The 55,695-nt window shown below is 56.4% G+C and carries 62 protein-coding genes and 1 pseudogene (2 of these 63 cut by a window edge); 22 read left to right on the plus strand and 41 right to left on the minus strand.

The annotated features are described in order from the left end of the window. A protein-coding gene (locus tag OU789_RS07915) for a M48 family metalloprotease (RefSeq protein WP_274654847.1) crosses the window boundary here: on the plus strand, positions 1-1,358 show its 3' portion. 1 nt of this gene lie to the left of the window's left edge; 1,358 of the gene's 1,359 nt are visible here — the last part of the coding sequence; only part of the start codon is in view: it crosses the left edge, with 2 bases visible at positions 1-2; its stop codon occupies positions 1,356-1,358. 6 nt (positions 1,359-1,364) lie between these two features. Here OU789_RS07915 and ispG read toward each other — a convergent pair whose 3' ends face one another. The 4 genes from ispG to hemA form a co-directional block, all read right to left on the minus strand. Then, positions 1,365-2,495, minus strand: coding sequence for a flavodoxin-dependent (E)-4-hydroxy-3-methylbut-2-enyl-diphosphate synthase (gene ispG, locus OU789_RS07920; RefSeq protein WP_263952944.1), 1,131 nt, complete (start codon positions 2,493-2,495; stop codon positions 1,365-1,367). 135 nt (positions 2,496-2,630) lie between these two features. Then, positions 2,631-3,026 (minus strand): RidA family protein, encoded by a 396-nt coding sequence (locus OU789_RS07925; RefSeq protein ID WP_274654849.1) that lies wholly within the window; start codon positions 3,024-3,026, stop codon positions 2,631-2,633. A 126-nt stretch (positions 3,027-3,152) separates the two neighbouring features. Then, complete coding sequence (locus tag OU789_RS07930; protein WP_446719169.1) at positions 3,153-4,319, minus strand: helix-turn-helix domain-containing protein; 1,167 nt, start codon at positions 4,317-4,319, stop codon at positions 3,153-3,155. Positions 4,320-4,452: 133 nt separating this feature from the next. Next, positions 4,453-5,676 (minus strand): 5-aminolevulinate synthase, encoded by a 1,224-nt coding sequence (gene hemA / locus OU789_RS07935; RefSeq protein ID WP_263952941.1) that lies wholly within the window; start codon positions 5,674-5,676, stop codon positions 4,453-4,455. 379 nt (positions 5,677-6,055) lie between these two features. Between hemA and OU789_RS07940 the strand changes: the two genes are divergently transcribed. Beyond that, positions 6,056-7,432, plus strand: a complete 1,377-nt coding sequence (locus OU789_RS07940; RefSeq protein ID WP_274654854.1) for a M20/M25/M40 family metallo-hydrolase — start codon at positions 6,056-6,058, stop codon at positions 7,430-7,432. Between the two features lie 144 nt (positions 7,433-7,576). Next, entirely contained in the window at positions 7,577-8,278 is a 702-nt protein-coding gene (locus OU789_RS07945) for an SDR family oxidoreductase (protein WP_274654856.1), read from the plus strand. Between the two features lie 30 nt (positions 8,279-8,308). Here the strand turns inward: OU789_RS07945 and OU789_RS07950 are convergent, their stop codons facing one another. Together OU789_RS07950 and OU789_RS07955 are read right to left on the minus strand one after the other, a co-directional pair. Further along, complete coding sequence (locus OU789_RS07950) at positions 8,309-9,007, minus strand: L,D-transpeptidase (RefSeq protein WP_274654858.1); 699 nt, start codon at positions 9,005-9,007, stop codon at positions 8,309-8,311. A gap of 51 nt (positions 9,008-9,058) precedes the next feature. After that, the gene (locus OU789_RS07955; protein WP_274654860.1) at positions 9,059-9,385 is read right to left on the minus strand and encodes a hypothetical protein; all 327 of its coding nucleotides are present in this window, start codon (positions 9,383-9,385) and stop codon (positions 9,059-9,061) included. Positions 9,386-9,671: 286 nt separating this feature from the next. On the opposite strand from OU789_RS07955, the gene OU789_RS07960 reads away from it, so the two are divergent. The 3 genes from OU789_RS07960 (at position 9,672) to eno (ending at position 12,119) form a co-directional block, all read left to right on the plus strand. Continuing rightward, a complete protein-coding gene (locus tag OU789_RS07960) occupies positions 9,672-10,211 on the plus strand; it encodes a DUF1697 domain-containing protein (RefSeq protein WP_274654862.1) in 540 nt (179 codons plus the stop codon). Between the two features lie 79 nt (positions 10,212-10,290). Further along, positions 10,291-10,704, plus strand: coding sequence for a Fur family transcriptional regulator (locus tag OU789_RS07965; RefSeq protein WP_263952935.1), 414 nt, complete (start codon positions 10,291-10,293; stop codon positions 10,702-10,704). A 137-nt stretch (positions 10,705-10,841) separates the two neighbouring features. Then, a complete protein-coding gene (eno, locus tag OU789_RS07970) occupies positions 10,842-12,119 on the plus strand; it encodes a phosphopyruvate hydratase (RefSeq protein ID WP_263952934.1) in 1,278 nt (425 codons plus the stop codon). 92 nt (positions 12,120-12,211) lie between these two features. On the opposite strand, the gene OU789_RS07975 is transcribed toward eno, so the two are convergent. Both OU789_RS07975 and OU789_RS07980 read right to left on the minus strand, forming a co-directional pair. Further along, positions 12,212-12,928, minus strand: a complete 717-nt coding sequence (locus OU789_RS07975; RefSeq protein WP_274654864.1) for a hypothetical protein — start codon at positions 12,926-12,928, stop codon at positions 12,212-12,214. A 56-nt stretch (positions 12,929-12,984) separates the two neighbouring features. Next, positions 12,985-14,109 (minus strand): anhydro-N-acetylmuramic acid kinase, encoded by a 1,125-nt coding sequence (locus OU789_RS07980; RefSeq protein ID WP_274654866.1) that lies wholly within the window; start codon positions 14,107-14,109, stop codon positions 12,985-12,987. Positions 14,110-14,177: 68 nt separating this feature from the next. Here OU789_RS07980 and tyrS point away from each other — a divergent pair, with 68 nt between their 5' ends. Next, on the plus strand, positions 14,178-15,431 hold the full coding sequence (gene tyrS, locus OU789_RS07985; RefSeq protein ID WP_274654868.1) for a tyrosine--tRNA ligase: 1,254 nt from the start codon (positions 14,178-14,180) through the stop codon (positions 15,429-15,431). A gap of 84 nt (positions 15,432-15,515) precedes the next feature. Here tyrS and OU789_RS07990 read toward each other — a convergent pair whose 3' ends face one another. The 3 genes from OU789_RS07990 to OU789_RS08000 all read right to left on the minus strand — a co-directional run bounded on the left by OU789_RS07990 (position 15,516) and on the right by OU789_RS08000 (position 17,816). Beyond that, positions 15,516-16,499, minus strand: coding sequence for a DUF3179 domain-containing protein (locus OU789_RS07990; RefSeq protein ID WP_274654870.1), 984 nt, complete (start codon positions 16,497-16,499; stop codon positions 15,516-15,518). Positions 16,500-16,702: 203 nt separating this feature from the next. After that, positions 16,703-17,317 (minus strand): peptidylprolyl isomerase, encoded by a 615-nt coding sequence (locus OU789_RS07995; protein ID WP_274654872.1) that lies wholly within the window; start codon positions 17,315-17,317, stop codon positions 16,703-16,705. Next, positions 17,310-17,816, minus strand: coding sequence for a peptidylprolyl isomerase (locus tag OU789_RS08000; protein ID WP_263952929.1), 507 nt, complete (start codon positions 17,814-17,816; stop codon positions 17,310-17,312). The genes OU789_RS07995 and OU789_RS08000 overlap by 8 nt, the downstream gene beginning before the upstream one ends. Before the next feature lie 129 nt (positions 17,817-17,945). Between OU789_RS08000 and OU789_RS08005 the strand changes: the two genes are divergently transcribed. The 8 genes from OU789_RS08005 to OU789_RS08040 all read left to right on the plus strand — a co-directional run bounded on the left by OU789_RS08005 (position 17,946) and on the right by OU789_RS08040 (position 25,843). Further along, positions 17,946-19,124: a phosphoglycerate kinase gene (locus OU789_RS08005; RefSeq protein WP_274654874.1), complete on the plus strand. Its 1,179-nt coding sequence runs from the start codon at positions 17,946-17,948 to the stop codon at positions 19,122-19,124. Positions 19,125-19,365: 241 nt separating this feature from the next. Beyond that, entirely contained in the window at positions 19,366-20,295 is a 930-nt protein-coding gene (locus OU789_RS08010) for a class I fructose-bisphosphate aldolase (RefSeq protein ID WP_263952927.1), read from the plus strand. A gap of 177 nt (positions 20,296-20,472) precedes the next feature. Beyond that, positions 20,473-20,775 (plus strand): FtsB family cell division protein, encoded by a 303-nt coding sequence (locus tag OU789_RS08015; RefSeq protein WP_274654876.1) that lies wholly within the window; start codon positions 20,473-20,475, stop codon positions 20,773-20,775. Between the two features lie 161 nt (positions 20,776-20,936). After that, positions 20,937-21,932, plus strand: coding sequence for a pyruvate dehydrogenase (acetyl-transferring) E1 component subunit alpha (pdhA, locus tag OU789_RS08020; RefSeq protein WP_274654878.1), 996 nt, complete (start codon positions 20,937-20,939; stop codon positions 21,930-21,932). 3 nt (positions 21,933-21,935) lie between these two features. Then, positions 21,936-22,325, plus strand: a complete 390-nt coding sequence (locus tag OU789_RS08025; RefSeq protein ID WP_274654880.1) for a VOC family protein — start codon at positions 21,936-21,938, stop codon at positions 22,323-22,325. Between the two features lies 1 nt (position 22,326). Beyond that, complete coding sequence (locus tag OU789_RS08030; RefSeq protein WP_274654882.1) at positions 22,327-23,697, plus strand: pyruvate dehydrogenase complex E1 component subunit beta; 1,371 nt, start codon at positions 22,327-22,329, stop codon at positions 23,695-23,697. 13 nt (positions 23,698-23,710) lie between these two features. Beyond that, complete coding sequence (locus tag OU789_RS08035) at positions 23,711-25,009, plus strand: pyruvate dehydrogenase complex dihydrolipoamide acetyltransferase (protein ID WP_274654884.1); 1,299 nt, start codon at positions 23,711-23,713, stop codon at positions 25,007-25,009. A gap of 159 nt (positions 25,010-25,168) precedes the next feature. After that, positions 25,169-25,843 (plus strand): hypothetical protein, encoded by a 675-nt coding sequence (locus OU789_RS08040; protein WP_274654886.1) that lies wholly within the window; start codon positions 25,169-25,171, stop codon positions 25,841-25,843. Here the strand turns inward: OU789_RS08040 and cysE are convergent. The 23 genes from cysE to OU789_RS08155 all read right to left on the minus strand — a co-directional run bounded on the left by cysE (position 25,830) and on the right by OU789_RS08155 (position 45,049). Next, a complete protein-coding gene (cysE, locus tag OU789_RS08045; RefSeq protein WP_263952920.1) occupies positions 25,830-26,633 on the minus strand; it encodes a serine O-acetyltransferase in 804 nt (267 codons plus the stop codon). The two genes, OU789_RS08040 and cysE, sit on opposite strands and share 14 nt — an antisense overlap. Positions 26,634-26,723: 90 nt before the next feature. After that, positions 26,724-27,050, minus strand: a complete 327-nt coding sequence (locus OU789_RS08050; protein ID WP_274654889.1) for a DUF7742 family protein — start codon at positions 27,048-27,050, stop codon at positions 26,724-26,726. Between the two features lie 3 nt (positions 27,051-27,053). Continuing rightward, positions 27,054-27,764 carry a DUF2793 domain-containing protein gene (locus OU789_RS08055; RefSeq protein WP_274654891.1) on the minus strand — a complete coding sequence of 237 codons (711 nt, stop codon included), beginning with the start codon at positions 27,762-27,764 and terminating at the stop codon, positions 27,054-27,056. After that, positions 27,757-31,683, minus strand: coding sequence for a baseplate multidomain protein megatron (locus OU789_RS08060; protein ID WP_274654893.1), 3,927 nt, complete (start codon positions 31,681-31,683; stop codon positions 27,757-27,759). Before OU789_RS08060 ends, OU789_RS08055 begins: the two co-directional genes overlap by 8 nt. Then, the gene (locus tag OU789_RS08065; RefSeq protein WP_274654895.1) at positions 31,683-32,120 is read right to left on the minus strand and encodes an NlpC/P60 family protein; all 438 of its coding nucleotides are present in this window, start codon (positions 32,118-32,120) and stop codon (positions 31,683-31,685) included. The genes OU789_RS08060 and OU789_RS08065 overlap by 1 nt, the downstream gene beginning before the upstream one ends. Then, positions 32,117-33,025 carry a DUF2163 domain-containing protein gene (locus OU789_RS08070; protein WP_274654897.1) on the minus strand — a complete coding sequence of 303 codons (909 nt, stop codon included), beginning with the start codon at positions 33,023-33,025 and terminating at the stop codon, positions 32,117-32,119. The genes OU789_RS08065 and OU789_RS08070 overlap by 4 nt, the downstream gene beginning before the upstream one ends. After that, positions 33,025-33,657 (minus strand): DUF2460 domain-containing protein, encoded by a 633-nt coding sequence (locus OU789_RS08075; protein WP_274654899.1) that lies wholly within the window; start codon positions 33,655-33,657, stop codon positions 33,025-33,027. Before OU789_RS08075 ends, OU789_RS08070 begins: the two co-directional genes overlap by 1 nt. Before the next feature lie 12 nt (positions 33,658-33,669). Next, positions 33,670-34,335 carry a phage tail tape measure protein gene (locus tag OU789_RS08080; protein ID WP_263952913.1) on the minus strand — a complete coding sequence of 222 codons (666 nt, stop codon included), beginning with the start codon at positions 34,333-34,335 and terminating at the stop codon, positions 33,670-33,672. A gap of 32 nt (positions 34,336-34,367) precedes the next feature. Next, positions 34,368-34,547, minus strand: coding sequence for a rcc01693 family protein (locus OU789_RS08085; protein ID WP_274654903.1), 180 nt, complete (start codon positions 34,545-34,547; stop codon positions 34,368-34,370). Positions 34,548-34,573: 26 nt separating this feature from the next. After that, entirely contained in the window at positions 34,574-34,891 is a 318-nt protein-coding gene (locus OU789_RS08090) for a gene transfer agent family protein (RefSeq protein ID WP_274654904.1), read from the minus strand. An 11-nt stretch (positions 34,892-34,902) separates the two neighbouring features. Further along, positions 34,903-35,316: a phage major tail protein, TP901-1 family gene (locus OU789_RS08095; protein WP_263952911.1), complete on the minus strand. Its 414-nt coding sequence runs from the start codon at positions 35,314-35,316 to the stop codon at positions 34,903-34,905. A 22-nt stretch (positions 35,317-35,338) separates the two neighbouring features. Beyond that, the gene (locus tag OU789_RS08100) at positions 35,339-35,749 is read right to left on the minus strand and encodes a DUF3168 domain-containing protein (protein WP_274654907.1); all 411 of its coding nucleotides are present in this window, start codon (positions 35,747-35,749) and stop codon (positions 35,339-35,341) included. Then, complete coding sequence (locus tag OU789_RS08105) at positions 35,746-36,084, minus strand: head-tail adaptor protein (RefSeq protein ID WP_274654909.1); 339 nt, start codon at positions 36,082-36,084, stop codon at positions 35,746-35,748. The genes OU789_RS08100 and OU789_RS08105 overlap by 4 nt, the downstream gene beginning before the upstream one ends. Continuing rightward, positions 36,084-36,680, minus strand: a complete 597-nt coding sequence (locus OU789_RS08110) for a head-tail connector protein (RefSeq protein ID WP_274654911.1) — start codon at positions 36,678-36,680, stop codon at positions 36,084-36,086. Before OU789_RS08110 ends, OU789_RS08105 begins: the two co-directional genes overlap by 1 nt. A gap of 184 nt (positions 36,681-36,864) precedes the next feature. Then, a complete protein-coding gene (locus OU789_RS08115; RefSeq protein WP_274654913.1) occupies positions 36,865-38,067 on the minus strand; it encodes a phage major capsid protein in 1,203 nt (400 codons plus the stop codon). A gap of 36 nt (positions 38,068-38,103) precedes the next feature. Continuing rightward, a complete protein-coding gene (locus OU789_RS08120) occupies positions 38,104-38,664 on the minus strand; it encodes an HK97 family phage prohead protease (protein WP_274656021.1) in 561 nt (186 codons plus the stop codon). 20 nt (positions 38,665-38,684) lie between these two features. Then, a complete protein-coding gene (locus OU789_RS08125; RefSeq protein ID WP_263952905.1) occupies positions 38,685-38,933 on the minus strand; it encodes a GTA head formation protein, RCAP_rcc01685 family in 249 nt (82 codons plus the stop codon). Then, positions 38,930-40,108, minus strand: a complete 1,179-nt coding sequence (locus tag OU789_RS08130; protein ID WP_274654916.1) for a phage portal protein — start codon at positions 40,106-40,108, stop codon at positions 38,930-38,932. Before OU789_RS08130 ends, OU789_RS08125 begins: the two co-directional genes overlap by 4 nt. Positions 40,109-40,254: 146 nt before the next feature. After that, complete coding sequence (locus OU789_RS08135) at positions 40,255-41,601, minus strand: DNA-packaging protein (protein ID WP_274656022.1); 1,347 nt, start codon at positions 41,599-41,601, stop codon at positions 40,255-40,257. Next, the gene (locus tag OU789_RS08140) at positions 41,537-41,890 is read right to left on the minus strand and encodes a hypothetical protein (protein ID WP_263952903.1); all 354 of its coding nucleotides are present in this window, start codon (positions 41,888-41,890) and stop codon (positions 41,537-41,539) included. Before OU789_RS08140 ends, OU789_RS08135 begins: the two co-directional genes overlap by 65 nt. A 293-nt stretch (positions 41,891-42,183) precedes the next feature. Continuing rightward, on the minus strand, positions 42,184-43,341 hold the full coding sequence (gene mltG / locus OU789_RS08145) for an endolytic transglycosylase MltG (RefSeq protein ID WP_274654918.1): 1,158 nt from the start codon (positions 43,339-43,341) through the stop codon (positions 42,184-42,186). Beyond that, positions 43,341-44,603 carry a beta-ketoacyl-ACP synthase II gene (gene fabF / locus OU789_RS08150; protein ID WP_263952901.1) on the minus strand — a complete coding sequence of 421 codons (1,263 nt, stop codon included), beginning with the start codon at positions 44,601-44,603 and terminating at the stop codon, positions 43,341-43,343. Before fabF ends, mltG begins: the two co-directional genes overlap by 1 nt. Positions 44,604-44,815: 212 nt before the next feature. Further along, the gene (locus OU789_RS08155) at positions 44,816-45,049 is read right to left on the minus strand and encodes an acyl carrier protein (RefSeq protein WP_263952900.1); all 234 of its coding nucleotides are present in this window, start codon (positions 45,047-45,049) and stop codon (positions 44,816-44,818) included. A 660-nt stretch (positions 45,050-45,709) separates the two neighbouring features. Between OU789_RS08155 and OU789_RS08160 the strand changes: the two genes are divergently transcribed. After that, positions 45,710-46,711: a DUF1214 domain-containing protein gene (locus OU789_RS08160; RefSeq protein WP_274654921.1), complete on the plus strand. Its 1,002-nt coding sequence runs from the start codon at positions 45,710-45,712 to the stop codon at positions 46,709-46,711. A 344-nt stretch (positions 46,712-47,055) separates the two neighbouring features. Here the strand turns inward: OU789_RS08160 and OU789_RS08165 are convergent, their stop codons facing one another. The 3 genes and pseudogenes from OU789_RS08165 to OU789_RS08175 all read right to left on the minus strand — a co-directional run bounded on the left by OU789_RS08165 (position 47,056) and on the right by OU789_RS08175 (position 49,584). Further along, the gene (locus OU789_RS08165; RefSeq protein WP_274654923.1) at positions 47,056-47,808 is read right to left on the minus strand and encodes a hypothetical protein; all 753 of its coding nucleotides are present in this window, start codon (positions 47,806-47,808) and stop codon (positions 47,056-47,058) included. 207 nt (positions 47,809-48,015) lie between these two features. Continuing rightward, positions 48,016-48,438 (minus strand): annotated as a pseudogene (locus OU789_RS08170) (SDR family oxidoreductase); the annotation flags it as partial. 138 nt (positions 48,439-48,576) lie between these two features. Further along, entirely contained in the window at positions 48,577-49,584 is a 1,008-nt protein-coding gene (locus OU789_RS08175; protein WP_274654927.1) for an AraC family transcriptional regulator, read from the minus strand. 46 nt (positions 49,585-49,630) lie between these two features. On the opposite strand from OU789_RS08175, the gene OU789_RS08180 reads away from it, so the two are divergent. Continuing rightward, positions 49,631-49,999, plus strand: a complete 369-nt coding sequence (locus OU789_RS08180; RefSeq protein WP_274654929.1) for a DsrE family protein — start codon at positions 49,631-49,633, stop codon at positions 49,997-49,999. 166 nt (positions 50,000-50,165) lie between these two features. Here OU789_RS08180 and fabG read toward each other — a convergent pair whose 3' ends face one another. From fabG to OU789_RS08195, 3 genes are all read right to left on the minus strand, one after another. Further along, positions 50,166-50,903: a 3-oxoacyl-[acyl-carrier-protein] reductase gene (gene fabG, locus OU789_RS08185; RefSeq protein ID WP_274654931.1), complete on the minus strand. Its 738-nt coding sequence runs from the start codon at positions 50,901-50,903 to the stop codon at positions 50,166-50,168. 8 nt (positions 50,904-50,911) lie between these two features. Then, entirely contained in the window at positions 50,912-51,853 is a 942-nt protein-coding gene (gene fabD, locus OU789_RS08190; RefSeq protein WP_274654932.1) for an ACP S-malonyltransferase, read from the minus strand. A gap of 190 nt (positions 51,854-52,043) precedes the next feature. Continuing rightward, on the minus strand, positions 52,044-52,727 hold the full coding sequence (locus OU789_RS08195) for a hypothetical protein (protein WP_274654934.1): 684 nt from the start codon (positions 52,725-52,727) through the stop codon (positions 52,044-52,046). Positions 52,728-53,082: 355 nt separating this feature from the next. On the opposite strand from OU789_RS08195, the gene rpsF reads away from it, so the two are divergent. The 3 genes from rpsF to rplI are packed head-to-tail and all read left to right on the plus strand — an operon-like array spanning position 53,083 to position 54,325. Continuing rightward, positions 53,083-53,439, plus strand: coding sequence for a 30S ribosomal protein S6 (gene rpsF / locus OU789_RS08200; RefSeq protein ID WP_263952894.1), 357 nt, complete (start codon positions 53,083-53,085; stop codon positions 53,437-53,439). Between the two features lie 14 nt (positions 53,440-53,453). Then, the gene (gene rpsR / locus OU789_RS08205) at positions 53,454-53,681 is read left to right on the plus strand and encodes a 30S ribosomal protein S18 (RefSeq protein ID WP_025061827.1); all 228 of its coding nucleotides are present in this window, start codon (positions 53,454-53,456) and stop codon (positions 53,679-53,681) included. 11 nt (positions 53,682-53,692) lie between these two features. Continuing rightward, the gene (gene rplI, locus OU789_RS08210) at positions 53,693-54,325 is read left to right on the plus strand and encodes a 50S ribosomal protein L9 (RefSeq protein WP_263952893.1); all 633 of its coding nucleotides are present in this window, start codon (positions 53,693-53,695) and stop codon (positions 54,323-54,325) included. 121 nt (positions 54,326-54,446) lie between these two features. Here the strand turns inward: rplI and OU789_RS08215 are convergent, their stop codons facing one another. Continuing rightward, entirely contained in the window at positions 54,447-55,076 is a 630-nt protein-coding gene (locus OU789_RS08215; protein WP_274656023.1) for a MarC family protein, read from the minus strand. Between the two features lie 279 nt (positions 55,077-55,355). On the opposite strand from OU789_RS08215, the gene OU789_RS08220 reads away from it, so the two are divergent. Both OU789_RS08220 and OU789_RS08225 read left to right on the plus strand, forming a co-directional pair. Beyond that, positions 55,356-55,667: an ArsR/SmtB family transcription factor gene (locus OU789_RS08220; RefSeq protein ID WP_263952892.1), complete on the plus strand. Its 312-nt coding sequence runs from the start codon at positions 55,356-55,358 to the stop codon at positions 55,665-55,667. Beyond that, positions 55,660-55,695 carry the beginning of an SRPBCC family protein gene (locus OU789_RS08225; RefSeq protein WP_274654944.1) on the plus strand. 402 nt of this gene lie beyond the right edge of the window, so the window shows 36 of its 438 coding nt (coding positions 1-36); its start codon is at positions 55,660-55,662; the stop codon falls past the right edge of the window. Before OU789_RS08220 ends, OU789_RS08225 begins: the two co-directional genes overlap by 8 nt.

A 55,695-nucleotide genomic window follows, 5' to 3' on the forward strand; every position in this document is an offset into this window, starting at 1 on the left:
TGCAGACACGCAGGCAATCCCCGTTTCGACGCGCAATTCTCGTGCTGTGCTGGCTATTGCTGGTGCCTCAAACCCTGTTTGCACAGGGGATTATCCGCGATCCCGATATCGAACACGCCCTTGGCAAACTTGCCGAACCGGTACTCAGCGCGGCAGGGCTCAATCCAGGGCGCGTCAAGATCATCATGATCAATGATTCCTCGATGAACGCCTTTGTGATTGATCGGCGCCACATTTTTATTCACACGGGCATGATCCTCAAAATGAAACGCGCCGCCGAACTTCAAGGCGTGATTGCCCACGAAGCCGCCCATATTGCCAACGGCCATATCACCCGCCGCGCCGTGAACGCTGGCGGCGCAAGTAGCCTTGCAAAGCTTGGCCTGCTGCTCGGTGCTGCTGCGGCGGCGGCTTCTGGTCGTGGGGATGTTGGGCTTGCGGTTGCGGCGGGAACGGCGGGCTCTGCGCGGCGGGGTCTGCTTGGGCATACCCGCGCCGAAGAAGCCAGCGCCGACCAAGCCAGCTTCCGCTATATGGCGCGCGCGGGCATTGACCCGAACGGCATTATTGATGTGTTAGATATTTTCGCAGGGCAAGAGAGCCTCGCGCTCAACCGTCAAGATGCCTATGCCCGCAGCCACCCGCTCAGCCGTGACCGCTTGCGCGCGGCCAAAGGGTTTGCCGCCGCCTATGAAGGCAAGACCAAACCACAGGCAGAAGCGGACTATTGGTTCACCCGCGCGAAAATCAAACTTGAAGCCTTTGTGCGCAATCCGAAATCCGTTCTGCGCAAGGCCAAAAACGGCGACACTTCGGAACTGGCACAATTGCGCCGCGCCATCGGATATCATCGCCTTGCCCAAGGAGACAAAGCAGCAGCGGCGATCAACGAGGTTGTCGCCATGCGCCCGAATGACCCCTATTATCAGGAACTGCGCGCCCAAATTCTCTATGAATCCCGCCAATACAGCGCCGCAACCAATGCCTATGCCAAGGCCGTATCTCTCGCGCCGCGCAATGCGCTGATCCTCGCTGGATATGGCCGCTCGCTCTTGGCGCTCGACACGCGCGAAAGCAACAAAAAGGCGCTGGACGTGCTTGTCAAAGCTGCAGGACGCGATGCCAATGACCCGCGCATGCTCCGTGATCTGGCCGTGGCCTACGCCAAAAACGGCAACAACGGCATGGCTTCTTTGGTAACAGCAGAACGCTATGCCCTGCTCGGGCGGTTTGACGACGCAGCCCTCCATGCGAACCGCGCGCTTGGCCAGCTACCTGGCGGTTCCGCTGGATCGCGCAAGGCGCAAGACATCGTCTTTATTGCGAAAAACGCCCCGAGAAAGGGCCGCAAACGTTAGGACAAGCTATTCCGCGGCTTCGCTCGCGGCCTTCTCGGCCTCGATTGCGGCAGCTTTGGCTTCGACCTGCTCGACGATGTGGTCAATCATCTGGTCGTTGCTCATCTTGTGGCTCTGTTTGCCCGCAAGATAGACCATTCCGCTTCCGGCTCCACCGCCGGTAAAGCCCACATCCGTCATCAGCGCTTCGCCCGGCCCGTTGACCACACACCCGATAATCGACAGGCTCAAGCTGGTGGAAATATGCGCCAGACGGTCCTCGAGCTTTTCAACGGTTTTGATCACGTCAAACCCCTGCCGCGCGCAGGATGGGCAGGAAATGATCGTTACGCCACGATGGCGCAGCCCGAGTGATTTCAGGATTTCATATCCCACCTTAACCTCTTCGACGGGATCCGCCGAAAGGCTCACGCGCATTGTGTCACCAATCCCCATCCAAAGGAGATTGCCAAGGCCGATGGACGATTTGATCGTCCCCGCCATAAGCCCGCCCGCCTCGGTAATTCCAAGGTGGATCGGCGCGTCTGTTTCCTCTGCCAGCGCTTGATAGGCCGCCGCAGACAGGAACACATCGCTGGCTTTGACCGAGATTTTGAACTCGTGAAAATCGTTGTCCTGTAGCAGTTTGATATGATCAAGACCGCTTTCCACCATCGCCTCTGGGCATGGTTCGGCGTATTTATCAAGCAGGTGCTTCTCAAGGCTACCCGCATTCACGCCGATACGGATCGAGCAACCGTGGTCCTTTGCGGCCTGCACCACTTCGCGCACGCGCTTTGCGTCCCCGATGTTACCCGGATTGATCCGCAAGCAAGCCGCACCGGCTTCGGCAGCCTCAATCGCGCGTTTGTAGTGAAAATGAATGTCGGCCACGATCGGCACGGGGCTTTCCGCCACGATTTCCTTGAGCGCGCGCGTACTTTCCGCATCTGGTGTCGAAACCCGAACAATATCCGCACCCGCATCCGCACAGGCCAGAACCTGTTTGATCGTGGCGCTGGCGTCTGTCGTCAGCGTGTTGGTCATGGTCTGGACCGAAATCGGTGCATCGCCTCCAACGGCGACATTCCCCACCATAATCTGGCGCGACTTGCGCCGGTGAATATTACGCCAAGGTCTGATGTGATTGAGCGACATCCGGTCTCTCCGAAGTAAGGTCCGTTGAGGGATAGATAGGGTTTCATGCGCGCGGGGGCAACATGGATTTCAAGAGAGGCTGACTTCGGCTAACGTCTCTTCCTTCACCTGATCAAAGCCTCTCGCCGCCTACCCCTAGCTTTGAACATAGGCATCGACTTCGATCTCAACCAACCATTCGGGATTAACGAACCTGTTGATGGCCATGATGGTATCAACGGGTCGCGCGTCGAGACAATATTCCTTCCGCGCTTCAATCGCATTTTTCCAATTGTCGATGTCGGTCAAAATAACGCGTGTGCGCACGATGTCATGCAATCCAGATCCCGCGTCTTCGAGCGCGGCTTTGATGATTTCAAAGCATTGCTTGGTCTGGGCGCGCACATCCCCGACGCCAACAGTTTTGCCATCGCTGTCAACTGGGGCCGTGCCACCCACCGCAATAAAAGGGCCAACCCGAACCGCGCGGCTAAACCCGACGATCTTTTCCATGGGGTTGCCATTCGAAATCAATTTGCGTTCAGCTGGCATTCGGCCATCCTCTCATTGCTTTGAAAGAAAACAGCCTAGCACACCTCTCACTCACAACCGCTTGCTAAATGCAAAAAAAGGCGCCGTGAAAAACAGCGCCTTGCATGAGATAGCCAGCTTTGCTTTCTATTCTTCGGGCAAATCCGCCTGCGCGACGACCGCCATATGAGCGGCAAGGTCGGTGTCTTTGGTGAGATCGGCGACTGTGTAGCTCTCGCTCAGGGCCGCATCAGACAGCGCCACCTCGGACACAACCTGTCCTGGGTCACCCGCTGGGCCATAGGTTTCACCGTTTACGCCAAAATAGACAGCGCCCGAATTACCGGCCCGCAAAGTTGGAGCTTCTTCGGTCTGTGGCACGACGAACTCTTCGCCGGCATCAAGAATTTTCTCGAAAATGACGGTGCCGTCGGCAGCGCTGATCCGGACCCACGCAGGGCGCACAGCAAAGACTTTCAGCTCTGGTGCGGCACTGGCCACAACCTGCACATCAGACATTGGCTCTTCGAGGGATGTGGCACCGGCTTCTGCAACTTGCGTAGACGGGCGTTCGTATCCGGCGAAAGGGTCAATCGTTGCAATCGGTCCATCGCGTGCCACGAGAACGGGAACTTCAAGAGCTTCGGGGCGATAGAGACGATCGAGCGCCTCGGCCGAAATGCCCCCCTTTTCTTGTGGAAGGACATCAGCCGCAAATTCTGTGCTTGTTGCGAGGTCATCAAATCCGCTCGCGTCGGCCACAGGGGCAAATTGCACGCGCTGGATTTGTTGCAAAACAGTGTAGCCGCCGTAGCCGACACCCGAGATCAGAGCGAGCAGAACGGCAACAGAGCCAATCGCGCTTGGCTGTACCTTCGACAACAGCGCCTCACCGCGCGGCACGAAACTTACATTCGGCTCGATAAACGGATCACGCTTGTCTGACGTTGTTTTTCGGCTGCGCTCTGGTTTGGCAGTGGCTTTGCTGCCAGCGGCCATGCCATGCACATTCTCGAAGTTGGATTCGGCGCAAAACTGGCGATACGTCTCATCTGGGTCCATGCCCAGATAGCGCGCATAAGAGCGAACGTAACCAGCGATAAAACCGGCAGTTTCAAAGGCGTGAGGATCGGCGTTTTCGATGGCGGCAATATAGGTGGCCTTGACTTTAAGCTCGCGCTGAACATCCAATAGGCTTTTGCCCATGGTCGCCCGCTCACCCCGCATGATATCGCCCAAGCGAATTTCATAGGAGTCAAAACCTTGCGGCCTTTCCTCCTCGACTGGTTGCGGAGATATAATGCGCCTAATCATAGCACTGCCCCGAGTTTCACTATTGCCCCCAATAGCTGGTTCAAAATCGGGTCGATTCGCCTGTGACCCTGACTTAGCCAGCTTCTTAGGACAACTCTAACATAGTGCAAACGATTCTGCACCAAAGATGATGTTAACCAGCGAGTTCGGCACGATTAAGCGCACAATGTGACCAAAGATCGTCCAAACCATGCACAAGTGCATCCATTTCACGCGGTCCGTGAACGGGCGACGGCGTAAAGCGGAGCCGCTCTGTGCCGCGCGGAACGGTTGGGAAATTAATTGGTTGCACATAGATCCCGTGATCTTCCAGCAGACGATCCGAGATCATCTTGCATTTCACAGGGTTGCCCACGTGCACAGGAACAATGTGGCTTCCGTGATCGATAATCGGCAGGCCAAGCCCCTTGAGGCGGGTCTTGAGGATGCGCGCCTGTGTCTGGTGCGCCTCGCGCAGGGCCTGATCGGTTTTCAGATGCCGAACCGAGGCCGCCGCCCCTGCCGCAATCGTCGGTGCGAGCGACGTGGTAAAGATGAAACCGGGTGCATAGGAGCGGATTGCGTCACAGAGCTTGGCGTCCGCAGCAATATACCCGCCCATTACGCCATAGGCTTTGGCAAGCGTGCCGTTGATGATGTCGATACGGCCCATCAACCCGTCGCGCTCGGCAACACCGGCGCCGCGTGGACCATACATACCCACGGCATGCACTTCGTCGATATAGGTAAGCGCATTGAATTCATCGGCAAGATCAAGGATTTGCTCAATCGGGCCAAAGTCACCGTCCATCGAATAAACCGATTCAAACGCGATGAGTTTCGGCGCATCAGACGGATCCGCTTCAAGCAACTCACGCAGATGTTCAACGTCATTGTGACGGAAAATCCGCTTCGCGCCACCGTTGCGGCGCACGCCCTCGATCATCGACGCATGGTTGAGCGCATCGGAATAGATAATCAGACCAGGGAAGAGCTTTGGCAGCGTCGAAAGCGTCGCGTCATTGGCGATATAGGCGCTGGTGAACAGGAGCGCGCCCTCTTTCTGGTGAAGATCGGCAAGCTCGGCCTCAAGGCGTTTGTGATACACCGTTGTGCCAGAGATGTTGCGTGTGCCGCCAGAGCCCGCGCCGGTTGCATCAATCGCTTCATGCATCGCCTCAAGAACAACCGGATGCTGCCCCATGCCAAGGTAATCATTGCCGCACCACACGGTAATATTCTGCTCCTGCCCATCCGGACGAGTCCAGACAGCGTGCGGAAACGCGCCGTTCTTGCGTTCAATGTCGATGAATGTGCGGTAGCGCCCTTCTTCGTGCAGATTGTTCAACGCGAGGTCGATCTTTGCTTTATAGTCCAAGGCGCTCTCCAAACTGCCTAGTGAACACACGCGCGTGTGCATTCTTCGGTTTCTGCTCTTCCTACGAAAGAACCTGTTCACAAGCTACGTTACAAAATGACGCGACCTGTATCAATTGCTTGAGGCGATATTTATGGAATCATTCTAGCTATGACTTTGAGGTAAATCAAAGCGCGTGATTTCCGCTGCCGCGGAGCTATATATCGATTTTTTCGCGAGCGGGAACCGGCCTTTTGCGCAACGTTACGGCAAGTCGGCTTGCGCCTGCCTATGGCAATGATACGGTACAACAACCGTAGACCATACACCGCAGTCCATCCAACGCTCGAAAACGCGGGTGGATTTCAGCGGTAAACCATCAAAAACACACGGATATTATATGACACTCGCGCCCGTCCTAGACCAGATTGACCAAGACCTCGACACAGCCACCGAACGGCTGTTCGACCTGCTGCGCATCCCCTCGATCTCCACCGATCCGGCCTATAAAGAAGACTGCGATAAGGCCGCGGATTGGCTGGTCAATGAGCTATCAGACCTCGGATTTGAGGCCAGCAAGCGCCCAACCCCCGGCCATCCGATGGTGGTTGCCCATGGCGAAGGCCCAGATGACGCGCCACATGTGCTGTTTTACGGTCACTACGACGTGCAACCGGTTGATCCGCTCGAGCTTTGGGACAACCCGCCGTTTGAACCCGCGCTTGAGGACACGCCAAAAGGCAAAGTCCTACGCGGACGCGGCACATCCGATGACAAGGGCCAGTTGATGACCTTCGTCGAAGCCTGCCGCGCGTGGCTCAAGGTTCACGGAAAACTGCCGGTCAAGGTCTCTTTCTTTTTTGAAGGCGAAGAAGAAAGCGGCTCCCCTTCTCTTGTGCCCTTCATGCAAGAGAACGCTGCCGAGTTGAAAACCGATATCGCGCTCATCTGTGACACTGGATTGTTTGGCGAAGAAACCCCGGCGATTGTCACCCGTCTGCGCGGCCTTCTGGGCGAGGAAATCACCATCCACGGCCCAAGCAAAGACCTGCATTCCGGCATGTATGGGGGTATTTCAATCAACCCGACGCGCGTTTTGGCCAAAATCATTGCCGATCTGCACGATGAAACAGGTCGCATTCAGGTGCCGCATTTCTATGACGATGTGGCCGAGCTTCCGGATGACATCAAAGCGCAATGGGACGCGCTCGGCTTTGATGCCTCGCAATTCCTTGGCGAAGTTGGCCTTTCGGTTCCTGCAGGGGAACAAGACCGCACACCGCTTGAAATGATCTGGTCGCGTCCGACTTGCGAAGTGAACGGCATTGAGGCGGGCTATACGGGCGACGGGTTCAAAACCGTGCTCCCCGCACAAGCCACCGCCAAGATCAGCTTCCGCCTTGTCAGCGGCCAAGACCCGTTCGCCATCCGCGAAAACTTCCGCGCTTTCGTGGAAAGCCGCCTGCCCGAAGATTGCACGGTGACGTACAAACCACACGGCGCCTCTCCTGCAGGTGAAATGGTAACATCAAATCCGGCATTCAAAGCGGCGCAAAAAGCGCTATCTGATGAGTGGCCCCGCCCTGCGGCATTCGTTGGCTGCGGTGGCTCAATCCCGATTGCTGGGCATTTCAAAACCATCCTCGACATGGACGCAATGCTTATCGGTTTCGGCAAAGACGATGACCAGCTTCACTCCCCGAACGAGAAATACGATCTGGAATGCTTCCACAAAGGCATCCGGAGCTGGGCACGCGTTTTGGCCGAACTGGCCTAATGCGCCATCGCTAAAACCTACCATCAAGGGCGTCACTACGGCGCCCTTTTTTGATGAGATTGCTCCGCACCGTGTTTGCAGACCTCCATCGTCGAAAAGTATCGCAATTTATGCTATTCTCTTAGCTTGGAAGTGGGAGGGTACATGATGACTAAAACAGCATTAATAACTGGCGCTTCAAGTGGAATTGGCCGCGGAACCGCGATTAAACTTGCCTCGGAAGGCTGGAACATACTCGCACACGGACGACGGGAAGACGCCCTAAAAGAAACGCTCGATCTGGTTAAAGACGCGGGGGGCAGCGGCAGCTATTTCACCGCAGAGATGGGCGATATGAATGATGTTGCCGCGCTTGCAGAATGGGCAACTCAAAGCGGAAAGCTGGATGCACTGGTTCATTGCGCCGCAAAATTCACCTATGGATTGGTTTCGACGGATCGCTTTGAAGATTGGGACAACTCTATTGATCAAGTGCTGCGTGCAACAATCCGGATAACGGCGCATGTCCTACCCGTGATCAAAGCCACAGAGGGCGCGATTGTTTATATATGCGGCCCGACGTCATGGCTTGGGTGGAAAAACCACTCGATCCACTGTTCTCTGCGCCATGCGCAGGTCGGATTTGCCAAAGCCCTGTTTGAAGAGGTCCGCGAGGACGGGGTGCGTGTAACGCTGGTTCACCCTGGATTTGTCAATACGCCAGCCGTGAACGACAAGGGCAAAGACCGCTCCAAGATGATTCAGCTTGAGGACATATCACACATGATCTCGACGGCGATCGCGCTCCCCAACACGACCTGTGTCACGGAATTCACACTCCGCCCACAACGGACGCCCTACGTCTAGCCAGCACGCTTACTTTACTCTTCTCCGAGATCAGTAAATCTCCGTCAAACCCGATGGCTTCATTGAGGGTAATACAATCACGTCCGCCCCATGAACAGCGCGATCCTGAAGATCGATAACGTCCTGATTTAGCATACGAATACAGCCCGAAGACACGGCCTTTCCCAACTCCCACGGGTCCGCGTCGCCGTGTATGCGATAGAGCGTATCCACCCCATTTTGAAACAGATACAAAGCCCGCGCACCGAGCGGATTTCCGGGCCCCGGGTCCATACCGCCATTTGCAACCGAGTAAGGTTCGTATTCCGGCTGTCGCTCAATCATCGCTTCGGGCACATTCCACCGCGGCCATTCGCGCCAGAACTGCAGCCTCGCCTTCCCCTGCCAATCAAATCCCGCCGCCCCGACACTCACGCCATAGCGAATGGCGCGGTCATCGGATTCGATGAAATAAAGCTGTGCTGCATCCGGATCGATAATAATGGTTCCGCGCGGATGCTTGCCCCACGGGTTATCGACTTCCTGACGCCAATACTCCGGCGCCAATGATCCTTCTTCAACCGCCGGTATCGGAAACGGCTCATCCGTTATGGCCCCATAAAACTCGGGAAGTGGAGGATACACGGGCGCGACAGGTTCGACCGGCGTGGTGATGGCTGCCTCTGGCTGGGTACAAGCAGCAAGGCCTGACACCGCGCCAAGGGCGATGAATTTTCGACGTGATAGCACTGGGTATGTCCATGTTTTCGTTACAGAAGTGACGCTGCTGCGTTGTACGGGTTACGAAAACCGTGGAGGGTCTCGCGGCGGTGCATGCGCGAGGCTCGCTCCACGCCAAACATCCCTAAAATGCGCGCCATATACTGGCTCTGGCGTCGAGAACGTCACCGAAATTTCTCGCACCATGATGTCCGGGCCACACGGCGAGCCAGGTAGGGTCGCGATGCGGCATTGCTTCTTGGCGGAAACGAAGGCGGTTGGCTGAATTGCATCCGCATACTCAGATACCGCAGCGTGCTGCGCCGACGAATACGTCGCACCATATGCCCCCCAAGGAAGGAGAAGCACAGCAAGGATCGTAAACAGGCAACTTCGAAGAACGCTCATACCATGCGTTTACGCGCGCCCCAACGGAATGACAATTGCACGCGCCTCGTGACGGTGCGGCGCAAGCGGAGTCTCACAGGCTTGTGAAGGATTTGCCGCTTTCTAAGCCGTTTGACTGTTTTTGAAGCAGCCCCCGAAGCAATGTTTATGACTTCGCTCACGCGTTTCTCGCGCCACGATTTGCCTCCACCGCACACAGCTCACAGAATTTCACGCGAAAGCGTGCGGCCTATGCTAAGCAAGACAAACTCCTATTCGACAGAGGCTTATTTAAAGCAGGCATAGCATGAGCATTAACAAGTGGATCGTTCTCTTACGCGGCATCAATGTTGGCGGGCACAACAAACTGCCGATGAAACCGCTCTGCGCCGCAATGGCCAAAAGCGGGTTTCACGACCCGAAAAGCTATATCCAAAGCGGCAACCTCACCTTCTCCACGCATGAAGAAAGCGCGGCATATGTAACATCGCGACTTGCCACGCTGATCGAAACGGAATTCGAACTCACGCCCGAGATCCTGATCCTCACTGTGGCAGAGCTTCAATCCACCCGCGCCGCCTGCCCCTTCTCAACGGATGTGGACCCGAAGACCCTGCATTTCCTCTTCCTCGCTGCTGAGCCCCCTGCCCCTGACCTCGCCAAGATCGAAAGTTTGCGCGCAGAGGATGAGCAATTCGCAATCATCGACCGTTGTGCTTATTTGCTTGCGCCATCTGGCATTGGCCGGTCCAAGCTGATGGCCGCTGCGGAGCGTTTGTTCGGTGTGCCCACCACCGCCCGCAACCTGCGCAGCGTCGAGGCGATCCTTGCCCTTGCCGCCGCATAACAGCCACCTCACCCATAGGAAATCACTGGAAACCATCAACAACATCCCGTAAGACACGCGCAATAAATCCGAGGATCAGATGAGCGATACCATAATTTCCCGCTGCGAAGCTCAGGGCCTGCGCCTAACGGACCAACGCCGTGTAATTGCTGGCGTGCTCGAAGAGTCCGAAGACCACCCCGACGTAGAAGAGCTTTATGCCCGCGCTGTGGCGCTTGATCCTAAAATCTCGATTGCCACGGTCTATCGCACCGTGAAGCTGTTTGAAGAGTCCGGTATCCTCGCCAAGCACGAATTCGGCGATGGCCGCGCGCGCTACGAAACCGCCGACCGTGACCATCACGACCATCTTATTGATATGAACTCCGGCGAAGTCATCGAATTCGTCGACGAGGAAATCGAGGCGCTTCAGGAAAAGATCGCCGAGAAACTCGGTTACAAACTCAAGGGCCACCGGCTCGAACTCTATGGCGTTCCGCTGCGCAAACCTTGAGCTGCGAACTGTCGCAATACTGTTAACGCTAACGGCTATTATTTGCTGTGCCAACGGCGCCGAGATTGACCTTACTGCACCGCCTGCGTAAAAGGCCCTCGGCCCCTCTTAGATATTTGTTCAAAAGGACGACCAACATGACCACAATCATCGACATTTTCGCCCGCGAGATTCTCGACAGCCGCGGCAACCCGACCGTCGAAGTCGATGTGACGCTAGAGGATGGCTCCATGGGCCGCGCTGCCGTACCTTCGGGCGCATCAACCGGCGCATACGAAGCCGTTGAAATGCGCGACGGAGACAAATCCCGCTACCTCGGCAAAGGCGTACAAAACGCTGTGGCCGCAGTGAATGGCGAGATTGCCGAAGCCCTCGTCGGTTGGGACGCAACAGAGCAAGAAGCCATCGACGCCGCGATGATCGAACTTGACGGCACCCCGAACAAAGGCCGCCTCGGCGCAAACGCAATCCTTGGCGTTTCACTCGCCGTGGCCAAAGCTGCTGCCGACGCAACTGGCCAGCCGCTCTTCCGTTATGTCGGTGGTACATCCGCAAAAGTTCTGCCTGTTCCGATGATGAACATCATCAACGGCGGCGAGCATGCCGATAACCCGATCGATATCCAAGAATTCATGATCATGCCGGTTTCCGCCGCGAACATTCGCGAAGCGATCCGCATGGGCGCCGAAGTGTTCCACACACTCAAGAAAGAGCTCTCCGCTGCGGGCCACAACACCGGTATCGGCGATGAAGGCGGCTTTGCGCCAAACCTCTCCTCGACCCGTGATGCGCTGGATTTCGTGCTGAAAGCGATTGAAAAGGCTGGATATGTTCCGGGTCAGGATATCTACCTCGCGCTCGATTGCGCGGCTTCCGAGTACTACAAGGATGGCAAATACGAGATGAAAGGCGAAGGCAAATCGCTCACATCCGCAGAAAACGTCGCTTACCTCGCAGCACTCTGCAACGACTACCCGATCATCTCGATCGAAGATGGCTGCGACGAGGATGACTGGGACGGCTGGAAGCTGCTGAACGAAACACTCGGCGATTCCGTACAGCTTGTGGGCGACGATCTCTTCGTGACCAACCCTACCCGCCTTGCGATGGGCATCGAGAAAGGCTCCGCCAACTCCATGCTCGTGAAAGTGAACCAGATCGGCACACTCTCCGAAACGCTCAAGGCCGTTGATATGGCCCACCGCGCGCGCATGACGAACGTGATGTCCCACCGCTCCGGCGAAACAGAGGACTCCACAATCGCAGACCTCGCCGTCGCCACAAACTGCGGCCAAATCAAAACAGGCTCGCTCTCTCGTTCGGACCGTCTGGCGAAATACAACCAGCTGATCCGCATCGAAGAAGTGCTCGGCGAGAGCGCCGTTTACGCAGGCAAATCGATCCTGAAAAACTGATCGAATAGATCATCCCAAAACAGTAAAGCCCTCGCTCTCGCGGGGGCTTTTCCTTTTAATAACAGCTTGTTGGCGTAGTAAACTACTGCTGCCTAAAAGTTGAATCCAAGCGCTGCATAGGGGCCGCTCAAGGTCAGATCCATCACGAGGCCCTTGTCGTCCAGATCGACGAAGAGGTGACGATACCCCGCAGCGAGCGACAGATGGTCTGTGATATTCCAATCGATCTGCGCGAGGGCTTCCCACTGCTTTTCGGTTGTTCCGCCAAACCCACCGACATTCGCCATGCCGGACACTTCGAAATTGTCTCCGATAGGCGCTTCGAACCGTAACCCAACGAGCGGATCGACCCATTCGCGGTTTGCCTCAGCACGGAATCTTAAGACGCGCGTCTCTAGCTTCACATCCCAAAATCGCAATGCGCCCATCGCTTCAAGCCGCAGCGCTGGTGAATTATAGAAGGCATACCCCGCGCCAACCGTTGTCATGGTGCCGCCTAGGCCCCATTCGGCAAGCGCCCCAAAGCTTGTTTTTGCGACGTCATTCGACATGTCGAGGTAGATAAAATCGCCAACCAAGGACCACTCATCCTTGCGCGCTTCACCCGTAATCATGAAGGCACCGTCGAGAATATCAAGAAACGAGCCAGAGCCGTCCACTGGCGGGTTCGGGCCAATATCAAGATTGGAACTCAATGTCGGTAGCCAAAGGTATGGTGTCACTTCGAATTGCCAATCCGCGGCCATAGCCCCCACGGGTGCAAGTAAACCGGCACAGCCGGCAAGCAAAGTTGAAATTTGTCGGCTCATGCCTAATCCTTTATGATTTCACATCAATTTTTGGTTCAATTACGCCTTGCCTTCTATCAGCTTGTACCGCTCTGTGCCAATGCTCCTGTTGGCTCGCTGACTGTGCCGCCGCCGACTGGGGCGCGCACACCCGTTGTTCCAGGGCAGGATGTGGTCAGTCCCCGCGCAACACGTACTGCAAGGAAGCCAAAGGCCTGCGCCTCCAGCATATCCCCGTCAAAGCCCGCGTTCTCGATCGGAGCTACGGGGCAATCCATCAAAACCGACAACATTGCCATCAAGGTCGGGTTCTTGCGTCCACCTCCACACACCAAAACACCTGTGGGTGGGCTTGGGCAATGCTCAAGCCCCTTTGCCGCGCTCGCCGCAACCATCGCGGTAACCGTCGCCACTGCATCGGCATCTTCCATATGCCCAACCCAATCGGCAATGTCCGGAAAACTGTCTCGATCCAGCGACTTGGGCGGCATACGATAGAAATACGGCTCTTCCAGAAACTGCTCAACCAAGGCTTCGTCCACATCGCCATCTGCGGCCAGCGCGCCGTCTTTGTCCATGGACTCTCCGCGACGCGATAGCATCAAATCATTAATCGGTGCATTGGCTGGCCCTGTATCAAAGGCCAGCAATGCGCCCTCTTCGTCAGGCGTTGTAGCGCTTGGGTCCACCCATGTCATATTGCCAACCCCACCGAGATTGAGGAACACAACCGGCCCCTCGGCCTCCATGAACTTCGCGCAGGCAAAGTGGAAAAACGGCGCAAGCGGCGCGCCCTCTCCGCCCATTTCAACATCTGTGCTGCGGAAATCCCAAACAACGGGGCAATCCAGAACCTCGGCCAGCACCCGCCCGTTTCCGGCCTGATGGGTGCCGCGGCCGCGCGGATCATGGGCCAATGTCTGGCCGTGGAATCCGATCAACGCAGGGCGCTCAAACTGGCTCAAAAGCGTCGCGTGAACCGTTTCAATGACTTCTGCGGCTTCTTCAACCCGCGCATCACCTGGCCACAATCCGAGCGCGGCCGCGATCGGGGCTCGCTCTTCGCTGGAATAAGGATGATAGGCGCTTTCGCCGAATTCATAAATTCTCTCGCCGTCCGTCTGGATCGCTGCCGCATCCACACCGTCAAGCGAGGTGCCCGACATCGTTCCAATCGCCCAGACCGGTCCTGATTTCAACATCCACTTTCCCTTTTGCTATCGCCGCATTATACCCTGTGGCGTTAACCGTTAGAATGGACCAATTTACGATGACCTACCACCCAAAATCAGAGTTTATGCGTGTGATGATCGAACGCGGCTTTCTGGCCGACTGTACCGATTATCAAGCGCTCGACGAGGCGCTGATCGAAGGCATCGTACCGGCCTATATCGGGTTTGATGCCACGGCGAAATCCTTGCATGTGGGCAGCCTGATCCAAATCATGATGCTGCGCTGGCTTCAAAAGACCGGCCACAAACCGATTGTCCTGATGGGCGGCGGCACCACCAAAGTGGGCGATCCTTCGTTCCGCGCGGACGAACGCCCGCTGCTTGGCCCCGAACAAATTGACGAGAATATCGAAGGTATCAAGCAGGTCTTCTCCTCCTATGTCACCTTCGGCGACGGCAAAAATGACGCCGAAATGGTCAACAACGCCGAGTGGCTCGATGATCTCAACTACCTCGATTTCCTGCGCGACATTGGCCGCCACTTCTCTGTGAACCGGATGCTGGCCTTTGAAAGCGTGAAATCGCGGCTGGATCGCGAGCAATCTTTGAGCTTCCTTGAGTTCAACTACATGATCCTGCAAGCCTATGATTTCCTTGAGCTAAATCGCCGCTACGGATGTCTCCTCCAGATGGGTGGCAGCGACCAGTGGGGCAATATCGTGAATGGTATCGACCTTACCCGCCGCGTGCTCGACAATCAGATTTTCGGCCTTACCTCGCCCCTGCTCACAACCAGCGATGGCAAGAAGATGGGCAAATCCCAAGACGGTGCGGTCTGGCTCAACCCCGACATGCGCAGCCCATATGAGTTCTGGCAGTTCTGGCGCAACACGACCGACGCTGACGTGGGCCGCTTCCTGAAGCTCTACACTGAACTTCCGATTGAGGAATGCGAGCGCCTCGGCGCGCTTGAAGGCTCCGAAATCAACGACGCAAAAATCCGCCTCGCCAACGAGGTCACAACGCTGGCCCACGGTGCAGACGCCGCCGCAGCCGCCGAAGCAACGGCGCGTGAAGTCTTTGAAAAAGGCGGGATTGGCGCAGATCTTCCAACCTTCTCGCTCACTTCCGAAGAGCTTGGCGAGGGCATTTCCATCGTGCAGCTTCTGGTGAAATCGGGGCTTGTGAAGTCTGGCAAAGAGGCAAAACGGCTCATTGCAGAGAACGGCGCTAAGGTGAATGACGAATCCCTCACCACACCGGGCTTGATGATCGACGCCGATGCATTGGCTGAGCCGCTCAAGCTCTCAGCAGGTAAAAAACGCCACGCATTGGTTACGCTCGTCGGCTAATTTATAACTTAAAAACAAAACGAAACGCCCGCCATTTTGAGCGGGCGTTTTTTATTGAGGTGGCGCACAGCTAATGCCCCCGCATCACTTGCCTAACATCCATGTGCCATCCGGCCAGAACGCGTGAAACGCGAAAGCAAACATCACATCATGCGGCACATTCGCGCCACTCTCGGCGTCATAAACGCGGATCGTCCCCACATCCTTTGACGCGCCAATGTTTGCCTTGTCCAAAGCACTCGCTTGGCCAGAGGTCCAGTTGATGCGCACACCGTTTTCAATAATCTCGCCCGCTTTTGCCAATCGCTCCATTGGCCATGCCTGCGAACCAACCCGAACAACACGCATCAACGGTGGAATGTCATGGGGCGGGTTTTCACCGCGATAGAGGAATGGGCGTCGCGAGCTGTCGTAATTCTGATAGGGGTTCTGACCATAGGCCCGAGACCAGTTCGGCTCATCCATCACCAGCCCCTCGGGATTGCGCGCCGTATACTCGGCCCAGCTTTCCATCCACGCCGGCAGTTGAGTCAGCGTGTCGCCGGTATGCGCGCCCACAATCCCCTGCCCGACGGCCTGTTGCCACCAGCTTTCGGTCTCGCGGTCATACATCACCATGTCGGAATTGCGCAGCTTGCCCGAAACGCCAAACGTCCGAAGCTCGCCATTCACACGTCGATCAAACACGAGGCCAGAATTACAGAGCGGACAAAACGTCACCGCAACGGGTGTTCCGCCGATCTGATCGTTTACGATCTCATGCCACATCAAAAAACGGATCGGATAGGCACGCGGCTCCTGCCCTTTGATCTCAACCGTAATCACCGGCTCACGATCATGGATGCGGGTCTCGTCACTTGCGTTAAGGAAGCGCGGGTCGCTCAAAGCCGGTATTCCGTCTTTGGGCGGCCCGCCAGAGAGGATTTCGCCCCAATCAGAAACCGAAGTGTTGGTAAAATCCGTCTGGGGCCATTCTCGTTCCCATAGTCCAGGGTTCGACAATGCGACCTGTGGCATTAGCAACGCCACGGATGCCGTGAGTGAAAGCAACAGGGGTCTTAAGGGCATAATCCACCTCCAAGCGTAAGGTGGCAGCCTCTTTTCCGAGTTACCAGCCCATGTCACGCAGGAGTGACAGGCTGTTAACCGAATGAAATTTTGGGCTAATCTGGGATAGCGCGCCTAAACCTCGCAAAACTCAGCATAATCCAGCAGAAATTTTGGAAATTTGCGGGAATGGGGCGCAAAACCGCGTCTGCGCCCCAGTATTCTTATTCGACGACTGTAACCGACTTCATGAAGTCAGGATCACTTACCGCGCCGTTCGGGCCATCGCCCTTCTTGATTGAGTCAACAACATCCATGCCTTCAACCACATGGCCGACGACCGTATATTGCCCGTTCAGATGCGGGGCCGGTGCGAACATGATGAAGAACTGGCTGTTTGCGGAATCCGGATTTTGGGACCGCGCAACACCGACGATACCGCGCTGGAAATCCGCATCGGAAAACTCGGCCTTCACATCAGGAAGCTCGCTGCCACCCATACCGGCGCGGCGGGTGTCTCCGCCTGTTTTACCGAATTGAACGTCACCGGTCTGCGCCATGAAGCCGTCGATCACGCGGTGGAACACCACGTTGTCATAGGCGCCATCGTTGGCCAGCGTTGTGAAACGCTCCACATGGTTCGGCGCAAGATCAGGGCGCAGATCAATGACGATCGTCCCTTCGGTTTCGCCGCCCACTTCGATCACAAGGTTCGGGCCAGGGCCGTCTTCCATCGGGGTGGATTGTGCCTGTGCGGCGGAGTTCATGAACATCCATCCGCCCAGAACCCCTGCCCCAACGATCGACAGCGCCGAGATGATCAGCGTGTCGCTACGCATCTGCGGCCACCTTCATAGAGATCATGCGATCGGGGTTTGCCGGAGGCTCGCCCGCCTGAATCGCGTCCACATGCTCCATGCCCGACGTAACCTGACCGTAGACAGTGTACTGACCATTGAGGAAGTTGTTGTCGGTAAAGTTGATGAAGAACTGGCTGTTTGCGGAGTTTGGGTTTTGCGAACGCGCCGCGCCAAGCGAGCCACGGCTGTGTGGCACTTTGGAGAATTCAGCCGGAAGATCAGGCAAGTCAGAGCCACCTGTCCCTGCGCGGTGCAGGTTGAAGTTGTTTTCCATGTTGCCGTTGGCCACGTCGCCTGTTTGCGCCATGAAGCCCGGAATCACGCGGTGAAACGCAACATTGTCATATGCGCCAGCACGAGCAAGCTCCTTGATGCGCTCAACATGCTTGGGAGCAACATCCGGAAGTAGCTCGATCACGACTGTGCCGTCCTTGAGTTCAAGAAGCAGCGTGTTTTCGGGATCTTTGTAATCAGCCATTTTGGCCTCCTTTTTATCCAATCGGCCTGAACTTATGCGCCCTATGCCCAAAGGAAAAGGGGAAATGGTTGACCTTGGCGGAGCTTTGCTGTGTGAAAGGGGCAACCGAAGCACAAACAGGAGCCTCTCATGGCCTGGAAAACCCTCGATGATATGCAATTGGCCGGAAAACGCGTTCTGACGCGGGTAGACGTGAACGTGCCCGTGGCTGACGGTGTTGTGACCGACGACACGCGAATTCAACGGATTTTGCCCACCGTGCGCGATATTCTGGCCGCTGGCGGCAAACCGATCCTGATGGCCCATTTCGGCCGCCCCAAGGGTAAAGTGGTTCCAGAGATGAGCCTGCGCGTTGTTGTGCCCGCACTTTCAAAGGCGCTTGGTTGCGAAGTCAAATTCGCGGATGGCAACTATGGTGCAGCCGTTGATGCACTTGCCGAGGGCGAAGTGCTCTTGCTTGAGAACTTGCGTTTCAACCCCGGTGAAGAAAAGAACGCCCCAGAGTTTGCCGCCCGCTTGGCAACGCTGGGTGATATCTATTGCAACGACGCCTTTTCCGCAGCGCACCGCGCCCACGCCTCGACCGAAGCCCTCGCCCGCTTGCTTCCTGCCTGCGCGGGCCGTTTGATGCAGGCGGAGCTTTCCGCGCTCGAAGGCGCGCTCGGCACACCAAAACGCCCTGTGATGGCGGTTGTCGGCGGGGCAAAAGTCTCCACCAAGCTCGAGTTGCTGGGCAACCTCGTTGAAAAGGTCGATCACCTTGTGATTGGCGGCGGCATGGCCAACACCTTCCTTGCGGCCCAAGGCATCGACGTCGGCAAATCCCTTGCCGAACACGAGATGACAGACACCGCCCGCGATATCCTCGCCAAAGCGAAAGCGGCAAATTGCAATGTGATCCTGCCAAGCGATGTGGTTGTGGCGCGCGAGTTTGCCGCCAATGCCGCCAACGAAACGGTTGCGGCGGATGCCTGCCCTGCGGATGCGATGATTTTGGATGCAGGTCCAGAATCAGTCGCCACCATTGCAGAGGCGCTTGCCAACAGCAAGACCCTGATCTGGAACGGCCCGCTCGGTGCATTTGAAATCCAGCCCTTCGACGCGGCCACCAATGCCGCCGCCAAACAGGCTGCTGAACTCTCTCGCGCAGGTAAGCTGATCTCGGTTGCGGGCGGTGGTGATACGGTTGCTGCGCTTAACAAAGCCGACGCGGCGAAGGACTTCACCTATATCTCGACCGCCGGCGGCGCATTCCTAGAGTGGATGGAAGGCAAAACCCTCCCCGGCGTTGCGGCTCTGGAGGGATAAACGCCCTCAAGCGACCACCAGATTTTTGCAAGGGCGCGGATTGGTATTCGCACCCTTTTTCTATGCCCTCTGACGCTCCTGAAAAAGGGAAACAATTCCGCTCAAACTCTATTTTTAGCGAATGAAAATAATCTGTTAGCGCAACCATGCACCCTGTTAACGCTATCAGCATTGCAACTCGGTTCCAGCCCTGTATGGGGTAGTCTCAGGCCCGATTTGTAATCTCCAAGAGGATCATTCCATGAGAGCGACGCGCATTGTTCAAAAAATTCTAGCCAACTACGAAGGCGAAACTCCGGGTGTTAAGGCAAACCTCTGCCGCATCCTGATGAACGGCAAACTCGGCGGCACCGGCAAGATGATTATCCTGCCTGTTGACCAAGGTTTTGAACACGGCCCTGCCCGCAGCTTTGCACCAAATCCGGCGGCCTATGACCCGCATTACCACTACCAACTGGCGATTGATGCGGGGCTCAACGCCTTTGCCGCGCCGCTTGGCATGCTCGAAGCCGGAGCAGACACCTACGCAGGTCAAATCCCGACAATCCTCAAGGCCAACTCCGCCAACTCGCTGATCCCGTCTGAGGCCGCCAAAGACCAAGCGATCACCGCGAGCGTTGATGATGCGCTACGCATCGGTGCGTCGGCTATTGGGTTCACGATCTATCCTGGCTCCTCCGCAGGGCTCGAGATGTTCGAAGAAATCTCCGCCATGCGCGAAGAAGCGGCGTCCAAGGGCATCGCAACCGTTATCTGGTCCTATCCACGCGGCGAAGCTTTGGACAAGAACGGCGAAACTGCGATCGACATCGCCGCATATGCTGCACAAATCGCGGCACTCCTTGGCGCGCATATCATCAAGATCAAACTCTCGACAGATCATCTCTCCCTGCCTGAAGCCAAGAAGGTCTATGAAGACGAGAAGATCGACATCGCAACTCAAGCCGCGCGCGTCAGCAATTGTATGGACGCAGCTTTTGCGGGCCGTCGGATCGTTGTCTTTTCCGGCGGCGCAAAGAAAGGCGCGGACAGTGTCTATGATGACGCCCGCGCAATCCGTGACGGCGGCGGCAACGGCTCGATCATCGGACGCAACAGCTTCCAACGCGAGCGCGAAGATGCGCTGGCGATGCTCGGCAAGCTCGTAAACATCTATAAGGGCAAGGAATAACCCCTTACCCTTTCGAAAAACTCAAGGCCCGCAACCCCATGCGGGCCTTTTGCGTCACACCCCATCTCAGCTGTGAAAAAAACTTCACAATAGTCGAATCAAGGGATTCACACGACGAATCACATGTGGCATAGTCGCTGGGACCACCCCAAAAGAGGGCGGCACAACGAGGCAAGCATGAGTCAACCAAAGCGCAAATCCCTTCTGGGAGTCTGGGCCTATAGCATCGGCGCAACCGGACTTGCGGTCTATTTCACCTTTGCCGCTGTGCAGGGTGACTATGGTATTTTCAACCGTGTGCAGATCACCGCTGAAGCCGAAGCGCTCAAGGCGGAGCTTGCCGAGATTTCGCGTGAGGTTGCGGTGATGGAAAACAAGACCCGCCGCCTCTCTGACAGCTATCTTGATCTCGATCTTTTGGATGAACAGGCCCGCTCTGTGCTCGGCCTCATTCGCAGCGACGAAATCGTCGTTCGCTAACCCGCTCGCGCGGTAATTCGCGCCGCGCTTTCCCTTGATTTTCACTCGAAGCTGCCCTTGCGGCACTTTAGATTGTCGCGCCTGTAGATTTTCGCTTCCAAATAGTTTAATACTAAACTATCTGAGATTTCGAAAGAAGTTACGCGACGGAGGAGCCTCCTATGGCCGCTAAAAAAACATCAAAGAAACCAAACGTTTCCAAGGATGAATTGCTTTCCTACTACAAGGAAATGCTCCTGATCCGCCGATTCGAAGAAAAGGCCGGTCAGCTGTACGGCATGGGCCTGATCGGCGGCTTCTGTCACCTGTATATCGGCCAAGAAGCGGTTGTGGTTGGCATCGAGGCCGCCACCGAAGACGGCGACAAGCGCGTCACATCTTATCGTGACCACGGCCATATGCTGGCCTGTGGCATGGACCCAAAAGGCGTGATGGCCGAGCTTACCGGTCGCGAAGGCGGCTATTCCAAAGGTAAAGGCGGCTCCATGCACATGTTCTCAAAAGAGAAGAACTTCTATGGCGGCCACGGCATCGTTGGTGCACAGGTTCCGATTGGTGCGGGCCTTGCTTTTGCCGACAAATACCTCGGTAACGACCGCGTTTCTTTCGCTTATTTTGGCGATGGTGCTGCTAACCAAGGGCAGGTTTACGAAACATTCAACATGGCAAGCCTCTGGAAGCTGCCCGTTGTGTTTGTGATCGAGAACAACCAATACGCCATGGGCACAAGCCTTCAGCGTGCCTCCTCCTCTCCTGAGCTTTATACACGTGGCGCAGGCTTCTCTATTCCTGGTGAAGCTGTGGACGGTATGGACGTTCTTGCGGTGAAGGAAGCTGCGGAAAAGGCCATCGCCCACTGTCGCAGCGGCGAAGGCCCCTATATCCTCGAAGTGAAAACATACCGGTACCGCGGTCACTCTATGTCTGACCCTGCAAAATACCGTACCCGCGAAGAAGTACAGAAGATGCGCGAAGAGCGTGACTGTATCGAGCAGGTCCGCGATATGCTGTTGACCGGCAAACACGCGACAGAGGACGACCTCAAGGCGATCGACAAAGAGATCAAAGCCACCGTTAACGACGCGGCAGAATTCGCCAAGGAAAGCCCCGAACCCGCGCTCGACGAGCTTTACACAGATATCTATGCGGAGGCCTAGGGCATGCCGCATTTCGAAATCCACGCAGCGGACGTAGAGGCGGCAAAAGCCTTCTATACCGGCCTTTTCGGCTGGTCGTTCGCGCCCATGCCTGGCGGCGAGGAGATGGGGTATCACCTCATCGAAGGCGCCGATATTGGCATGGACAAGGGTGTGACCGGCGGCCTGATGGCACGCATGGGCGACACGCCAGAAAAAGGCGCGCCTGTGCGCGGCGGCACCATGACCTTCGAGGTTGCGGATTGCGACGCCAGCTATGCTTGGGCGCTTGAAAACGGCGGGGACGAAGCCCTGCCACCAACTGATTATCCCGGTATTGGCCGGGCAGCCTATGTCGAAGATGGGCAAGGAAACATCGTGGGGATGATAACCCCGGCGGAAGGAGACAACTGATATGGCAACAGAAATTCTTATGCCCGCGCTTTCCCCCACTATGGAGGAAGGCACGCTTGCAAAATGGCTCGTCAAAGAGGGTGACACCATCGAGGCTGGCATGGTCATGGCCGAGATCGAAACCGACAAGGCCACCATGGAGTTTGAAGCTGTGGATGAAGGTATCCTTGGCAAAATCCTCGTTGAAGAAGGTTCCGAAGGCGTTGCCGTAAACACAGCCATCGCCGTTCTTCTTGAAGAAGGCGAAGACGCAGACGCTGCTGTAACGTCGTCAGCACCCGCTGCTTCGGAAGAAGCCGCTGCAGAAACTCCATCAGATGCCCCTGCGCAGGCCGCTGCACCTGTAGAGATCGTTGTACCGGATGAGCCGGAAATCCCAGAAGGCACAGAGATGCGCCCGACCACAGTGCGCGAAGCCCTGCGGGACGCAATGGCCGAAGAGATGCGCCGCGACGAAACCGTTTTCCTCATGGGTGAGGAGGTGGCCGAGTACCAAGGTGCCTATAAGATTTCTCAAGGTATGCTCGATGAGTTCGGCTCCAAGCGCGTGATTGACACACCAATTACCGAACACGGTTTTGCCGGTATCGCAACGGGTGCGTCATTCGCTGGCTTGCGTCCGATTGTCGAGTTCATGACGTTCAACTTCGCCATGCAGGCGATTGACCAGATCCTGAACTCTGCGGGTAAAACGCTCTATATGTCCGGTGGACAGATGGGCGCGCCCATGGTCTTCCGTGGCCCCAACGGTGCCGCTGCCCGCGTTGGCGCGCAGCACAGCCAGTGTTACGCCGCATGGTATGCGCATATCCCCGGCCTCAAGGTCGTGATGCCCTACTCCGCTGCTGACGCTAAGGGTCTGATGAAGACCGCGATCCGCGACAACAACCCAGTGATTTTCCTTGAAAACGAAATCCTCTACGGCAAGACATTCGACGTGCCGGTCCTTGAGGATTACACCGTTCCATTCGGCAAGGCGAAAATCTGGCGCGAAGGCTCTGACGTGACCATCGTGTCTTTCGGCATCGGCATGACATATGCGCTCGAAGCCGCTGACAAGCTGGCCGAAGAAGGCATCTCTGCCGAGGTGATCGATCTACGGACTCTGCGTCCGCTCGATTACGACACCATCCTGAAATCTGTCATGAAAACAAACCGTTGCGTGACAGTCGAAGAAGGTTTCCCTGTCGGCGCTATCGGCAACCATCTGTCGGCAACGATCATGGAGCGCGCATTCGATTACCTTGATGCGCCTGTTGTGAACTGCACCGGCAAAGACGTTCCGATGCCTTACGCCGCCAACCTCGAAAAACTTGCGCTTGTCACGACCGACGAAGTTATCGCCGCCGTCAAGCAAGTGACCTATCGCTAAGGAGATACCGGATATGCCTATTGAAATTCTCATGCCCGCGCTTTCCCCAACGATGGAGGAAGGCACGCTCGCAAAATGGCTCGTTAAAGAGGGCGACACTGTAAGCTCCGGCGATCTGATTGCCGAGATCGAAACAGACAAGGCGACGATGGAGTTCGAAGCTGTTGACGAGGGTGTTGTTGGCAAAATCCTCGTTGAAGAAGGCACAGAAGCAGTTGCGGTAAACTCCGTGATTGCTGTGTTCCTTGAGGATGGCGAGAGTGCTGATGACATTGGCGAAACAAGCGCTGCCCCTGCGGCCGCGCCTGCCGAAGCCAAGTCAGAAGAAGCCCCCGCCGCTGCTGAGGCACCTTCTGCAACGCCCGCGCCTGCTGCACCACAGGCCGCATCGGGCGAGCGCATCTTTGCGTCGCCGTTGGCGCGCCGCATTGCCGCTGACAAAGGTCTCGACCTCACTGATATCAAAGGCTCCGGCCCCAAGGGTCGCATCGTCAAAGCCGACGTTGAAAACGCAACCGCAGCACCGAAAGCCGCACCAAAAGCAGCCGAGGCACCCGCCAAAGCCGCCGCAGCGCCATCCGGTCCGAGCGCAGATGCCGTGGCCAAAATGTACGAGAGCCGCGACTTTGAAGAGGTCAAGCTCGATGGGATGCGCAAAACCATCGCTGCGCGCCTTGCAGAAGCCAAGCAAACCATCCCGCATTTCTATCTGCGCCGTGATATCAAGCTCGACGCGCTGCTCAAGTTCCGCAGCCAGCTCAACAAGCAGCTTGAAGGCCGTGGCGTGAAGCTGTCGGTGAATGATTTCATCATCAAAGCCGTTGCCAACGCACTGCAGCAGGTGCCAGAAGCCAACGCTGTTTGGGCCGGTGATCGTGTACTTCAGATGAAGTCGAGCGATGTGGCCGTGGCCGTGGCTATCGAAGGCGGGCTGTTTACGCCGGTGCTTGAAGACGCCGACATGAAATCGCTTTCTGCGCTGTCCACCCAGATGAAAGACCTCGCCTCCCGCGCCCGCGACCGCAAACTCGCGCCGCATGAATACCAAGGTGGTTCTTTCGCAATCTCCAACCTCGGGATGTTCGGCATCGACAATTTCGACGCCATCGTGAACCCACCCCACGCCGGCATTCTCGCCGTGGGCGCTGGCAAGAAACAACCCGTCGTCGGCGAAGATGGCGAACTGGCTGTCGCTACCGTGATGTCGGTAACGATGTCTGTCGACCACCGCGTGATCGACGGCGCTGTTGGTGCGAACCTGCTCAACGCGATTGTCGATAACCTCGAAAATCCAGTAGCGATGTTGGCCTAACCAACAACGCGACAAACCTGAAATGCTACGGCGCAGAAGAGATTCTGCGCCGTTTTTCTATGCGCGCCCTTGCCGCACCCTTCAAATACCTATTGCAATCCAATAGGGTTACGACTACCCGCCAGATTTCCGATACCCGAAAGCGACGGTGTACTCTAGATGCCCAAAAGAACGTCCAGACTTTTCACGCATAAGCTCGCCGATGCTTTGATGCTCGGCGCGATTGCGGTTTTCATCATTCTGCATTTAAACGGCGCGAACCTGAGCAAAGAAAACGGCGTACTTGAGAACGCACAGGTATTTGTCATTCTCTGTGGCGCGCTCACCTATTTGCTGCGCGCTATGATTAACTTCGGAGCGCCCTACCGCGCCATTCAAGCCTATGCCATTTTCATGACCGCGTTCCTCTTCGCAGGCGCGGCTCGCGAGTTGTCATTTGGCAAAGTCTTCGGGTTTGAGCCGCAAGTGGTAGATGGCGTTAAATACGTCGTTGCCGCTTTGGTCGTAGGGCTATTGCTTGTCACGCTCTGGGCCTATTTCCGACCAACGCAATCCCGCTGGCAGCAAACCAAAGATCTCCTGCGGAGCCGCACACTTCTGCATTTCTATGCGGCGTTCCTGATTTTCGGCATTGCAGGTGTCTTTGAAAAGGGTGACTTCGGCATGATCAAAAGTGTGTTCCTCGAAGAACTTCTGGAACTCACGTGTTTCATGGCGCTTTTGCGCGGCGCACTGCTGCTTGGATGCGAACGGCTTTGGAAACCACGCACGGACGCATCAACCGCAGCAAACGCCTTACAGCACCCCTCGGAAGGCGCTGCTACTTCTCGATAACCTGATTCATGCTCTGCGCGGGCTGATCGCATCCTGCTTCGCCCACAACTTTTGCCGGAACACCCGCAACTGTGGTGCAAGGCGGCACCTCTTGAAGCACGACGGAGCCTGCGGCAATGCGGCTGCAATGGCCAACCTTGATGTTGCCCAAAACCTTGGCCCCCGCACCGATCAACACGCCATCTCCGATTTTCGGATGACGATCACCGTCTTCCTTACCTGTCCCGCCAAGTGTGACGGACTGAAGGATCGACACGTTATCACCGACAACCGACGTTGAGCCGATCACGATCGAATGGGCGTGATCCATCATGATCCCCTTACCCACGCGTGCGGCGGGGTGGATATCAATGCCAAACATCTCTGAAGTCCGCATTTGGAAGAACCGCGCCATGTCGTGGCGCTCCTTTTTCCAAAGCCAATGCGACACACGATAGGCCTGCATCGCCTGAAACCCTTTGAAATAGAGCAGCGGCTGAATGAACTTGTCACAAGCCGGATCACGATCCTTCACTGCAACGAGGTCCGCACGCGCCGCCGTGGCAAGTGACGGATCATCGTCGTAGGCCTCATCCGCAATCTCGCGCAAAATCTGCTCCGACATCTCTGCCGATGCCAGCTTCAGCGAGATGCGGAAGGCCAGCGCCCGCTCAAGTGACGGGTGATGCAACAACGATCCATGCAGCATACCACCCATCAACGGCTCTTTGCGCACGGCTTCCTCGGCCTCGGTGCAGATCTGCGACCATACAGGGTCAAGCTCGCGGATTTTGCTATGTGTTTCGGCCATGGGGTGCCCTCGTCGTGCTTTGAATTTGTCAGGTCTACCTTATAGTAGATAGGTCGAAACCGACAATCGCAAAGCTGTGATAGCGCCCATTCAGTTACGGAATGGCCTCACTTTTGCTTGATCTGCCTTTGTTTCTTGCCCGTTCCGCGTGGCAATCATCGCGAAAACATAAGCCAAAGCAGCGCAGAAAACCCTGTCTTCAAGCCCGGATTCCGGCAATTGCTCGGTTGCATTTGCGGCCGCCATCAAGCTGCCATTGCCCCATAGCGGATGCGCCCGCCCCGTCCTGATACGATAAATATCCGCTGCTTCGGCCTGTGCCATAATCTCGACCGCGCGGCGCGGCCAATCCGCTCGCGGCAGAGCAACAAGCGCTCGCGCGAGCGCCGTGATATCACCATGGAGGAACGGGCGCATCGATCAAAGCTGCGGTATGGTTAGCGCGTAATAATGCACGGCCAGCCGCACCGTTCCCCCTGCAAAATCACCGCCATTTGCCGTCAAGACCAAGCCACTGGGCGCATACTCCGTGCTGGGATACGAAAGCGTTCCCTTTACATAGGATCCCTGCGAAAGCCCCAGCCCGCTGCCATATTGCGCAGCAGAACTCACCGTTCCAAGGCTCCAATCGGTCAGCGTGCCCGTAATCGCATCCGTCACAACACCCGACACTCCGAACACCATCGCATGAGCGGGAATAAACGGAATGGTACTAACTGTCGCGCCAGCGTTCAAAACGTGATCAATTTCAAGCACATGAAAGCCCGAAGCCGCGCCATTTGGGCTCCGTGCAAGAGCGCCCTGAACCCAGTTGCTGCCGTCAAAATGTACCGCGCGGCTCATGTCTTCGACCCATCCGCGCCACCCTGTTTTGGGTGTCACAAATATCCAGCCTCCATTGGAGAAAATTGCCACCTTTCCTCCTTGTCCGGCCCAAGCATTTACAGCTCCTGTCGGCACGGCATAACAAGCGCCCTCATCGGCCGCCAACGGCGGTGTCACCGTGTCGACCGAGGCCAAGACAAGCTGCGAAAGCCCGTCGAGCCGCACCAGCGCTTCGTTAACCGTAACATGTTTCTGTGCCTGGCTTGGTTGCACCAAAGGCAGGGCAAAATTCGCTGTGCTAGTCATTGATCATTTTCCTTCTAAATGGTCCCGCGCCGAACCGCTGAGAGATTTGCGCGACTTCGAATGCGTCCGGCACGCCGCCGTCACTTGCCTGCATCGCGGCTGTATAGGTGAAACTTGGGGTCGAAACCGTCGCCTCTCGCAGCAAGGCCTCGCCCTCGAGTACGCGAACGACATAGCTTTCACTGTCCTCGCCAAGTGGGATGTCAAAGCCACTCCATTGGTCTGCTTCCACGCGCGCACGCCTGATCCAACTCAGGGTCAGATCTCCTGCATCATCCTGCGCCTTTAAGTGCACCGGAGCATAGGGCCGCAACCCAATCCCTTGAAAAGCCTCAACCTTATGCTCATAGCTCGGATCATCATACCCGCGGGTTGCTGGCCCAATCCGATAGTTCCGCGCGAGCCCCCTTGCATTTGTGGCAAGCGATATCTGCTCTGCAGTTCCATCGAGAAGCACGAACAGGCTCCCAACAGGCCAGACCTCAGGCATAATCGCGTCGCTCCCAAACTGGCCGCGCAACCGCCCCGACAACTCATAAGTGTCTTCCGCCACAAGTCTGGCCTCTGTGAACTGGAACAACTCCCAATTCTCGCTGTTGCCATCTCCAATCGCGGCAAGGTTCACGCCATTCAGAACCGCATCCGAAGTCGCAGACGAAAGCTCCCCCGTTGCAAGCTTCACCCGCAGCGCAACCCCGTTATCAGGCACACCCGCCAGAGCCGCCACCATGGGTGTCTCCGTCTGCCCTATCACGCTCTGCTGGCTCACCAGTGTATTGAGCCTATAGCCCGCGTCATCGGACTCCGCCGAACTATAAACCGCCACTGACCCTGGCCATGGTTCCGCCGTAACAGCCAGATGCGGCGCGTGTGGCGCTTCATCGCCCGTCAATAACGGCAGATCGAGGAACTGCGCAAAAACGGGAACAGGCGGCGTGAAACTGCGCGGTGGTGTCGGCTCTTCGATTGCATCACTCGCTGTGTAAACCGCATTCTCAACCCGAACGGCGTCGATGATCTGCGCACCTGATTGCTCCACGTTATCAATACGATAGTTTGCAACACCCTCCCCATCAGGCAAGGCAACAACATCGCCAGCCCCAAGGTCCAACTCCGACATCGGCAGCGCAAACCGAACCGCATCGCGTGCAACGCGGCTCTCGGCAAGCCAACGTTCCACAATCGTGCTCGCTTCTGCCTTCGTAAGCGCCAGAGGCAACTCGGATTGCGACACAGAAAAGGTCACCTCATCCGGATGAATTGCCTCCGCAGCACGGACTTCGAAATCTCCGTCGCTCTCCACAAACGCCAGCCGGATGCGCCCTGCCGTTTCCGCTGTCGGCGCGCGCATGCGCTGCAAGACAGCATCCTGGTCAGGCAAATCCGCCATCTGATCAGGCAGAATTTCTACGTCTGCAATCCCGTCGCGAGTCTTGAAAACAAGCATGCCATCACGCTCGATCGCTTCAAACCCATAGGCCAGCATCAACGGCTGCAACGCCGAACGAGCTGTGGTCACATCCGCAACCTGATAGCCGCGCACAAAGCCATAAAGCGCGCTTGTGTCATAATCCGTAACACCGGAACGCTCACAAATCTCGCCCACGACTGACGCCAAAGATCGTGCAACCGTCCGCCCGTTGAGCCAATGACCTCGCGCGTAATTGCCACCGTCTGACCACAAATTTCCGTTGTTCGGAAAATACGGAAATGGCCGCGCGTCCCACGCCCAAACATGCGCACGCGACATATCAATCATCGGAACACCAGTTTCGGCACTCACCGGATTATTCGCAGGATCCCGCCAATAGGCATAGAGCGCCCGCAAATACTGCATCTGGATAAGGTCATCTCGTGTCCCGTCAGAATATTTTGGCAAGCTGCTTTCGCTCGATTTCGGGTCCAGAAACTTGTTGGGCTGGTTCGTACCTTTATCAATCGCAGCACAGCCGATTTCGGTAAACCACACCGGCTTGCTTTCGGGCACCCAAGCGGTCGCTTGCGCCTGCCGCTCACCGCCAACGCGATTGTGGTGCCTATTCTGCCACCAGCCACGAATATCCTTATATCGCCAAACCCAATCTTCGCCGTGGGCCCCATCCTCAATCGGTGTTCGGATTTGAGCGCGTTCGGCCGCATTGGAATGATAATACCAGTCATACCCCTCACCGCCTTCGATATTGGCCATCAGGTATTCAAGATTGTGAATCGAGCCCCAACCGGCGTCCTGATGATCCGCACCGTCGCGCCAATCCGACAGCGGCATGTAGTTATCGATGCCGATGAAATCGATGTTCGCATCAGCCCAAAGCGCATCAAGATGGAAGTAAACATCACCTGATCCGTCCTGCGGATGATAGCCGAAATACTCGCTCCAATCTGCCGCATAACTAAGTTTGCACTCAGGCCCCAAGACAGCCCTTACGTCCGCTGCCAACTGACGAAGTTTCTCAACCGCCGGAAAGCCGTTTGCCGCGTCACGCACCTGCGTCAGCCCACGCATTTCCGACCCGATGCAAAACGCCGCTACGCCGCCTGCAGCCTTACACAAATGCGCATAGTGCAGGATGAACCGACGGTAGCTCCATTCCGACGGACCGGTATAATTCACGTTGGTACCGTTGATCGTAAAGTCATCCACTTGCGCTGTACCAAAGAACGCATCCACTTCACTTGTGGCTGACGCAGTTTGATCGGGGCTGCCACTCTGGCCCGGCGCCACGGAAAGCGTAATCCGCCCGCGCCACGGCAATTTCGGCTGATCCGCTGCGCCAGTATAAGGATCGACCTTCCCATTACCGCTCTCCTGATCCATCAGGATAAACGGATAAAAAACAATGTCCTGCCCACCATCGCTCATCTCGGAAATAGCCTCGACCACAGAGGCATCCGTCGGTGTCCCGCCATAAATGGAGCGCCCATCGTCCTTCGGAACCTTTCTCGCACCACTCCGTGTCACGCCAGAAACACGCCAAGGCATCGTTGTGCCGTCCAGTATCTTCTGTTCGACCTTCGGTTGGATCTCGCATTTGTTCATCCGCAAGTCGTCACCGAACCACGACACAACAAGCGACACCGATTTCACTTTCGGCATTTCATCCCGCAGCGCTTCCATTGAGGTCGCAAAATCGGTTTTCCCAGAAGGTGTATTTACGTTGGCGGAACGGTTTTTGCCCAAACCGCTGCTGTAATGCACCGGCGTTGTTGCTAGTGCATATTCACCCGTTCCAGGAATGAGCGCGACCCCCTCAACTGCCGTAACAGGATCGGCTTCCGCAGTTTCAAGATCAACCTGCGCAGGCCGTAGAACCTCGAAGTTGAACTGTGGGAAACGGTTGCCAAACTGCGCCAGTTGCAGGTTCTCAAACACCACATAGGCGATGCCACGATAGGCCGGCGTATTGCCCGCCCCCTCAACAGCTTCGATTTTCGGGTCCGGCATCTGATCCTGACTACCGGAATAGACCCGCATATTCAGATCATCCCGCGCAATCTCGACCCCATCTGCCCAGACACGTCCAATTCCTGAAATCTCACCCTCGCAGAGCGCGACCGCTGCACTCACCGAGTAAGAGTAGCTCGTGACCTCCGGCTCCTTTGGGCCGCCTTTGCCCCCGCCACCACCGGATTTCTTCTTGCGCTCACTAAACTCCGAGGCCCAGATCACCTGCCCCGCGGTTCGCATCCTTCCGTAAATTTGCGGAATCGGCGCGCCTTCGCTTGCCCCCGTCAAACGGAACCGATCCACGCGGCCCGTTTCCACGGCCTGACTGCCGCCCCCCAGCAATCGTTGGTCGATCATTCGACCCACAGTTGCGCCAACCGCGCGCCCGATGATGGCCGACGAAATCCCAAACGCCGCGCCACCCAAGGAGGCCCCAACACTGTATCCAACAGCAGCAAGTACAACCGTCGCCATTATTTGCCCTCCTCAGGAAATTCGAACCGCGCCACAATCCGGCGCTGCCACGGCAGGGAAAGCGGACTTTCCACCACACCGTGGCCCATGTAGGCATGCACAAACGTCGCGCCCTCACCTGTTTTGCCTTGAATGCCAAGGTGTTTGGCCACTGATCCCGCGCGCATTCGAAACAACAGCACATCCCCCGCCGCAGCATCTGTGCGCGGCTTCTCCCTCAGATAAGCCCGCGCCGCCGACCAAAGTGTTTCCTCACCCGTTGGCTCGCTCCAGTCTGGCGTATAGTTGGGCGCCGCAACCGGCTCCACGCCCAGCGCCTCGCGCCAGACTCCACGCAGCAGCCCAAGACAATCCGCACCCGCATGTTTCGTAGAGGCTTGATGCACATAGGGCGTACCAATCCACGCCCGTGCTGAGATCAGGATATCGTTCCTCATGCCGCACCTCCGCCCGAGCCAGAAATGCGGCTTCCGCCGTCATTCCGGCCACCACGCCGAGGTACAGACATCAGCCAATCCTCGCCAGGGATATGCGGAAACCCTTGAAAATTGATGTAGTTGTTGAACTTGTGCTTGCAGGTCGCAACCCGCTTGTCACAGCCGGCCTCAAACCGGATCACATCACCAACTGCAAGGCCAAGGCGCGGCGCTTCCCACAGTTCGATTTCGCGGTGTGCATCTGTCAGCCGATCATTTTTTACAATCCCGACAAGCCCAGCGCCGGCCCCACTCATGATCTCAAACCGCCCACGCTCGAACCATCGGTCATCAAAGCTCTTCATGCCGTTAAATCGCAGAACACGGTTGCCTAGAACTTCAGCGATCTCTCGCTCTGTCGCAAAGCCTGTTTTCTTTAGCGAAAACTTGCAATTCGTATCTCCCAGCACCGCGGTGCACGGCTTCTGAAAGCTCCGTCCCTGTGGTTGGTTCAACGCTTCGGTCAACCCGCGCAGTTCCGCCTGAAATGCGCCGTCTCCGCGCGTTAACTCGCCAAGGGTGCCCCGAAACTGCAAATGCCGCTGACTCACGTCCTGCCAGTTCACAAGCCACGCCAGAACCTCTGCCCCATCATACCGCCCCGCAGCAATATCTTCCTCGCGGATCATATCACTACAAAGCGCCCCAACGGCCTCGCTGTTATCAACCGCAAGCCCTGTTGTTTGCTGCAAAGCCCGCGCCGTCAGCCCCGTTTCGGCGACGAACTCAATCCCCTCAAACGAAAGCGCTCGGTCATGATCTGTAAACCCAAGCCTTACCCCATCTGTGCGCGTAACAGCCCAGCATCGACATACGCTCGTGTAGCCGCTCTTCAAATGCGCCAGAAAATCAGCATCTATCCCCATCAGACCCGCACCTCCACGATCGGCACGTTTGGCACGTCACCCGCCTGAAAACTTGCAACAGAAGTGTGGATATGATCGGCATCAAACCGCACCGGCACGTCAAACTCGAACCCAGCGGTAATTGTAACGCCTACGTCCGGCGGATGGCTAAAGGTCACCTGCCCTGTGGCATGGTCTACGTCATAGTCCACGCTCTCCTGCAATGGATCACCCTGAACACCGATCTTAACGGTTCCCTCTACGGGCTTATGAATTGGCCGCACATAGTCATGCGTCCCCGAGGCATAGGTCTTGGTCAACTGCCAAACCGCAGTTTCCCCATCCCCTGTACCGATGCGCTGGTCCTCGTAATCCGGCTCGACCGAAGCCTTACCTGATTTGAAATCCGACCAATCCTTCCACCGAAACCCGAAAAGCTGCCCGCGGCGTGCTTCAAAAAACGCTAACAGCGTCTCCACATCATCCAGCGAGCGCATCCCGACACCCGCGTCATAGCGGCGACGAGAATGGGCCCAGGGCGTATTACGCTCCTCAAACCCATTGGCCAGCGTGACAACATCCGTTTTCCGCTCTGGCCCACCGACGGAACCAAAACTCAGCGTCGCCGGAAATCTTACCTCGTGAAACCCCATGTCCGTCCCTCCTTAAGCGTTGCGTTGACCGCGCCCGACCGCACGGCTCAACTGCGCCGCAATCTGCCCCTGACTGCGTTTGAACCCCTGCACATCAGGCGTTGATATGTTCATCGTGATATTGACGGGCCTTCCGCCCCCCTGCGTGCGTACGCCAAGGCTGCCATCGGCCCCACGCGCGAGCGGCATAATTGCTTCGGGGCCGGCTTCACCCATGAGGCCCATACCTCCACGCATCGGAAAGTTTGTCGGCCCTGAAATGACCCCACCCTTTGCAAAGGGCATCACCTTGCCCTGCGTAAACGCGCCTCCGCTTTGAAAGCCCATGACGCCCCCCACGGCATCATTCACCGTGCTGGCAATGATCCCTCCAAGTTGGTTTGTCACGGGCTTGATCGCTGCCGCATAGGCTGTATCGATCATCGACCGCCCTACGGTGTTCAGCGCATCCGAGAGCTTCATCCCGTCAAACACCAAGCCATCAAAGGCGCGGCGCAATCCGCGCCCGATCCCGCTCGACAGGCTCGACACCTCAAGCCCTGTCGAACTCAGCGTTTCGCGCATCCGCAAGAGTTCCGCCTCGAATGTGGCCGACATAGCGCTTGCGCCCGACAGCGAGTTCTCAAGCGCCTCCACTCGGTCGTCAAATTCACCAATGCCATCAACATCTTTGGTCATTCCATTTTCCTTTTCCACATTCGTTCAGCCTTCTAGCCAACCGTGTCAGGGAACTTCCGCGCCAACTCTTCCAACCGGCTTCGGCCAAGCGGTTTCGCCGCGTCCTCACTGCCCAGCATCAGCATTAGCTCCGCTGGTGTGAGCGCCCAGAAATCCCGCGGTGTCATGCCTAGGCCGCGCATCCCGGCCCGCATCAGCGCAGGCCAGTCCATGCTGCGCCCATTCTGCGACCCCAAAGTCACGCGCTCGGAACCGTAAATGCCCGCGCGAGCAAGACCGCCGCCACCCGCGCCGCCTCAATCGGGCCGCCCTCAATCTCGGCCCCAAGCAGATCTGCGCCCGTTCCGCGCCACCCCCCGCCACGCAAGCCCGCCACAATCAGCGCCAAGACATCACGCGTAGAGAATCCTCCGCTCTCAAACCGTTCCACAAGGTCAATGAGCGTTCCGGCCTCAAGACACGCCTCAAGCTCCGCCAACGCACCGAGGGTAAGCTTCAGACTGCGCCGCTCGCCGTCGATCACCAGATCAACCTCACCTGCCAATGGGTTCGCCATCTTCTGCGCCCTCAAAGTGCGGTGAACTGCAATGCGCCCGCAGAGGCCATCGCCAGCTCATAGGTCGCCTCGCCGTTGTGGCTTCCCGCATATTCAATCGAGGTCACCTGAAACGCGCCTTCAACAACGCCGAAATCGGGGATGATCACCTGAAACTGGGGTGTTTCCCCGTCAAAGAAGATCTGCCGCGCCCGTTCATCCGTACTTTCGTCCTTGAAGATACCGGAGCCAGAAATCGATGCTGATTTCACACCTGCGCCCGAAAGAAGCTCGCGCCACCCGCCCTGGCTTTCCAACGAAGTCACATCCACGGTTTCCGCGTTAAAGCTGATCCGCGTTGCGCGTAGCCCCGCGATGGTTTCAAACTGCCCGCCACCGGTCATGTCGAGCTTGATAAGTAGGTCTTTGCCGTTTTGGGCACCCATGAGAAATCCTCCAGTAAAGTAATCAGTTGTCTTCCACGCGAGCGCGGAACTTCAGGTCAATCCGGCGTGTCTCGCCCTTGCCCACGCGCCGCGCTACCGCTCGATCAAAATTGAGATACACAAGCCGTCCGCGCGAAAGCGTTAGGTCCGCATCCACCAAGCAATCCGAAATCGCCGCCGCCACTTCCTTGGCGCTCTGAAAACCAGCCGCCTCCGTAACAACGGAAACCGTGAACATATGCAGCGCGCCATAGCCGTCCTTATCCGCACGGTTGCGCACGTCTTCTGGCCCAAGGCTCACATAGGTGGGCGGCAAAGCCCCGCTCGGAGCACGATCATAGATCGCAGCCCCCACCAACGCGCCAAGCGTCGTATCCGCTGCCAGCTTTTGATAGACAGCGCCCTGAAGCGCCGCCGAAACGCCATAACTCATGAGACCACCTCTTCTTCCGCGGTACAGGTCAAGTAGCGCCCTTGGCTATCCGCCTCCGCGACCGCCAAAATGCGGTAAACGCGTGCGCCTTCGGTAAACCGCTGCTCAGGATGCGGGCGGCTCGCGCTGCCCTCTGGTGCGGCCCGCACGGTGATCCGCAATTTCTGGGTAGAGACCGTGACAAAATCACCTGCCTTCTCGCGCCCCGTGCTGAACTTGATCGCGGCCCAGAGCGTGCCCAGTGCCTGCCACGTCTCCGAATACCCCCCTGCGCCATCAGCAACACGCACAGGCGCCTCAAGGGTCAGCTTTCTGTTCAATTCGGGCATCGCCATCACGCCGCACCCCCAAGAATGCGAACCGTTCGATATGGCGCAATCAAGCTGTTCACCCCAACCGGAAGCGTTTCGCCACGCTCACGCATATCGCCCCGATGCTCATAGAACTGCGCCGCCACCAACATGACCGCTTGCGCAAGGTCTGCGGGGATGTCGTCCCAATCGGCGCCAAACCCTGCTGTAAACACAACCTCAGCCGTCCCCCCCAAGGGGATCGTCGGCAAGCACGCGCCCGTTGGCAAAAGCTTCGGGCGGTGCGCGTCGCGCTGCAAAACAAACCGCGCCGCATCAATCTCCGTGGCGCTGCTCAGCCGGTCCAGCGTCTTCAGCGACGAAACCGCACCAACCGGTGCCACAGGCAACGCCTGCTCACTCAGCGCGCGCCAGCCTGTCAGCTGCCATAAAAACTCACGCTCAATCAAAACCTTGCCCGTGCGCGCCTCAATCGCTGCCATCGCGCTGCGCAGGCACGTCTCGAGAATGCTGTCCTGAAGCGCATCATCCGAAAAGCCGGAGCCCATGCGCAAATGCTCTTTGAATTTCTCGACCGGAAGCGCCGCCGCTGGCACTGTGGTTTGCTCGATTAACATCATGGAAAACTCCGAATTCCCGTAAAACTAGCCTCCGCCGCAGCCCTCTCTGCCTCATACGGGCCAAAGGCTCTGCAATTCGGGCGCGTACCTGCCGCATCGCTCGGACGGAGGGGAGCAGCTAGACAACACGAACCAACGGTACGCGCCCGGTGTGACCCCATGTCGGGGCCTTCGCCAATCAGGCTTAGCTGACGGCGAATTTCAGAAGTTTGATCGCAGCAAAGTCGCTTACACCACCGCCCACGCGCTTCGTGGCATAGAACAGCACGTTCGGTTTCGCAGAGAACGGATCACGCAACACGCGCAAGTCCGGACGCTCGGCAATGGTGTACCCGTTGGAAAAGTCACCAAAGGCAATCGCTGTCGCATCAGAGGCGATATCCGGCATGTCCTCGGCAATCATCACCGGGTAGCCCATCAAACGCGCTGGTTCGCCCGCCTGAAGCCCGTCGCTCCACAAGAAACGACCATCGGCATCCTTCATTTTACGTACTGCACCAGCAGTTTTGGAGTTCATCACGAATGTCGCATTGGCGCGGTATTCAGCACCAAGCGCATAAACGAGGTCCACAATCGCATCGCTGGCGTTGATATTGGCAAAATCGCCATCCTCGCCCGTCGCCACATAGCCAAGGTTACCCCAGGACCACGCGCCATTGGCCACGATGGATTTCGTCAGGAAGCCCGTAGGCTTATCCACGCCGTCACCATTCACAAAGGCCGCTGCCTCTGCGCGAGCGAATTTGTCCGCGATGCGGCCCGCGAGCCAACCCTCGATATCAAACGCCGCATCGTCAAGCAGACGCTGGCTTGCTTTGGGAAGCGCGGAAAGCTCGTGAAGCGGGATCGAAATGCGGTCAAAGCTCGGTGTAGCTGTCTCGGTCACAGAGCCTGTTTCGCTTGCCCAGCCAGTACCGACTTCGGTGTGATCCACCAAAACATCATAGCTCGTGGCCTCAACCTCAACCACGGTCGCAATCGAACGGATCGACGCCGTCGCATAAAGCACACCTTTGATCGTTTCGCTGGTCTTCGGATCCACCAGATAACCACCCTCGCCAGCAACGGCCGTATTCATGGATTTCTCCTCAACGGCGAGGCCACGAAGCGCGTCGTCGTCACCGGCACGCAGATAAGCGTTAAACGCCTTTTGATGTGGAACCTCCACCTCGGCAGTGGCCGAAAGTTGGGGGCGTTTGGCAGTCATATGTTTGCGTTCCAGCATGGTCAGTCGCTCTTCCTGTAGTTGAAGTTTTGATTTCGTTTCGTCTGTTAAAGTTCTGATATCGCTCACGAAGCCGGTAAGCGCGGTCTTGACCTCCGCGGCCGGCGACAGACCGTCAGACACAGCTGTCCCGGCCCGAGCCTTTGTCTCGGTTTTGCTCATGGATTAATCCTTTAGAGAGAGGTTAGATCGCTGGCTTCAGATGCCTTGGGCCAGCTTGTGGCGGGCGTCGCTCAAGACCCCTGCCAAGTCACGCAACAAGTCATCAGCCGCAAGGCTATCGCCCTTCGCCCCGACCCGCGCCTCCGGCAGCATCGGGAATGTCACAAGCGACACCTCCCAAAGCTCCAGTTCCGTCAAGAGCCTCTGGCCCTTCTTGTTCTTCGTCGCTTTGCGCGTGCGGTATCCGATCGACAGCCCGTCAATCGCCCCCGCCGCAATCAATTCCGCCGCCTCGCGGCCCTTCGCAACTTCGGTCAGTAGGCGCCCCTTCACATAGAGCCCCTTGCCGTCCTCGCGCACCACGTCCCAAATACCAATGGGCTGTGCAGGGTCGTGTTGCCATAGCATTTTTACGCTGCGCCCCTTTGCAGAGAGCTGTGCCAGCGACGCTGCATAGGCCCCGGCCTCAACAATATCGCCGCCCTGATCACAAGCCCCAAACAAGCTCGCATAGCCTTCGATCTGTGTGCCATCCGTGACCGAAACGCCCTCGTCAAACCGACAGAATTTCTGCTCAAGGCCCGCTGTGTAATCCATTGAATTCATAATGTCTTTCCTCATTTCGGCGCCATATCCAGGAGCGAAGCAACGCCCTGCGCCAAGATCACGCCCACAACCCCGTAAACCGCCAACCACAAACGTCGCTCAAGCCGCTCGATCATCACTTCGATCCGCCCAAGCCGCTGCTCCAGAGTTGCAAACTGCAGCTTACTCACCCGCTCATTGGCCTCGATACGGGCCGATGCGGCGTCGAAACTGTCATAGAGAAAGCGTGACCCGCTCGGTGTTGGGTTCGGCGCACTCATTCTTCCTCTGCCTGTTTGGGAAGCCCGAGCAGCGCGCGTTTCTCGGCCTGCGTCAGGAACGTCGCCTCACTGACCCGCCGCCATTGGGAATCCCGCTCCGCCGAAAGCGCCGTCACCTGATCAAGATCGGGGCGCAAATCCAGCTTCTCCCCCGTATACCGCGCCAGCCAAGCCCCCACGCTCGCCGCCACCCGCGTTGCCAATGGCACCACCGTCAAACGGTAAAACGCGCGGTTGGCCTCCTGATAATTGGCGTAAGTCGCATCGCCTGGAATACCCAACAGCATCGGCGGCACCCCAAAGGCAATCGCGATCTCGCGCGCCGCTGCCTCTTTGGTTTTCTGGAACTCCATATCACTTGGCGAGAACCCCATCGGCTTCCAATCCAAACCGCCCTCAAGCAACATCGGGCGTCCCGCATTTGCCGCTCCCTGATGATACGCCGCCATTTCGTCCTGAAGGCGCTCATACTGGTCATGGCTCATGCTCTGCCCGTCTGGACCGTTGTAAACAATCGCACCACTCGGACGCGCGGCATTATCCAGCAACCCCTTGCTCCATCGGCTCGCCGCGTTATGCACATCCAGCGCACTCGCCGCCGCCTGCATTGGGCTAAGACCATAATGATCATCCTGCGGGTGGAAGCTCTTAATGTGGCAAATCGGGCTAACCACACCGCTTGCATCAAACCGATGCTTCCGGCTGCCCACCGCATATTCATACGCCGCGGGCCAGCCATCCTCGCCTGGAACAATACGCATTCGATCGCTCCGCAAGACATGCAGCTCAAACGGCGCGCCCTCCTCCGTCGCAACAGCCTCCAGATACCCGTTTCCGGTTAAGAGGAGCTGCCCAAACAGGCTTTCAAAAAGCTCTGCCCGCCCCTGAACTGCATTCGGCTCTGCAAGCAGGCTCAGAACAGGATGCTCCTCAAAGCGCTGCCCCTTATCCTGCAACACCAATGGCAAGGCTGCTGCGGCTTCTGCAATCAGCTTGACCGAACGAAACCCAACCGGATTATTCGCAAACCCCGTTTTCGTGAGCGAAACCGTATCGCGCGGGCTCCACGCCACACGCCCCGAACCGCTATAGGCCAAGACGCGTCCCGTTGCAGAGGCCTTCTGCTCAATCACAGGCGCCGCCGCCTCACCGCGTTTCAAAAAGTCAAATACCATGTGAAGAAGCTCCTGTGTCTTCGCCAATTTTGCCCGAACCATCCCCGCTCAATCACCCAAGCTGCGCTACGCAACCCTCTGGCAATCAATGAAAATATCGTTCGATCTTTGCTGAATTCAGTTTCTCAGAAATGCCTAAAGATGCGTTAAAGGCTGCGTACGCGGGGGTGTTGCGCGCCCCTGTTGGGCTGAATCAACAATTCCGTCACCGCCCACACCAGCGCATCTACGCGGTCGGGGCTTCCCTTGCCCTCGTACCCCTGCTGGGTCATACGGCACATCTGGTCCTCAAGCCCGTTCAGCGCCCCAAGGTGCTTGATCCGCCCCTGCGCATAGAGCGCAGCGACGGGCTCTGCCCGTGCGCTCTTGCCCTTGCTCGCCCGCACTGCCTTATACGGCACCAGCGCATCAACCTGTCGGATCACCGACTCAACCAGATCACCGCCCTGATTAACTTCGGCCACAAGACAATCCGCCTCATGCCGCTCCATCGCCGCCAGCGCTGCTCGCGCCCACTCATCCGGCGTGGCCCCGCTTACCGTGGCATCCTCAAGCACAACCGCGTGCCAGTCCTTCGGTGCGCCCTTGGTGTTCGCACCCACCACAACGATCCCGCATTCGTCCGAACCCTTATGCCCCGTCACGGGCGGATCAACCGCCACAACAACGCGTCCCAACGTACCCGCTTCCTCGACCCGTGCCCGATCCAGCAAGCCCAGCGTCCAAAGCGCGCCCTGCGTATCTTCCAGCAACTCGCCATCAAGCTCCTGCCGCCCAAGCCGCGTTCCCGCATAGCGATTGCGCACCTCCTCAAGGAAACTCTCCGCCAGATATGCACGGTTCGCCTCCGTTGGAGCTTGGGTTACAACCGTGGTCGGGTTGCTAAGAATGCCCTTCAGGATTGGCACATTGCGCGGTGTGGTCGTCACGCATTGGCGCGGCACTTCCCCCAATCGCAAACCAAATTGAAGCATATCCCAAGTCTCCTCTGCCCGCTTCCACTTGGCCAGTTCATCCACCCACGCCGCATCAAACTGCGGCCCCCGAAGGCTCTCTGGATCATGAGCAGAGAATATCTGCGCCGTCGCCCCATTGGGCCACAACAGCCGCTTTCGCGTCGCCTGCCACTCAGGGCGGCGGTCTGGCGGAGAACAGGCCAATATCCCGCTCTCGCCAAACACCATAACCTCACGCACCTGATCGATGGTTTCCCCAACAAGCGCCACACGGCGCGAGCGCCCCGCATCCAGCGGCTTTGCCCCCTCAACCTCAGAGCGTACCCATTCCGCCCCAGCGCGCGTCTTGCCCGCACCACGGCCGCCCATGATCACCCATGTGCGCCAATCCTCACCCTCCGGCGGCAACTGATGCGGAAACGCCCAGAACTCAAACAGCCAAGGCAGCGCCAAAAGCGCTCCCTCGCTTAACTCATTCAGAAACACCTCCTGCGCCAACTGTGGCGCGGAGGCGAGCCAACCGGCCCCGAATTTCAGATCGGGCGCTGTCAAAGTCGATGGCGAAGTCGTGAACGATTCCGGCGTTCTGCCTGCGGAGTTTCTCAACGCGTACCCTTTCTTCCATCACGGACTGAAGCGATTTACTCAAATCCCGCACGAGGCCATTTGCCTCTTTTGCGGTTTCGGGCTGGCCTTGCTCAACAGCAACAACCGCCCTGTCCAAAGCGCCCGCAAGGCGCTCAAAGTGTTTTTCTGCAATCCCAAGCAGCTCTGCCGAATTGCCTCTATCCTCATCGGGTGTGATCAATGTCATAAGATCTATCATCCGCCTCTCATGCTTGCCCGCACGAGAGAAATGAGCAGATTTCCAGCGCTTCCCGCGCCCTTCTCAAACCTGTGTCATCTCTTCTAGCTCAGGAATGCACTATGCCCGAAAAATATCAAAAAATCAATTTTTTCAATACCTTGAACGCAACACCCCTGCGCACGCACCCGTTGCACAGAATGCAATTTCCGTTAACACTTTCGCCAAATTGCGTTTGTTAAAAACGAAAACGGCCCGCCCCGAATTTCGGGACAGGCCGCTGATTTCATTCCGTTTTCAAAGGCGCTCGCGCGTTACTCCGAAGCGTTGCGCTCCGCTTCGATTTTGCGCCACTTCGCAACATTATCGTTATGCTCGCTCAGCGTCTTTGCAAAGGCATGGCCACCGGTTCCATCCGCCACAAAGAACAAATACTCCGTGTCGTCCGGGTTCAGCGCGGCCTCAATCGCTGCGCGTCCTGGGTTGGCAATCGGTGTTACAGGAAGCCCGTCGATCACATAAGTGTTCCAAGGTGTTTCCCGCCGCAATTCACTCTGCCGCAAACCACGACCAAGTGCGCCTTTGCCTTCGGTCACGCCATAGATCACTGTCGGATCCGTCTGAAGGCGCATACCTTGCTTGAGGCGGTTCACGAATACGCTCGCCACTTGTTTGCGCTCCTCGGCAACGCCGGTTTCTTTCTCGACAATAGAGGCCAGAATGAGCGCTTCTTCCTTGGTTTCAAGCGGCAAACCTTCAGCGCGGTTCTGCCAAGCTTCGTCAAGGATCGCTGTCTGACGACGTGTCATCTCTTCGACCAATTCGCCACGTAACGCCCCCTTGCGAAGCTCATAGCTATCTGGTGCGAGCGTACCTTCCGCAGGAACCTCAGTTACCTCACCAGTCAGGAAATCCGCCGCTTTTAGCGCCTCGATCACCTGCCAACTCGTAGCACCCTCAGCGAGTGCGACACGATAGCGGAGGTCGCCACTTTCCGCAGCCTCGGTGAAGCCAGCCGGAACCTCGTCGGCATTCGGGTCAAAGCTGAACTTCTCTTCGAAACGGTTGGTTTCCGGATCAAGCTCACGCAATTGAACTTCGCTCCTTAACACCCCGATTCTATAGACAATTTCCGATCCGCATGTGGAACGACCGTCGCCGGTTACGAGGTCAACGATACCTTCCATCGAAGCCCCCGCAGGAATAAGGAAACTACCCGCCTTAAGGTCTGCGGCCTTATCGGAATAGTTCACCCCGACCCGAAAAAGATACCCGCTCGAAATCGCGCCCTGTTCGGCCAAACTGGTCGAAACGTGGCCCATGGTCGAGCCTTGTTCGACCCGCAAACAGATCGCCTGCTCAAGCGGTCCTTCGGCGCTATATTGGTTCTTTGCCCACAACAACATTCCGCCCGCGCAGAACATAAGCACAAGCAGGAACGTCAAAGCGCTTGACGTAAAATTTCGCCACATCAGCTGTCGACCTTACCGAAAATCACACTCGCGTTGGTGCCGCCAAACCCGAAGGAATTGGACAGTGCCACATTGATCTCGCGCTGCACGGCTTTATGCGGCGCCAGATCGAGCTTCGGCTCTACATCAGGGTTATCAAGGTTCAGTGTCGGCGGCGCGATCTGATCGCGGATCGCCAGAATACAGAAGATCGCCTCAATCGCCCCCGCAGCGCCCAAAAGGTGCCCCGTTGCCGATTTGGTGGACGACATAGTGGCCTTCTCTGCGGCATCGCCCATGAGCCGCTCAACAGCGCCTAGCTCGATTGTATCCGCCATAGTGGATGTACCATGCGCGTTGATATAGTCGATATCCGCTGGCGTGATACCCGCACGTTTGATTGCGGCTTCCATAGAGCGGTAGCCACCATCACCATCGCTCGACGGCGCGGTGATGTGATACGCATCGCCCGACAGTCCATAACCAAGAACTTCGGCGTAAATCTTTGCGCCGCGCGCCTTTGCGTGTTCATACTCCTCCAGAACAACAACGCCCGCGCCCTCACCCATAACAAAGCCATCGCGGTCTTTGTCATAAGGGCGGCTCGCCTTGGTCGGATCATCCGCGTTTTGTGTGGAAAGCGCCTTACACGCGTTAAAGCCAGCAATCCCGATCTCGGAAATCGGGCTCTCCGCGCCACCTGCAATCATCACGTCTGCATCATCCAGCATAATAAGCCGTGCTGCATCGCCGATCGCATGCGCACCCGTAGAGCATGCCGTCACAACTGCATGATTCGGCCCTTTGAAACCGAATTTTATGCTAACTTGCCCCGAAACGAGGTTAATCAACGCGCCCGGAATAAAGAACGGCGAAACCCGACGCGGGCCCTTTTCAGCCAGCAAAACCGCCGTATCCGCAATCGAAGACAGACCACCAATGCCAGAGCCGATCATCACACCTGTGCGGCATTTGTCGTCTTCGCTCTCGGCAACCCAGCCTGAATCCGCAACAGCCTGTGTGGCGGCGGCCATGCCGTAAAGGATGAAATCATCTACTTTGCGGCGGTCTTTGGCATCCATATAGGTGTCTGGGTTGAAAGTACCGTCAGTGCCATCACCCAACGGGATCTCGCAAGCGTATTTCGTTGTCACACGCTCCGGATCAAACCGCGTGATGGTCCCCGCGCCCGATTGCCCGTCTAGCAACCGCGACCACGTATCCTCGACACCATCTGCCAGAGGCGTCACCATTCCAAGACCTGTAATTACCACTCGACGCATATTTTTCCCCGCCTTGTTTTGCGTTTCCACGCTTTTTACCGTGCCTTCTATAGCTTGGGCAAGCAAATGTCGCTGAAAACGGATTTATCGCCACAAAATGGCCGAGCAACCTGTTTTTCGGGCAGAAATTGCGCTTCAGCCCGTCAGACACCCCACCCAAACGCAAAACGGCGCCCGAAAGGACGCCGTTTACGAAAATTCTTGCGAAAAGCTTAGGAAGCTTCGGTGATGAACTTCACCGCGTCGCCGAATGTTTGAATTGTTTCTGCTGCATCGTCAGGGATTTCGATACCGAATTCCTCTTCGAACGCCATAACCAACTCAACTGTATCAAGGCTGTCTGCGCCCAGATCGTCGATGAAAGATGCGTTTTCAACAACTTTCTCTTCTTCTACGCCAAGGTGCTCGACGACGATCTTCTTAACGCGATCTGCGATGTCGCTCATAGTATTTCCTCATTCTCTAGACGGGGTGTTGCCACCCGTTTGTTTCCTGCCCGAAATGGGCGATTCACTGCCCTGCTACTGCAGGAAATCCACCAACACAAATTGCGCGGATGGCAATTCTGCGCCCCCTTTAGCATATCAACACGAATAGGCAAACGCTTTCCGAAAGATAAGGCCTTGGTCAGGGTAATCAAGTGCGCATTCCATTTATCGTTGTATCCCTGATACTTGATACCGCAAACCGCACCAGAAACAGGCCAAACCAAACGCCCCGCTCCCCATTCCCCTGAATTCCGCAGCGTCAATTGCCAGAATCCACTCGAATCAAACGCAACAATTGGGTTGGGTGCGGGAATACGGGGGCCGCACTGAGGATGAGGTTGGGCACAGTGTTTGGTTCATTGGAGTTCAGCAAGGGCCGAAAGCCTTAGAGCCAAAACCAATTAATGCACTTCCGCACAGTACCGAGCGCAGATTTTCCGCGTCTAGAGCATGAGAAAGCAAACACATAGCCATCAAAGCCCAACACATTTGCTTGGTAAGAAACAGTTTCCGATCATCAAATAGCGGCTTTGTTACTTTACTGGTCCGCCATTCGCTGCCACCGTAAATCAATTCTCAAAGAGCCTTTGTCTTATCGCTTGGAATAGGAGCTGCCCGATGCGAGCCTTTTTAACTCTATCACTATTTGCTGTTTCCACTGCCGCTTTTGCAGAGGACGTTGTAACGCCCGATACCTATATACGCGCAGAAGTCGACATGGCATTTGCACAATTTCAGGCAAATGCAGGAAGCGACGTTAACCGCTTCTACTATATCCGCAAACCTACGCCGCTCGAGGCTCAGGCCGTGGTCCGCATGAATCGAGACACGCTTTACGCAGCCGCGGTCGTTGATACTGAAGGCGGCGCAACCATCACGATTCCGGAGTTTCCCGATGACCGGTATTTCTCGATACTGGTGATCGACAATGATCATTATGCGCCAATGGTGTTTTATGAGCCTGGCACCTACGACATTCCGGGCGATACAAAATACGTGTCACTCATCATGCGGATACAGATAATGGACGCTTCAGACCCCGCGGATGTGGACCTTGTCAACCGCATGCAAAACGAGTTTGTCATAAACGCTTCCAGCCATGACTTGTTCCCAGAGCCACAATGGGACGTTGAAAGTATGCTCGCATTACGCGCTGACTATGAAGTGGAATTTCAAAAGTTCGACCAATACGAGCCCGACTGGATGGGGCCTCGCGGAGAAGTCAACGAAGAGACACGCCATCTTGCCGTTGCTGGCGCTTGGGGTCTCTTCCCAGAACGCGATGCCGTTTACATCAACTACTCCGGACCTGGCGCAGTTGAAGGTTGCTATACCGCAGAATACGACGTCCCGCCCAATGACGCCTTCTGGTCGATCACTGTCTATGGGGCAGACGGGTTCATGGAGAGCGACAACAATATCGTCAACGATAGAAACGTCGAGCTGAATGAGGATGGCACCTTCACGGTACACTTTGGGTCGGAGGCCGATTGTGGCGTGCAAGCAAACCGCGTCGATGTTGGAGATGGATGGAACTTTTTAATGCGAGTTTATCGGCCCGGCGATGCCGTTTTGGAACGCACCTACGTCCTGCCCAATGTCGAAAAGGTAGCGCAGTGATCTTTTTAAGAACTTCACACGAAAGAAGGGGCCAAGCGGCCCCTTCACTTCGTAAAGAGCGCGAACACCCTTAAGAGCCGCGCTGCTGTCAACTCCCTGAGCAGTATCGGCAGCATAGAATCCGAGATGATATAGTTTCGGGCGCAGGGCAATTAGACGTGTAACAGCAGTTGGAGCCTCTAGTGCATTTTCTAGGAGCTCGTATTCCCAATTCACGCAACATCGGCTTATCGCAGACCCCAAACGATCTTCACGCGCGGTTTGTCTTTAGGGTCGGCTTGACGTGTAAACAGAAAATTCAAAACAAGATCACCAACGCCTAATCAAACGAAGCGTCAAGAGAACTATACATTTTCTTGACACGCCGAAGCAGGCACTTCGACAAATCCGTAACGCTTTAACACGTCCTCAAGCGGGCCGTCGTTGAAACTGTCCGGCATTGGACCAGCGTGGTTAGTAGGACGCGTTCTACCCGCTCGTCGCTTGACCCATGATCTTGGTTTTAGGTAGCTGCCCGTTCCAATAACATCCAAACGGACTCCGCTTTTCGGCGCGTAAACAAAATCTACTTTGTCACTCGGGAATATGTCGCCTGCAACTTCGTTCTCTGCATCCGGCTCCACATGCAATGAATACAAATCCAGGTCTTGACCAACTAGAAATAAAACTCGACCGTCTCGTAACTCCAATAGAAATCCGGCACCTTCGTCTTCTTCCTCTTCGACCTCAACAACGGCCACAACTTCAAGGCGTTCGATGGCAGCAAAGCCGTCCTGCAAGTCTTGATCGACCAGTGCAGAAACGCCCGTGCTCGCTTTGATGTACTTATGCTCTTGGAGCGCCCACTTTCCAGAATACGCCAGAGATAGAACTGCTGAAGCCCCACACAGCCACCACTTCACGACCTCGAAATCGGGCCAACCGAACATCCACGCAGTAAAATCACAGAGTAGACCAAGCGCAACAAAAATGGTGAAAAACAAGATGAAAAAGAGGCCCGCAAAATTCAGATAGGTGCTTCGCTTTTCGTTCGCAGTTGAGTACGGCTTGAGTGTATCTCGATCTTGCCTAGTTAACGGTCTTTCGGAAATAGACATGTCTCATCCACAAAGCTTACCCACCTGATTATTGGACTATGCCGACGCCCCTCTTTCGGTTGCAAGACAATACTCGACATTTAGCACTCCAAAACAATATTGCACCTCGAGTTAGGAGCAAGCGAAGCCGCACTCGCTTAACATATTTAGGCAGCACGAAAAAAGGGGCCAAGCGGCCCCTCTCAAACTCACATTATGCTCAATGCCCTAAAGCATCGCCATGCCGCCGTTGACGTGCAGGGTGGAGCCTGTCACGTAACCTGCTTCAGGGCTGGCCAAATAAAGCACCGCTGCGGCGATTTCTTCGGGGGTGCCCATGCGCGAAGCGGGGATTTGCACGTTGATCTTTTCTTTTTGCTCATCAGTGAGCTTGTCTGTCATCGCAGTTGCAATGAAACCCGGTGCAACGGCGTTGGCGGTGATGCCACGGCTCGCCACCTCATAGGCGATGGATTTGGTCATGCCGACCATCCCCGCCTTGGATGCGGCGTAGTTGGCCTGACCGGGATTGCCCGTTGCGCCGACAATCGAGCCGATGTTGATGATCCGGCCCCAGCGGAAATTCATCATCGAAACACAATGCGCAACCGCGCTCAAAACCCTCGCCTGTAGCTGTAATTGAACGCTCCATGAGCAACCCAGCACGTTTCAAGTGTCAATAAACAAGGATTTTGCTGCCTATTATCACAGCTGTGCCTATGGCTGCCCTTGCACTTTGCTTTCTTAATCTAACCCACGGCAAACACATTGCGCTTTCATGGAAACACCTCAACCATAACGCTCTCGCCAAGCGGCTGGCGAAGTTCCATAGCAGTTTTTGAATGCGCGTGAAAATGACGCTTCAGTTCCGTAATTTGATCGATAGGCGATTTCCGCAATACTCTCATTCGAATACCGCAGCTCTTGAGAGGCAAGAAAAAGTCGCCACTGGCGCAGGTATTGCATGGGCGACATATCGAGCACCTTCCTGAAATTGGCAGAAAGCGTACTCTTTGATTGACCGGATTCAAATGCGAACTTGACCAAGTTCCAGTTCTTATTTGGGTTTCTGTGGATACTCGCCAAACAACTCGAGAGCCTCTTGTCCTGAACCGCCGCCAACCACCCCGCAGCCTGCGACCGACTACTCACAATCTCTCGCCGTAGAACCTCGAGCAATGCTATTTCTGTCAAGCGTTCAAGAACCTGGGGACTTCCAACCTGCGGTAGGTCCACCTCTGTGATGATCTGCGCGACAATCGCGGCCAGCCAATCATCCCCGTCTCCTGCTTGAGTGCTCAAGTGTATCATTTCAGGTAGCTGTGATCTGAACGGTTTGAAGTCCTTTATGTCGCTGATGACATATCCACACAGAATGCGGACCTCTGTTTTATCGTCGCCATAGCGCATGATCGGGACTTTATCCCAGGGCGCTGGCGGAAGGTCGCCTCCGGGATCAAATATGGGACCATTTTCTCCAACGCCAATCCAATGCGAAGCCCCAAATGGTAGCAAAACAATGTCCCCTTCGGACAACGTTTGTCGCACGCCGTCATACTCCAGCCAAAGCGTTCCGCTCGCAACGATATGGAAGCCGATTGCTTCTTTTGGCTTGTAAGGCGCTGGCGTCGCGTCGGTGCGCCAGATTCCGGTGGGGTTATAGCAGAATTGCTTTGAACTCACGATCCGCGTGTGGCGCAGCACATCCGAAATCAAGGCGTGCTGGACAACGTCAGTAAACTTTGGAATTTCGGCCAAACCTTCCGGAACTCTAGCTATATCCACCTTTTCCGACATGTCTCACAATGTCTCCGAGTTCAATCAATAGACGGAGAAGCATACCATGAGTGCAGCAACGGACAAACTGGTAGTCGTTATAACAAAGGGGATCGAGTCCGAGTTGTCTTCGGTCGCCCTGACGATCGCCAACGGAGGATTGACATCGGGCCTGAACGTCAGCTTGTTTCTCACAAGTAGCGGCGTTGATCTTGTGCGAAAAGGTGGACAGACCGTGACCCATGTTCCGCCATTGGACCCTCTTGAAGAAATGATCGCAAATTTTCAAAACCGAGGCGGCGTCATTTGGGCATGTCCACCCTGTGTGAAAGCGCGCGGGTATGAGGCCGACGATCTTCTCGACGGTGTCACAATTACCGGCGCGGCAGCGATGCACGAAGAAATCAAGGCAGGGGCGGCAACTCTTTCTTTCTAAGCGATCGGCGCCATGCGCCGACAGCACACTAGTTCTGCATGTAGGCGAACATCCCCACGCTGTGTCAAAACCTCAAATTGGTTATTGCCGCAGTAGAAGGCTGACACCATAGAGCAACAAAAAGGGGCCAAGCGGCCCCTCTCAAACTCACATTATGCTCAATGCCCTAAAGCATCGCCATGCCGCCGTTGACGTGCAGGGTGGAGCCTGTCACGTAACCTGCTTCGGGGCTGGCCAAATAGAGCACTGCTGCGGCGATTTCTTCGGGGGTGCCCATGCGCGAAGCGGGGATTTGCACGTTGATCTTGTCTTTTTGCTCGTCGGTGAGCTTGTCTGTCATCGCTGTTGCAATGAAACCCGGCGCGACGGCGTTGGCGGTGATGCCACGGCTCGCAACCTCATAGGCGATGGATTTGGTCATGCCGACCATCCCCGCCTTGGATGCGGCATAGTTTGCCTGACCGGGGTTGCCGGTTGCACCCACAATCGAGCTGATGTTGATGATCCGGCCCCAGCGGGCTTTCATCATCGGGCGCATCACACCACGACAGAGGCGCATGGTTGAAGTGAGGTTCACGTCGATCACCGACTGCCATTCCTCATCCGACATCCGCATGAAGATCTGGTCGCGGGTGATACCAGCGTTGTTCACAAGGATATCCAGCCCACCCATTGCCTCAATCGCGGCCTTCGGCAACGCATCCACCGCCTCGCCGTCGCTGAGGTTACAGGGCAGAACATGCGCCCGCTCGCCAAGCTCGGCGGCCAGCGCCTCAAGCGGCTCAACCCGTGTACCAGAGAGGCCAACGGTTGCGCCAGCGCCATGCAGGGCCTTGGCAATCGCGCCGCCAATGCCACCGGACGCACCAGTGACGAGCACTTTTTTACCTGTCAAATCAAACATATAAACCTCTATTCCTTAAGCGACGCTACGGCCGCAGCCACGTCATCGGGTGTGCCGACAGCACGGCATGTGATGGATTTTTCGATGCGGCGGATCATGCCCGAAAGCGCCTTGCCCGCACCGATCTCCCAAATCTCTGTGACACCCTGCCCGGCCATATAGGCCACGCTCTCGCGCCAACGAACCGAACCTGTAACCTGCTCCACGAGCATGTTGCGGATCAGGGTTGCGCTTGTTTCTGCTTCGGCACGGACGTTGGCCACAAGCGGCACCGCAGGCGCGTTCACGTCAACCTTGCTCAGTGCATCTGCCATGGCATCCGCCGCTGGCTGCATCAGTGAGCAATGGAAAGGGGCACTTACCGGCAATAGAACCGCGCGCCGTGCGCCGCGTTCCTTGGCAATCTCAATGGCGCGCTCAACGGCCTCTTTATGGCCTGACACCACGACCTGACCGGGATCATTGTCGTTCGCCGCCTGACACACCTGCCCCTGTGCGGCCTCTGCGGCCACCTCCTGAACAGCTGCAAAGTCCAGCCCCAACAAAGCCGCCATCGCGCCAACTCCAACCGGAACCGCTTTTTGCATCGCTTCGCCACGAATACGCAGCAAACGCGCCGTATCGGCCACAGAGATCGACCCCGCCGCCGCAAGCGCGGAATATTCACCAAGGCTGTGCCCCGCAACAAAGCTTGCGTCTGTGATCTTCACGCCCTCAACCTCAAGCGCACGCATGGCGGCAATCGACGTTGCCATAAGCGCGGGCTGTGCGTTTTGTGTGAGCGTAAGTTCGGAGATGTCACCCTCCCAGATCAGGCTGCTCAGCTTTTCGCCAAGGGCGTCGTCCACCTCGTCAAACACGGCTTTGGCCACTGGATAGGCCTCGGCCAGATCTTTGCCCATTCCGATCGTTTGGGCACCCTGTCCGGGAAATACAAATGCGCGCGTCATGCGGACTCCTGTTTTCTTTGTTTTCCTAGCAAATACATGGCGCACGGGCGGCTGTCCATGAGCGGCGCGGATAATGGCGGTAATTTCTTGCAATCACCGCTTTAAGGGCGCCGCAAACACCCTTCCCTCAAACGAAGAAGGGCCGGTCCCTTGACCAGCCCCTATACTTCAAATCAAATTTTGCGCTCGATCAGGCCGCTACGCTTGCCGCCACAGCCGCCGACCGCTCTGTCGTAACCGCACCAAGCGACGCGGTAACATTCATACCCAGCACATCGCGCGCCAGCAGATCACGCAGCAGCTTGAGATAATCAGCATCTTCGGTCAGCACCTCAATCGGATAGGCCGCATGGCGCATCATCAATGTTGCCTCATTACCCGCCTTGCCTTTCGCCTTGTCGCGCGACAGGTAAATGCTGGAGACCTCATCAAAGGCACAGCGGCGCAGGACAAGCTCTTTGCCGTTACGAGTACACAGAGTTTCACGCACTTCGCGGCGGGTTTGGTCAATCTGGAGCTGATAAAACGGACGTTGGCTCAGGAAATAGACCGCAAGCGTTCCAATCATAAGCAGGCAGAGCGTTGCAATCATCTTGAAGCTCTCAAGACCCGCTTCCTGTGAGGAACCAGGCATCAGCCACATACCGGCCGCAAAAGAAAACGCACACACAGCAACCAGCGTGGCAACACCCTGTGTGAGCCGCACCCAGAAACCCGCACGCGTTGGCATTTGGATTGCATAGCCACCTTTGCACATTGTAATATAGGGCAGCCGCTCAAGACGCTGTGTTTCCTGAAGTTGTCCTTGCTCTTTGGCTTCGGCGGTTGCTTCTGCCGAGGCACGAGCGCGGGCGCGTGCTTGATCTAACATCATACTCTGTCCTTCCTACCTGAGCGGCCTGCCGGATTTATTGCCGCTTCGTTAAGTATGATTTGCGCTCTCAATACGGGCGAAAATGGGGCAATTCTTCGGTTTTACCGCGAAAAGTGTATCCCTTCGCTCTAAAGGAGAGTGAAAGTTAAGGCCCCTCACCGCCCATTTCCATCCGCGCACACACACGCCGCATCTACCTTGTTTTCAACATGCTTCCCCGCGCTCTTGCATCCCCGCCGTACCCTGCTATAAGGCGGCTTCCTTCTGCGCATTTTGCAACAGCGCAGTCTCTCGTGATCGGGTGCAGAAGGGTAAACCCGGTCTTTGAAATGCGCCTATTATGAACGGAGATCGCATGCCACTATACGAGCATGTCTTTATCGCGCGTCAGGACTTGTCCACCGCGCAAGCCGAAGGCCTTGTTGAGCACTTCACCACAGTTCTCGCAGACAACGGCGGCAAGACCGTCGACAGCGAATACTGGGGCGTGAAGACCATGGCCTACAAAGTTAACAAGAACCGCAAGGGCCACTATGCCTTCCTGCGCACCGATGCCCCTGCACCGGCTGTTCAGGAAATGGAACGCCTGATGCGCCTGCATGATGATGTTATGCGCGTTCTCACCATCAAGGTTGACGAGCACGCCGAAGGACCATCGGTTCAAATGCAAAAACGCGAAGAGCGCTCCGAGCGCCGTCGTGAACGCGCGTAAGAAAGGGCTAACTCATGGCTACTAAACCATTTTTCCGCCGCCGCAAAGTTTGCCCGTTCTCTGGCGACAATGCTCCTGCGATCGATTACAAAGACACACGTCTTCTGCAGCGCTACATCTCTGAGCGTGGCAAAATCGTTCCTTCCCGTATCACTGCCGTTTCGGCCAAGAAACAGCGCGAGCTGGCCCGTGCGATCAAGCGCGCCCGTTTCCTCGCCCTGCTTCCCTACGCCGTTAAGTAAGGAGAAAGCACATGCAAGTTATCCTTCTTGAACGCGTCGCAAAGCTCGGCCAAATGGGCGATGTTGTGGATGTTAAAGCTGGCTATGCCCGCAACTTCCTCCTGCCCCAAGGCAAAGCGCTGACTGCGTCTGACGCAAACGTTGCTTCCTTCGAAGCACGCAAGGCACAGCTCGAAGCAACAAACCTTGAATCCCGCAAAGAGGCCGAAGCACTCGGCGAAAAACTCGACGGACAGCAGTTCATCGTGATTCGCTCTGCATCGGACGCTGGTTCGCTCTACGGTTCCGTTACACCTCGTGACGCTGCCGAAGTTGCAACCGCTGGTGGCTTCACAGTTGACCGCAAGCAAATCTCTGTTGATCACCCGATCAAAGAGCTTGGCCTGCACACAATGTCTGTGAAACTGCACCCTGAAGTTGTTGTGACAATCTCACTCAACGTTGCACGTTCCGAAGAAGAAGCCGAGCTTCAAGCTTCCGGTAAATCCATTCAGGAACTCGCCGCAGAAGCCGAAGCAGAAGCAGAATTCGAAATCTCCGAGCTCTTCGACGACATCGGTGCTGCTGCTGCAGACGATCTCGAGCTTGCGGGCGACGAAGCCCCAGCCGAAGACGCTGCAGAAGAGGAAGAGAAAGAAGCTTAAGCTTCACTCTTTACCAGAATTTGAAAGCCGCGCAGTTCTGTCTGCGCGGCTTTTTCTATGGCTCCGTGCCCTTCATCGATGGCACCTCCCCGACGCCTCGCCCTTCAGGCAAACCGGTTCTTCACGAATTTAGGGTAATAATCCCCAGAACATCCATTCCGTTAAATACGGAATCGATGGCAATGGTGGCCAAGATGATCCCCATAACACGGCTGATTACATTTGCCCCCGTTGCGCCGATGATCCGATGGATTTGCTTTGCAAGTATCAGCAAGGCCAAGGTGACGAGCAGGACAAGCGCCAAAAGAACCGCTGTAACCAGCTGCTCTGAAAAGGAAAATCTTTGATTGTCGGTCAGAACCACAACACCAAGCATCGCCCCCGGAGAGGCAATCGACGGTATCGCCAATGGGAAAACCGCGCCTGATAAGTGGTCCCGCTCTGCTTCATGCTGCTCGGCCTCGGGCTTGGACTCACCAAAAATCATGGTCATGGCAAACAGGAACAGGATAATCCCTCCCGCGACCTGAAACGCCCCTAATCTCACGCCAAGCGCCTCGAGTATGAGTTGCCCACCGACAAGGAAGCCAAACAGAACCAGTGCGGAAATTACGACCGCCCGTATTGCAAATCGAGTATGTAACGCCGCAGGTATGCTCGCCGTTGCGAACAGAAAAATCGGAATTGACCCGATAGGATCGACCACCGCGAAAATCGTGATGAAATCTTTAATTATGACGGACCAATTCATCGAGAAAATACCTTTGGGATAATGCGCAGACCATAAAGCAACGGCCCCAAGAAATGCAATCAGATGACCGATTTCTTCATTCGGCATGTCATTAAGTGCGGCTGGGCGCGCACGACTATCCATCTGTAAATACAGGCATTTCCACCCTTCCTACAGGCCAACCCGCCCTCTCCTGTATAGCAACGCACCATTTTATTCACCCAAAGGGTTGAATATTGACGTCGCCTATGTATATTAACCCATATGGTTGAATATAAAGATACAGATGAGGATCTCTCCTTGATCCTGAAAGCGGCGTCCGATCCGACGCGTCGCGCCCTGCTCACGATGTTGGTGCAGCAAGGGCCAACGCGCGTCACGGATCTGGCGGCAAATTTTGATCTCTCGCTGAATTCGGTGAGCAAACACATCCGTATCTTGGAGACCGCTAAATTGGTGGAGCGCAAAACAATCGGCCGCACCCACCTGATCTCGGCCAATCTCGCGCCGATAAACTTGATAGATCAATGGTTTAACAATCTTCGTTCTATCTGGGATCTTCGCTTGGACAAACTTGACTCTCTGCTCACAAAGGAAACCGACGATGACTGATACAATGAACGAACTCTCTCTCACCACA

The organism is Halocynthiibacter sp. C4 (assembly GCF_028823805.1).
GTDB classification, from domain to species: domain Bacteria; phylum Pseudomonadota; class Alphaproteobacteria; order Rhodobacterales; family Rhodobacteraceae; genus Falsihalocynthiibacter; species Falsihalocynthiibacter halioticoli.

Coding starts and splice junctions, on each gene's coding strand:
- ispG (WP_263952944.1), bottom strand. CDS start 2,495: ATGTCGCTCAATCACATCAGACCTTGGCGTAATATTCACCGGCGCAAG.
- OU789_RS07925 (WP_274654849.1), bottom strand. CDS start 3,026: ATGCCAGCTGAACGCAAATTGATTTCGAATGGCAACCCCATGGAAAAG.
- OU789_RS07930 (WP_446719169.1), bottom strand. CDS start 4,319: ATGATTAGGCGCATTATATCTCCGCAACCAGTCGAGGAGGAAAGGCCG.
- OU789_RS07940 (WP_274654854.1), top strand. CDS start 6,056: ATGACACTCGCGCCCGTCCTAGACCAGATTGACCAAGACCTCGACACA.
- OU789_RS07945 (WP_274654856.1), top strand. CDS start 7,577: ATGATGACTAAAACAGCATTAATAACTGGCGCTTCAAGTGGAATTGGC.
- OU789_RS07955 (WP_274654860.1), bottom strand. CDS start 9,385: ATGAGCGTTCTTCGAAGTTGCCTGTTTACGATCCTTGCTGTGCTTCTC.
- OU789_RS07960 (WP_274654862.1), top strand. CDS start 9,672: ATGAGCATTAACAAGTGGATCGTTCTCTTACGCGGCATCAATGTTGGC.
- OU789_RS07965 (WP_263952935.1), top strand. CDS start 10,291: ATGAGCGATACCATAATTTCCCGCTGCGAAGCTCAGGGCCTGCGCCTA.
- eno (WP_263952934.1), top strand. CDS start 10,842: ATGACCACAATCATCGACATTTTCGCCCGCGAGATTCTCGACAGCCGC.
- OU789_RS07975 (WP_274654864.1), bottom strand. CDS start 12,928: ATGAGCCGACAAATTTCAACTTTGCTTGCCGGCTGTGCCGGTTTACTT.
- OU789_RS07980 (WP_274654866.1), bottom strand. CDS start 14,109: ATGTTGAAATCAGGACCGGTCTGGGCGATTGGAACGATGTCGGGCACC.
- tyrS (WP_274654868.1), top strand. CDS start 14,178: ATGACCTACCACCCAAAATCAGAGTTTATGCGTGTGATGATCGAACGC.
- OU789_RS07990 (WP_274654870.1), bottom strand. CDS start 16,499: ATGCCCTTAAGACCCCTGTTGCTTTCACTCACGGCATCCGTGGCGTTG.
- OU789_RS07995 (WP_274654872.1), bottom strand. CDS start 17,317: ATGCGTAGCGACACGCTGATCATCTCGGCGCTGTCGATCGTTGGGGCA.
- OU789_RS08000 (WP_263952929.1), bottom strand. CDS start 17,816: ATGGCTGATTACAAAGATCCCGAAAACACGCTGCTTCTTGAACTCAAG.
- OU789_RS08005 (WP_274654874.1), top strand. CDS start 17,946: ATGGCCTGGAAAACCCTCGATGATATGCAATTGGCCGGAAAACGCGTT.
- OU789_RS08010 (WP_263952927.1), top strand. CDS start 19,366: ATGAGAGCGACGCGCATTGTTCAAAAAATTCTAGCCAACTACGAAGGC.
- OU789_RS08015 (WP_274654876.1), top strand. CDS start 20,473: ATGAGTCAACCAAAGCGCAAATCCCTTCTGGGAGTCTGGGCCTATAGC.
- pdhA (WP_274654878.1), top strand. CDS start 20,937: ATGGCCGCTAAAAAAACATCAAAGAAACCAAACGTTTCCAAGGATGAA.
- OU789_RS08025 (WP_274654880.1), top strand. CDS start 21,936: ATGCCGCATTTCGAAATCCACGCAGCGGACGTAGAGGCGGCAAAAGCC.
- OU789_RS08030 (WP_274654882.1), top strand. CDS start 22,327: ATGGCAACAGAAATTCTTATGCCCGCGCTTTCCCCCACTATGGAGGAA.
- OU789_RS08035 (WP_274654884.1), top strand. CDS start 23,711: ATGCCTATTGAAATTCTCATGCCCGCGCTTTCCCCAACGATGGAGGAA.
- OU789_RS08040 (WP_274654886.1), top strand. CDS start 25,169: ATGCCCAAAAGAACGTCCAGACTTTTCACGCATAAGCTCGCCGATGCT.
- cysE (WP_263952920.1), bottom strand. CDS start 26,633: ATGGCCGAAACACATAGCAAAATCCGCGAGCTTGACCCTGTATGGTCG.
- OU789_RS08050 (WP_274654889.1), bottom strand. CDS start 27,050: ATGCGCCCGTTCCTCCATGGTGATATCACGGCGCTCGCGCGAGCGCTT.
- OU789_RS08055 (WP_274654891.1), bottom strand. CDS start 27,764: ATGACTAGCACAGCGAATTTTGCCCTGCCTTTGGTGCAACCAAGCCAG.
- OU789_RS08060 (WP_274654893.1), bottom strand. CDS start 31,683: ATGGCGACGGTTGTACTTGCTGCTGTTGGATACAGTGTTGGGGCCTCC.
- OU789_RS08065 (WP_274654895.1), bottom strand. CDS start 32,120: ATGAGGAACGATATCCTGATCTCAGCACGGGCGTGGATTGGTACGCCC.
- OU789_RS08070 (WP_274654897.1), bottom strand. CDS start 33,025: ATGGGGATAGATGCTGATTTTCTGGCGCATTTGAAGAGCGGCTACACG.
- OU789_RS08075 (WP_274654899.1), bottom strand. CDS start 33,657: ATGGGGTTTCACGAGGTAAGATTTCCGGCGACGCTGAGTTTTGGTTCC.
- OU789_RS08080 (WP_263952913.1), bottom strand. CDS start 34,335: ATGACCAAAGATGTTGATGGCATTGGTGAATTTGACGACCGAGTGGAG.
- OU789_RS08085 (WP_274654903.1), bottom strand. CDS start 34,547: ATGGACTGGCCTGCGCTGATGCGGGCCGGGATGCGCGGCCTAGGCATG.
- OU789_RS08090 (WP_274654904.1), bottom strand. CDS start 34,891: ATGGCGAACCCATTGGCAGGTGAGGTTGATCTGGTGATCGACGGCGAG.
- OU789_RS08095 (WP_263952911.1), bottom strand. CDS start 35,316: ATGGGTGCCCAAAACGGCAAAGACCTACTTATCAAGCTCGACATGACC.
- OU789_RS08100 (WP_274654907.1), bottom strand. CDS start 35,749: ATGAGTTATGGCGTTTCGGCGGCGCTTCAGGGCGCTGTCTATCAAAAG.
- OU789_RS08105 (WP_274654909.1), bottom strand. CDS start 36,084: ATGGCGATGCCCGAATTGAACAGAAAGCTGACCCTTGAGGCGCCTGTG.
- OU789_RS08110 (WP_274654911.1), bottom strand. CDS start 36,680: ATGATGTTAATCGAGCAAACCACAGTGCCAGCGGCGGCGCTTCCGGTC.
- OU789_RS08115 (WP_274654913.1), bottom strand. CDS start 38,067: ATGAGCAAAACCGAGACAAAGGCTCGGGCCGGGACAGCTGTGTCTGAC.
- OU789_RS08120 (WP_274656021.1), bottom strand. CDS start 38,664: ATGGATTACACAGCGGGCCTTGAGCAGAAATTCTGTCGGTTTGACGAG.
- OU789_RS08125 (WP_263952905.1), bottom strand. CDS start 38,933: ATGAGTGCGCCGAACCCAACACCGAGCGGGTCACGCTTTCTCTATGAC.
- OU789_RS08130 (WP_274654916.1), bottom strand. CDS start 40,108: ATGGTATTTGACTTTTTGAAACGCGGTGAGGCGGCGGCGCCTGTGATT.
- OU789_RS08140 (WP_263952903.1), bottom strand. CDS start 41,890: ATGATAGATCTTATGACATTGATCACACCCGATGAGGATAGAGGCAAT.
- mltG (WP_274654918.1), bottom strand. CDS start 43,341: ATGTGGCGAAATTTTACGTCAAGCGCTTTGACGTTCCTGCTTGTGCTT.
- fabF (WP_263952901.1), bottom strand. CDS start 44,603: ATGCGTCGAGTGGTAATTACAGGTCTTGGAATGGTGACGCCTCTGGCA.
- OU789_RS08155 (WP_263952900.1), bottom strand. CDS start 45,049: ATGAGCGACATCGCAGATCGCGTTAAGAAGATCGTCGTCGAGCACCTT.
- OU789_RS08160 (WP_274654921.1), top strand. CDS start 45,710: ATGCGAGCCTTTTTAACTCTATCACTATTTGCTGTTTCCACTGCCGCT.
- OU789_RS08165 (WP_274654923.1), bottom strand. CDS start 47,808: ATGTCTATTTCCGAAAGACCGTTAACTAGGCAAGATCGAGATACACTC.
- OU789_RS08175 (WP_274654927.1), bottom strand. CDS start 49,584: ATGTCGGAAAAGGTGGATATAGCTAGAGTTCCGGAAGGTTTGGCCGAA.
- OU789_RS08180 (WP_274654929.1), top strand. CDS start 49,631: ATGAGTGCAGCAACGGACAAACTGGTAGTCGTTATAACAAAGGGGATC.
- fabG (WP_274654931.1), bottom strand. CDS start 50,903: ATGTTTGATTTGACAGGTAAAAAAGTGCTCGTCACTGGTGCGTCCGGT.
- fabD (WP_274654932.1), bottom strand. CDS start 51,853: ATGACGCGCGCATTTGTATTTCCCGGACAGGGTGCCCAAACGATCGGA.
- OU789_RS08195 (WP_274654934.1), bottom strand. CDS start 52,727: ATGATGTTAGATCAAGCACGCGCCCGCGCTCGTGCCTCGGCAGAAGCA.
- rpsF (WP_263952894.1), top strand. CDS start 53,083: ATGCCACTATACGAGCATGTCTTTATCGCGCGTCAGGACTTGTCCACC.
- rpsR (WP_025061827.1), top strand. CDS start 53,454: ATGGCTACTAAACCATTTTTCCGCCGCCGCAAAGTTTGCCCGTTCTCT.
- rplI (WP_263952893.1), top strand. CDS start 53,693: ATGCAAGTTATCCTTCTTGAACGCGTCGCAAAGCTCGGCCAAATGGGC.
- OU789_RS08215 (WP_274656023.1), bottom strand. CDS start 55,076: ATGAATTGGTCCGTCATAATTAAAGATTTCATCACGATTTTCGCGGTG.